General features: G+C 73.0%; 57 protein-coding genes (1 of these 57 cut by a window edge). 35 read left to right on the forward strand and 22 right to left on the reverse strand.

The window, feature by feature from the left end:
* Positions 1–178: 178 nt before the first annotated feature.
* Positions 179–1,387: a serine hydrolase domain-containing protein gene (locus Sru01_RS15865; protein ID WP_203985354.1), complete on the reverse strand. Its 1,209-nt coding sequence runs from the start codon at positions 1,385–1,387 to the stop codon at positions 179–181.
* Between the two features lie 27 nt (positions 1,388–1,414).
* Positions 1,415–1,933 (reverse strand): MarR family winged helix-turn-helix transcriptional regulator, encoded by a 519-nt coding sequence (locus tag Sru01_RS15870; RefSeq protein ID WP_203985355.1) that lies wholly within the window; start codon positions 1,931–1,933, stop codon positions 1,415–1,417.
* 61 nt (positions 1,934–1,994) lie between these two features.
* Between Sru01_RS15870 and Sru01_RS15875 the strand changes: the two genes are divergently transcribed.
* The gene (locus Sru01_RS15875) at positions 1,995–3,302 is read left to right on the forward strand and encodes an amidohydrolase family protein (RefSeq protein ID WP_203985356.1); all 1,308 of its coding nucleotides are present in this window, start codon (positions 1,995–1,997) and stop codon (positions 3,300–3,302) included.
* Positions 3,303–3,454: 152 nt separating this feature from the next.
* On the opposite strand, the gene Sru01_RS15880 is transcribed toward Sru01_RS15875, so the two are convergent.
* The 5 genes from Sru01_RS15880 to Sru01_RS15900 form a co-directional block, all read right to left on the reverse strand.
* Positions 3,455–4,105: a MerR family transcriptional regulator gene (locus tag Sru01_RS15880; RefSeq protein WP_203985358.1), complete on the reverse strand. Its 651-nt coding sequence runs from the start codon at positions 4,103–4,105 to the stop codon at positions 3,455–3,457.
* A gap of 41 nt (positions 4,106–4,146) precedes the next feature.
* Positions 4,147–4,962: an SAM-dependent methyltransferase gene (locus Sru01_RS15885; RefSeq protein WP_203985359.1), complete on the reverse strand. Its 816-nt coding sequence runs from the start codon at positions 4,960–4,962 to the stop codon at positions 4,147–4,149.
* Positions 4,963–5,099: 137 nt separating this feature from the next.
* On the reverse strand, positions 5,100–6,095 hold the full coding sequence (locus Sru01_RS15890; RefSeq protein WP_203985360.1) for a phosphotransferase: 996 nt from the start codon (positions 6,093–6,095) through the stop codon (positions 5,100–5,102).
* Between the two features lie 87 nt (positions 6,096–6,182).
* Positions 6,183–6,866: a DNA alkylation repair protein gene (locus tag Sru01_RS15895; RefSeq protein ID WP_203985361.1), complete on the reverse strand. Its 684-nt coding sequence runs from the start codon at positions 6,864–6,866 to the stop codon at positions 6,183–6,185.
* On the reverse strand, positions 6,863–7,573 hold the full coding sequence (locus tag Sru01_RS15900) for a TetR/AcrR family transcriptional regulator (RefSeq protein ID WP_373869520.1): 711 nt from the start codon (positions 7,571–7,573) through the stop codon (positions 6,863–6,865). Before Sru01_RS15900 ends, Sru01_RS15895 begins: the two co-directional genes overlap by 4 nt.
* 554 nt (positions 7,574–8,127) lie before the next feature.
* Here Sru01_RS15900 and Sru01_RS15905 point away from each other — a divergent pair.
* Entirely contained in the window at positions 8,128–9,408 is a 1,281-nt protein-coding gene (locus tag Sru01_RS15905; protein WP_203985363.1) for a hypothetical protein, read from the forward strand.
* Positions 9,409–9,505: 97 nt separating this feature from the next.
* On the opposite strand, the gene Sru01_RS15910 is transcribed toward Sru01_RS15905, so the two are convergent.
* A complete protein-coding gene (locus Sru01_RS15910) occupies positions 9,506–9,868 on the reverse strand; it encodes a YciI family protein (protein ID WP_203985365.1) in 363 nt (120 codons plus the stop codon).
* A 168-nt stretch (positions 9,869–10,036) separates the two neighbouring features.
* On the opposite strand from Sru01_RS15910, the gene Sru01_RS15915 reads away from it, so the two are divergent.
* The 3 genes from Sru01_RS15915 to Sru01_RS15925 all read left to right on the forward strand — a co-directional run bounded on the left by Sru01_RS15915 (position 10,037) and on the right by Sru01_RS15925 (position 12,485).
* Entirely contained in the window at positions 10,037–10,426 is a 390-nt protein-coding gene (locus Sru01_RS15915; protein WP_203985367.1) for a GntR family transcriptional regulator, read from the forward strand.
* Positions 10,423–11,346 (forward strand): ABC transporter ATP-binding protein, encoded by a 924-nt coding sequence (locus tag Sru01_RS15920; protein WP_239137469.1) that lies wholly within the window; start codon positions 10,423–10,425, stop codon positions 11,344–11,346. The genes Sru01_RS15915 and Sru01_RS15920 overlap by 4 nt, the downstream gene beginning before the upstream one ends.
* A 176-nt stretch (positions 11,347–11,522) precedes the next feature.
* Positions 11,523–12,485 carry an ABC-2 membrane transporter-related protein gene (locus tag Sru01_RS15925; protein WP_203985369.1) on the forward strand — a complete coding sequence of 321 codons (963 nt, stop codon included), beginning with the start codon at positions 11,523–11,525 and terminating at the stop codon, positions 12,483–12,485.
* A 24-nt stretch (positions 12,486–12,509) separates the two neighbouring features.
* Here the strand turns inward: Sru01_RS15925 and Sru01_RS15930 are convergent, their stop codons facing one another.
* Together Sru01_RS15930 and Sru01_RS15935 are read right to left on the reverse strand one after the other, a co-directional pair.
* A complete protein-coding gene (locus tag Sru01_RS15930) occupies positions 12,510–12,725 on the reverse strand; it encodes a DUF397 domain-containing protein (protein ID WP_203985370.1) in 216 nt (71 codons plus the stop codon).
* Entirely contained in the window at positions 12,716–13,537 is an 822-nt protein-coding gene (locus tag Sru01_RS15935; protein WP_203985372.1) for a helix-turn-helix domain-containing protein, read from the reverse strand. The genes Sru01_RS15930 and Sru01_RS15935 overlap by 10 nt, the downstream gene beginning before the upstream one ends.
* 226 nt (positions 13,538–13,763) lie before the next feature.
* Between Sru01_RS15935 and Sru01_RS15940 the strand changes: the two genes are divergently transcribed.
* Entirely contained in the window at positions 13,764–14,210 is a 447-nt protein-coding gene (locus tag Sru01_RS15940; RefSeq protein ID WP_203985374.1) for an ATP-binding protein, read from the forward strand.
* A gap of 8 nt (positions 14,211–14,218) precedes the next feature.
* Positions 14,219–14,920, forward strand: coding sequence for a pentapeptide repeat-containing protein (locus Sru01_RS15945; protein ID WP_203985375.1), 702 nt, complete (start codon positions 14,219–14,221; stop codon positions 14,918–14,920).
* A 59-nt stretch (positions 14,921–14,979) separates the two neighbouring features.
* Here Sru01_RS15945 and Sru01_RS15950 read toward each other — a convergent pair whose 3' ends face one another.
* On the reverse strand, positions 14,980–15,336 hold the full coding sequence (locus Sru01_RS15950) for a hypothetical protein (RefSeq protein WP_203985377.1): 357 nt from the start codon (positions 15,334–15,336) through the stop codon (positions 14,980–14,982).
* Between the two features lie 140 nt (positions 15,337–15,476).
* On the opposite strand from Sru01_RS15950, the gene Sru01_RS15955 reads away from it, so the two are divergent.
* The gene (locus tag Sru01_RS15955; protein ID WP_239137470.1) at positions 15,477–16,304 is read left to right on the forward strand and encodes an ATP-grasp domain-containing protein; all 828 of its coding nucleotides are present in this window, start codon (positions 15,477–15,479) and stop codon (positions 16,302–16,304) included.
* 1 nt (position 16,305) lies between these two features.
* Here the strand turns inward: Sru01_RS15955 and Sru01_RS15960 are convergent, their stop codons facing one another.
* Together Sru01_RS15960 and Sru01_RS15965 are read right to left on the reverse strand one after the other, a co-directional pair.
* The gene (locus tag Sru01_RS15960) at positions 16,306–16,962 is read right to left on the reverse strand and encodes a flavin reductase family protein (RefSeq protein WP_203985381.1); all 657 of its coding nucleotides are present in this window, start codon (positions 16,960–16,962) and stop codon (positions 16,306–16,308) included.
* Positions 16,963–17,391: 429 nt separating this feature from the next.
* The gene (locus Sru01_RS15965) at positions 17,392–17,736 is read right to left on the reverse strand and encodes a hypothetical protein (protein ID WP_203985382.1); all 345 of its coding nucleotides are present in this window, start codon (positions 17,734–17,736) and stop codon (positions 17,392–17,394) included.
* 148 nt (positions 17,737–17,884) lie between these two features.
* On the opposite strand from Sru01_RS15965, the gene Sru01_RS15970 reads away from it, so the two are divergent.
* The 4 genes from Sru01_RS15970 (at position 17,885) to Sru01_RS15985 (ending at position 21,496) form a co-directional block, all read left to right on the forward strand.
* Positions 17,885–18,634: a GntR family transcriptional regulator gene (locus Sru01_RS15970; RefSeq protein ID WP_203985384.1), complete on the forward strand. Its 750-nt coding sequence runs from the start codon at positions 17,885–17,887 to the stop codon at positions 18,632–18,634.
* A gap of 262 nt (positions 18,635–18,896) precedes the next feature.
* Positions 18,897–19,517, forward strand: a complete 621-nt coding sequence (locus tag Sru01_RS15975; protein WP_203985386.1) for a GNAT family N-acetyltransferase — start codon at positions 18,897–18,899, stop codon at positions 19,515–19,517.
* A gap of 130 nt (positions 19,518–19,647) precedes the next feature.
* A complete protein-coding gene (locus Sru01_RS15980; protein WP_203985388.1) occupies positions 19,648–20,328 on the forward strand; it encodes a copper homeostasis protein CutC in 681 nt (226 codons plus the stop codon).
* A gap of 1 nt (position 20,329) precedes the next feature.
* Entirely contained in the window at positions 20,330–21,496 is a 1,167-nt protein-coding gene (locus Sru01_RS15985; protein ID WP_203985390.1) for a DUF6986 family protein, read from the forward strand.
* A 130-nt stretch (positions 21,497–21,626) separates the two neighbouring features.
* Here the strand turns inward: Sru01_RS15985 and Sru01_RS15990 are convergent, their stop codons facing one another.
* A complete protein-coding gene (locus tag Sru01_RS15990; protein WP_203985392.1) occupies positions 21,627–22,931 on the reverse strand; it encodes an FAD-dependent oxidoreductase in 1,305 nt (434 codons plus the stop codon).
* A gap of 215 nt (positions 22,932–23,146) precedes the next feature.
* Here Sru01_RS15990 and Sru01_RS15995 point away from each other — a divergent pair, with 215 nt between their 5' ends.
* Entirely contained in the window at positions 23,147–24,895 is a 1,749-nt protein-coding gene (locus Sru01_RS15995) for a proline--tRNA ligase (RefSeq protein ID WP_203985394.1), read from the forward strand.
* 120 nt (positions 24,896–25,015) lie between these two features.
* Here the strand turns inward: Sru01_RS15995 and Sru01_RS16000 are convergent, their stop codons facing one another.
* From Sru01_RS16000 to Sru01_RS16010, 3 genes are all read right to left on the reverse strand, one after another.
* Entirely contained in the window at positions 25,016–25,207 is a 192-nt protein-coding gene (locus Sru01_RS16000; RefSeq protein WP_203985395.1) for a DUF4236 domain-containing protein, read from the reverse strand.
* Between the two features lie 122 nt (positions 25,208–25,329).
* Positions 25,330–25,737 carry a ferritin-like domain-containing protein gene (locus Sru01_RS16005; RefSeq protein ID WP_239137472.1) on the reverse strand — a complete coding sequence of 136 codons (408 nt, stop codon included), beginning with the start codon at positions 25,735–25,737 and terminating at the stop codon, positions 25,330–25,332.
* Complete coding sequence (locus Sru01_RS16010) at positions 25,734–26,285, reverse strand: hypothetical protein (protein ID WP_239137473.1); 552 nt, start codon at positions 26,283–26,285, stop codon at positions 25,734–25,736. The genes Sru01_RS16005 and Sru01_RS16010 overlap by 4 nt, the downstream gene beginning before the upstream one ends.
* A gap of 182 nt (positions 26,286–26,467) precedes the next feature.
* Between Sru01_RS16010 and rimP the strand changes: the two genes are divergently transcribed.
* The 15 genes from rimP (at position 26,468) to Sru01_RS16085 (ending at position 43,178) form a co-directional block, all read left to right on the forward strand.
* A complete protein-coding gene (rimP, locus tag Sru01_RS16015) occupies positions 26,468–26,980 on the forward strand; it encodes a ribosome maturation factor RimP (protein WP_203985399.1) in 513 nt (170 codons plus the stop codon).
* Positions 26,981–26,990: 10 nt separating this feature from the next.
* Entirely contained in the window at positions 26,991–28,001 is a 1,011-nt protein-coding gene (gene nusA, locus Sru01_RS16020) for a transcription termination factor NusA (protein ID WP_239137474.1), read from the forward strand.
* Entirely contained in the window at positions 27,985–28,278 is a 294-nt protein-coding gene (locus tag Sru01_RS16025; RefSeq protein ID WP_203985675.1) for a YlxR family protein, read from the forward strand. Before nusA ends, Sru01_RS16025 begins: the two co-directional genes overlap by 17 nt.
* 151 nt (positions 28,279–28,429) lie before the next feature.
* Positions 28,430–31,648: a translation initiation factor IF-2 gene (infB, locus tag Sru01_RS16030; protein WP_203985401.1), complete on the forward strand. Its 3,219-nt coding sequence runs from the start codon at positions 28,430–28,432 to the stop codon at positions 31,646–31,648.
* A gap of 76 nt (positions 31,649–31,724) precedes the next feature.
* A complete protein-coding gene (locus Sru01_RS16035) occupies positions 31,725–32,024 on the forward strand; it encodes a DUF503 domain-containing protein (protein WP_203985403.1) in 300 nt (99 codons plus the stop codon).
* A gap of 76 nt (positions 32,025–32,100) precedes the next feature.
* Positions 32,101–32,583: a 30S ribosome-binding factor RbfA gene (rbfA, locus tag Sru01_RS16040; protein ID WP_203985677.1), complete on the forward strand. Its 483-nt coding sequence runs from the start codon at positions 32,101–32,103 to the stop codon at positions 32,581–32,583.
* Positions 32,583–33,605 (forward strand): DHH family phosphoesterase, encoded by a 1,023-nt coding sequence (locus Sru01_RS16045; protein ID WP_203985405.1) that lies wholly within the window; start codon positions 32,583–32,585, stop codon positions 33,603–33,605. The genes rbfA and Sru01_RS16045 overlap by 1 nt, the downstream gene beginning before the upstream one ends.
* Positions 33,602–34,600 carry a tRNA pseudouridine(55) synthase TruB gene (truB, locus tag Sru01_RS16050; protein ID WP_239137475.1) on the forward strand — a complete coding sequence of 333 codons (999 nt, stop codon included), beginning with the start codon at positions 33,602–33,604 and terminating at the stop codon, positions 34,598–34,600. The genes Sru01_RS16045 and truB overlap by 4 nt, the downstream gene beginning before the upstream one ends.
* A gap of 71 nt (positions 34,601–34,671) precedes the next feature.
* Complete coding sequence (locus tag Sru01_RS16055) at positions 34,672–35,784, forward strand: pyridoxal-phosphate dependent enzyme (RefSeq protein ID WP_203985407.1); 1,113 nt, start codon at positions 34,672–34,674, stop codon at positions 35,782–35,784.
* A gap of 172 nt (positions 35,785–35,956) precedes the next feature.
* Positions 35,957–36,904 (forward strand): bifunctional riboflavin kinase/FAD synthetase, encoded by a 948-nt coding sequence (locus Sru01_RS16060; protein WP_203985409.1) that lies wholly within the window; start codon positions 35,957–35,959, stop codon positions 36,902–36,904.
* A gap of 165 nt (positions 36,905–37,069) precedes the next feature.
* Positions 37,070–37,339 (forward strand): 30S ribosomal protein S15, encoded by a 270-nt coding sequence (rpsO, locus tag Sru01_RS16065; protein ID WP_203985415.1) that lies wholly within the window; start codon positions 37,070–37,072, stop codon positions 37,337–37,339.
* Positions 37,340–37,743: 404 nt separating this feature from the next.
* Positions 37,744–40,089: a polyribonucleotide nucleotidyltransferase gene (locus tag Sru01_RS16070; RefSeq protein ID WP_203985417.1), complete on the forward strand. Its 2,346-nt coding sequence runs from the start codon at positions 37,744–37,746 to the stop codon at positions 40,087–40,089.
* Positions 40,086–41,387, forward strand: a complete 1,302-nt coding sequence (locus tag Sru01_RS16075) for a M16 family metallopeptidase (RefSeq protein WP_203985419.1) — start codon at positions 40,086–40,088, stop codon at positions 41,385–41,387. The genes Sru01_RS16070 and Sru01_RS16075 overlap by 4 nt, the downstream gene beginning before the upstream one ends.
* 153 nt (positions 41,388–41,540) lie before the next feature.
* Entirely contained in the window at positions 41,541–42,278 is a 738-nt protein-coding gene (gene dapB, locus Sru01_RS16080) for a 4-hydroxy-tetrahydrodipicolinate reductase (protein ID WP_203985420.1), read from the forward strand.
* Between the two features lie 30 nt (positions 42,279–42,308).
* The gene (locus Sru01_RS16085) at positions 42,309–43,178 is read left to right on the forward strand and encodes a 1,4-dihydroxy-2-naphthoate polyprenyltransferase (RefSeq protein ID WP_203985421.1); all 870 of its coding nucleotides are present in this window, start codon (positions 42,309–42,311) and stop codon (positions 43,176–43,178) included.
* 76 nt (positions 43,179–43,254) lie between these two features.
* On the opposite strand, the gene Sru01_RS16090 is transcribed toward Sru01_RS16085, so the two are convergent.
* The 3 genes from Sru01_RS16090 to Sru01_RS16100 all read right to left on the reverse strand — a co-directional run bounded on the left by Sru01_RS16090 (position 43,255) and on the right by Sru01_RS16100 (position 45,248).
* A complete protein-coding gene (locus Sru01_RS16090; protein ID WP_203985422.1) occupies positions 43,255–43,830 on the reverse strand; it encodes a GNAT family N-acetyltransferase in 576 nt (191 codons plus the stop codon).
* Between the two features lie 73 nt (positions 43,831–43,903).
* Positions 43,904–44,449, reverse strand: a complete 546-nt coding sequence (locus Sru01_RS16095; protein ID WP_203985423.1) for a CGNR zinc finger domain-containing protein — start codon at positions 44,447–44,449, stop codon at positions 43,904–43,906.
* A 58-nt stretch (positions 44,450–44,507) separates the two neighbouring features.
* Positions 44,508–45,248 carry a GntR family transcriptional regulator gene (locus Sru01_RS16100; protein WP_203985424.1) on the reverse strand — a complete coding sequence of 247 codons (741 nt, stop codon included), beginning with the start codon at positions 45,246–45,248 and terminating at the stop codon, positions 44,508–44,510.
* Between the two features lie 468 nt (positions 45,249–45,716).
* On the opposite strand from Sru01_RS16100, the gene dapA reads away from it, so the two are divergent.
* Both dapA and Sru01_RS16110 read left to right on the forward strand, forming a co-directional pair.
* Positions 45,717–46,631 carry a 4-hydroxy-tetrahydrodipicolinate synthase gene (gene dapA / locus Sru01_RS16105; RefSeq protein WP_203985425.1) on the forward strand — a complete coding sequence of 305 codons (915 nt, stop codon included), beginning with the start codon at positions 45,717–45,719 and terminating at the stop codon, positions 46,629–46,631.
* A gap of 233 nt (positions 46,632–46,864) precedes the next feature.
* Positions 46,865–48,550 (forward strand): ribonuclease J, encoded by a 1,686-nt coding sequence (locus Sru01_RS16110; protein WP_203985426.1) that lies wholly within the window; start codon positions 46,865–46,867, stop codon positions 48,548–48,550.
* 90 nt (positions 48,551–48,640) lie between these two features.
* On the opposite strand, the gene Sru01_RS16115 is transcribed toward Sru01_RS16110, so the two are convergent.
* Both Sru01_RS16115 and Sru01_RS16120 read right to left on the reverse strand, forming a co-directional pair.
* On the reverse strand, positions 48,641–49,951 hold the full coding sequence (locus Sru01_RS16115; RefSeq protein ID WP_203985427.1) for a pectate lyase family protein: 1,311 nt from the start codon (positions 49,949–49,951) through the stop codon (positions 48,641–48,643).
* Between the two features lie 140 nt (positions 49,952–50,091).
* Positions 50,092–51,012 (reverse strand): 5-dehydro-4-deoxyglucarate dehydratase, encoded by a 921-nt coding sequence (locus Sru01_RS16120; protein WP_203985429.1) that lies wholly within the window; start codon positions 51,010–51,012, stop codon positions 50,092–50,094.
* A 241-nt stretch (positions 51,013–51,253) separates the two neighbouring features.
* Here Sru01_RS16120 and Sru01_RS16125 point away from each other — a divergent pair, with 241 nt between their 5' ends.
* The 5 genes from Sru01_RS16125 to Sru01_RS16145 form a co-directional block, all read left to right on the forward strand.
* Positions 51,254–52,156, forward strand: a complete 903-nt coding sequence (locus Sru01_RS16125; protein WP_239137476.1) for a carbohydrate ABC transporter permease — start codon at positions 51,254–51,256, stop codon at positions 52,154–52,156.
* Between the two features lie 11 nt (positions 52,157–52,167).
* Positions 52,168–53,049: a carbohydrate ABC transporter permease gene (locus tag Sru01_RS16130; protein ID WP_239137477.1), complete on the forward strand. Its 882-nt coding sequence runs from the start codon at positions 52,168–52,170 to the stop codon at positions 53,047–53,049.
* 25 nt (positions 53,050–53,074) lie between these two features.
* Complete coding sequence (locus tag Sru01_RS16135; protein ID WP_203985433.1) at positions 53,075–54,394, forward strand: ABC transporter substrate-binding protein; 1,320 nt, start codon at positions 53,075–53,077, stop codon at positions 54,392–54,394.
* A gap of 97 nt (positions 54,395–54,491) precedes the next feature.
* Positions 54,492–55,643, forward strand: a complete 1,152-nt coding sequence (locus Sru01_RS16140) for an enolase C-terminal domain-like protein (RefSeq protein ID WP_203985434.1) — start codon at positions 54,492–54,494, stop codon at positions 55,641–55,643.
* Positions 55,637–55,738 carry the 5' portion of an NAD-dependent epimerase/dehydratase family protein gene (locus tag Sru01_RS16145; protein WP_203985436.1) on the forward strand. 666 nt of this gene lie beyond the right edge of the window, so the window shows 102 of its 768 coding nt (coding positions 1–102); it begins with the start codon at positions 55,637–55,639; the stop codon falls past the right edge of the window. The genes Sru01_RS16140 and Sru01_RS16145 overlap by 7 nt, the downstream gene beginning before the upstream one ends.

Below are 55,738 nucleotides of genomic sequence, written 5' to 3' on the forward strand. Positions count from 1 at the left end.
CCGAACGCAGCGCGCGCGGAGCGCGCGCCAAAAAACACTGCGCGCATGAGCCGACTCCCCACCGCTCACCCACCCCGGGGGTCTGTAGCTTGACCGGCCGCTCACCCGCCCCGGGGGTCGGTCGCTTGATCGGCCGTCCATCCGTCCTGCCGAGCCGCACGCCCCGGCCGCTTCCCCGTCATTGAACACAGCCGTAAACGGCGTCGGCCAGTTCGTAGGCGCGCAGGTCGCCGGCGGCGCCGCGGGCCATCCGGTTCATGACGTGGGCCATCGCCAGGCCGTGCCGCGGGTCGCCGAGGCCGAGCGAGCCGCCGAGCCCGGTGTGGCCGAAGGCGGTCGCGGCGCCCGCGGGCGGGGCCGGGAACATCGCGGACGGGCGCAGGTAGCCGAGGGCGAAGGAACTGTCGATGAGCAGCACCCGGTCGGGGCCGGCGACGCGGGGGCGCAGGGCCTCCGCCAGCGTCTTCTCCGGCACCAGGACGCCCCCGATCAGGTCGCGGTAGAAGCCGGCGAGGCCGCGGGCGGTGGTGACGAGGCCCATGGCGGGCCAGCCGGCCCGCAGCGCCAGGGGGTGGTTGCCGCCGCCCTTCAGCCGGGCCAGGCTCGGGTTGCCGGTGGCCCGGTTCATCAGGCTGCCCGGGTCGGTCATGGCGGCGAACAGCGCCCGCGCCAGGTCCGCGGGCGGGGTGCCGCCTCCCGGCCCGTCCTTGCGTGGCGCGGGCTCGGCGGGCGGGGTGCGGCCGCCGGAGCGGTCGCCGGCCGACAGTAGGGCGGCGCGCGCGGCGACGTCGTCCGGGGCGCCGACCCACAGTTCCAGGTCGCGTGGTCCGGCGATCCGGCCGGCGACGAACTCGCCGACGCCGCCGCCGGTCAGCCGGCGCACGATCTCGCCGGCCAGGAAGCCGAAGCTGAGCGCGTGGTAGCCGTGCGCGGTGCCCGGCTCCCACAGTGGCGCCTGGGCGGCCAGCCGGGCTGCGATGGCCGGCTGGTCCTCGTACTCCTCGACCGGCACGGGATCCTCGATGGCCGGCAGGCCGGCCTGGTGGCTGAGCACCTGTTCCAGGGTGACGCGGTCCTTGCCGCGCGCCGCGAACTCCGGCCATATCCCGGCGACCGGGGCGTGCGGGTCGGCGAGCCCGTCCTCGATGAGCATGAGCAGCACGGTCGCGGTGACCGCCTTGGTGCAGGAGTACGCGAGCGCGGGGGTGCCGCGCTCCCAGGGCCGGCCGGTGTGCCGGTCGGCGACGCCGCCCCACAGGTCGACCACCGGTTCGCCATGCAGGTGGACGGCGAAGGAGGCGCCCAGCTGGCGGCCGTCGGCGAACTGGCGCTCGAAGACCTCGCGCACGCGGGCGAACCGGGGGTCGCAGTGGCCCTGGGTGATCATCTACCGGCCCTTCGGGGGTGGGATGGGTCAGCGCGGGCGGGGCCGGCCGGCGGCGAGCAGCACCTCGCGCAGCGCGTCGGCGGCCCGCCGGACGACGTCGTCGGGGACGCCGGCCATCGCGGCGGCGTGCGCGCGGCCGGAGGCGGCCAGCGCCGTCTCGGTGACGCGCAGCCCGTCTTCGGTCAGCCGCACCCAGCGGCTGCGGCCGTCGGCGGTGTTGGCCGCCCGCTCCACATAACCGGCCTTGGCCAGCCGGTGCAGGACGTTGCTGGTGCCTCCCGAGGTGAGGAACAGCGACCGGGTCAGCTCGCTGGGCCGCAGCCGGTACGGCGCTCCTGCCCGGCGTAGCGCGGCGAGCACGTCGAATTCGGCGTAGGTGAGCCCGAGGTCGGCCAGTTCGGCGCGGGTCTCCCGTTCGAACAGGCCGCCGATCCGGGAGACGCGCTTGCTCAGTTCCAGGCCGGCGACCAGCCCGGCGGGTAGGCCGGCCCACCCGGGCACCAGCGCGTCGACCTCGTCGCGGCCCGCCTGTCCGTCCTGCTGCACGCCCTCAGGTTACCGGTGCGCATTTGTCTTTTCGTAAAGCTTTCTAGTAAGTTATCGGCTCATGGCAACCGCATCCCCTCTCCTGCTGCGCGGCGGGCTCCTCATCGACACCGATCCGTACCCGGCCGTTCTCGGCCCGGGTGACCTGCTGGTGGAGAACGGCGCCATCGCCGCCGTGATCCCCGCCGGCGACGACCGGCCGGCGGCGCCACCGGGCACCGAGGTCATCGACGTGACCGGCCGGCTGGTGCTCCCCGGCTTCGTCGACACCCACCGGCACACCTGGCAGGCGGGGATCCGGGCGATCGCCCCGGACATCGACTTCCCGGGATACCTGCGGCGCGTGCTCGGCGAGCTCGCCCCCCGCCACCGGCCGCAGGACGCCTACGCGGGCACGCTGGCCGGCGCGCTGGAGTGCCTGGACGCCGGGATCACCACGCTGGTCGACTGGTCGCACATCCACCGCACCCCCGAGCACACCGCCGCCGTGGTGGGCGCGCTGCGCGAGGCCGGGATCCGGACGGTCTTCGGTTACTGCTACGGCGCGGACGGCGACCTGGCGGCCCTGGCGGCGGAGGGGCGCCGGGTCCGCCGGGAGCACTTCGGCGCGCCGGACCCGCTGATGTCGATGGCCATGGCGGCGCTCGGCCCGGAGATCGCCGGCGAGGAGCGGGCCGTGGCCGAGTGGCGGCTCGCCCGCGACCTCGACCTGCCGATCACCGTGCACATGGGCGGGCACGGGGCCGAGAGCGCCGAACGGGGACTCGGCCTGCTCGCCCGGCACGGCCTGCTCGGCCCGCGCACGACCTACGTGCACCCCAACTTCTACACCGGCGACGCGCTCGGCCGGATCGCCGGCAGCGGCGGATCGGCGTCGGTGTCCCCGCTGATCGAGGCGGAACTCGGCATCGGTCACCCGGCCACCGGGCGGGCGCGGGCGCGCGGCGTGCCCACCGGCCTCGGCGCGGACACCGTCACCGCGGGGCCCGGGGACATGTTCAGCCTGATGCGGGCCGCGTACACGCTGGAACGGGCCCGCCCGGAGCGGGCCGGGGCCGGCTTCACGACCCGTGACGCGCTGCGGATGGCCACGATCGAGGGCGCCGAGGCGGCCGGCCTGGCGGATGTCACCGGCTCGCTGCGCCCAGGCCGGCAGGCCGACCTGGTGGTGCTGCGGATGGACGGCCTCGGCCAGACGCCGGCGCACGACCCGATCGGCGCCGTCGTGCTCTCCGCCGACACCCGCGCGGTCGACACGGTGATCGTCGCCGGCCGGGTCGTCAAGCGGGACGGACGGCTGTGCCACCCGGGGCTGCCGGCCGCCCTCGCCGCGCTCGCCGGCTCGGCCGCCCACCTGGCGGCCGCCTGATAGGGCCCGGCGTTTGACAGGGTCCGGCGCTGACAGGGCCCCGCCTGACAGGGCCGCGCGCCGGTCAGCGGCGCGGGCGCGGCGGCCGGCGGTCCGCGGCGCTTCGCGGCCCGGCGGCGGCCGGCGCGGTCGGCGGCCGGCGGTGGGGCCGGTCAGCCGGCCGGCGCGGCGGGGTGACCGGAGGTGTGCCTGCGGGCGGATTCGCTCTCATGGGCGATCCGGCGCAGCACGTCCAGCACCTTGCCGTACAGCACCGTGCCCACCACCAGCGACTCCACCGCCGCCTCCCGGGGCCCGGACACCGAGTCCATCTCGCGCTCGCGCGCGAACCGGGCGACGTGCTCGGCGTAGGGGCGCAGCTTCTCGACCGACGCCGGCCGGCCGAGCCGGTCCAGCCGTACCAGCACCTGGGCCAGCTCGGCCCGGGTGGGCGCCTCCGGGGTCACCTGCCAGCCCAGCTCGCCGATGAGCGCGTCGACCAGGGCCAGCGCCTCCCGGTGCCGGTCGTCGTCCGCGGCCGCCTCGACCGGCGTGGCCAGCGCGTAGTGGGCCGTGCCGAGCATCTCGTGCACCGGCATGGTCTCGTCCTCCACCGCGGCGATGATCTGCCTGATCGCGGTGACCGGCACGCGGCCGACCTCCAGCAGCGCGCGGATGAGCCGCAGCCGGCGAAGGTGGGCCTCGCCGTACTCGGCCCGGGTGGCGGCGGTCTGCTCGCCGGGCTGCAGCAGCCCTTCCCGCAGGTAGTACTTGATCGTGGGGATCGGCACGCCCGAGGCCGCGCTGAGCTGGGATATCCGCATGGCGCGATCCTACTGGATAACGTCACTATCCAATAATTCGATCAGGCAGGGCCGGCCGGAACCAGGCCCACGCCGCCGAGCAGGCCGCCGGTCGACGGGTCGCCGGCCGGCGCGACCTCCGGACGCCAGGCGCCGACGTGCACCACCCCCGGCTCCACCAGCTCCAGCCCGGAGAAGAACCCCTCGATCGCCCGCCGGTCGCGCAGCGCGAGCGAGTCCCTGGTGCGCCGGTACACGTCGCTCAGCTCGCCCACCCCTTCCTCGGGGACGTCACCGGGGAAGGCGTGCGAGAGCACCAGGGCGCCGCCGGTGGGCAGCCCGTCGCGCAGCTGCGCGACGATGCCGGCCGCCTCCTGGTCGTCGGCGATGAAGTGCACGATGGCGCAAAGGATCACGGCGTACGGCCGGGTGGTGTCGAGGTGGCCGCGCACCGTCGGATGCTCCATGATCGCCTTGGGGTCGCGCAGGTCGCCTTCGATGACGACCGTCCGCGGGTTGTCGGCCAGCAGGGCGCGGGCGTGCGCCAGCACGATGGGGTCGTTGTCGACGTACACCACCCGGGCGTCCGGATGGGCGGCCAGTGCCACCTGGTGGACGTTCTCCCGGGTCGGCAGCCCGGTGCCGATGTCGAGGAACTGGTCCATCCCGGCCTCGGCGAGCATCCGGACCGCCCGGCCGAGGAAGGCGCGGTTCTCCTGGGCGACCTGCCGGACCTCGGGGAAGAGCCGCAGCACCTTGTCGGCGGACTCGCGGTCGACCGCGAAGTTGTCCTTCCCGCCGAGGTAGTAGTCGTACATCCGGGCCACGCTGGGCGTCCGAGTGTCCACCCCGGGGGGAACGTTCTCGGGCTCGCTCATCCATGCCCCTCTCACACCGGAGACGTCACCTGCCGCGATCACCACACTCTCTCCATGAATATAACTGAAAGCAATGAAATATTTGATCATGTCCGCCATAGGACACCGGAGCGGCATGCGGCGCTCCGAAACCGCTCTTACCGGATGGCGATCCCGGTAAGCGAGGCCAGCGTGCCCGTCAGGCACGTCCAGGCGAACTCGGTGTCCCTCGTCCGAGCGTGCGGCGCGCGGAAGTCGGCGAGAAACGCGGCCACATCGTCCAGCGTCCAGCGCAGCCGGTAGAACTCCAGGGCGCCGGCGTCCGGGACCCGGCCGGCCGCGTCGGCGTACCGCGCCAGGTCCTCGGCGGTCTCGGCCACCAGCCACAGATCGCGCTCGGGCACCGCCAGCCCGACGGTGTCCCAGTCGATGAGCAGCGGCCGCCCGCCGGTGCGCAGCACGTTGCCCGGATGAGGCTCGCCGTGCGTGACCACCGGGCCGGGGCCCGCTCCGGCGAGCTCCCCGGCCCGGCGGTCGAACTCGGCGAGCCGCCCGCGCAGCGCGGGCCACTGCTCGGCGAGGAGGGCACGGGCCGGCTCGGCGAACGGGCCGCCCTGCCACGGGCGGCCCGTCGCGCGCACCGCCTCGGCCAGTGCGGCGCGGGACGCCGGAACCGTCGCGGCGACCGGTACGCCCTCCGGGGGCGCCGCCCGGTGCAGCGCGGCGAGCAGGTCCAGGACGGCGCCTCGATCGGCCGGGGAGAGCGTCTCGCCGAAGTCGCCGGCCGGGGCGTCCACGAACGGGAACACGCTGAGCGCGTAGCGGTCGCCGAGCCGATGCACCGTGCGGCCGTGGCCGGTGCGCAGCGGGGCCACCGCGAAGTCCAGCCCGGCCTCGTTCGCCAGCGACCAGGCGGTGTCCATGGCCCGGGTCAGCCCCCGGTACGCGGCGTCCGCGCCGGAGCCCAGGTAGCCCTTGCGCGGCAGGTCGGCGACCGTGAGGAACCATCGGCGGCCGCCTTCGTCGGCCGCGGTCCAGTGGTGGTCGCCGAAGCCGGCCGGGGTGTGCGCCACCGAGACGGCGGCGACCCCCCACTCGGCGGCCAGCACGCGCGGCAGCGCCGCCTCGTCGAAATCCTCCGGACGCTCTCGCATGCCGGGACGGTACCGAGGGGTGACCTGCTCCGGCAGCCGGTTTTCCATGCCCGCGATCATGCGGTCAGGGCGGACCGGCGGTCCCGGTCAGGAGACCGGAAGGTTCTTCAGCGCCTCCCGGCGGCTGAGGCCGGTGATGCCCTTGTGGTCCACATACCGGACGACCTCCTGCGGCGCGGTCCTGGCGTACTCGCGCAGCGCCCAGCCGATCGCCTTGCGGGCGAAGAAGTCGGTGTCCGACAGGCTCGGCTCGATGCACGCGTACAGCAGCCCGGCGTCGGTGCGGCCCATGAAGGAGTTCTGGCAGAGGATCGCGGCGCGCCGCCGCCACAGGTCGGCGTCGCCGGCCCACTCAAGCATCAGCGGGCGCATCGTGTCGGGGAAGGCCCGCAGCAGCGCGCCGACCCGGTTGACCGCCAGATCGTCGACGTAGTCCCACCAGGCGCCGGTGACGATCATCTCCTCGTACATCGGCACGGTGTAGAGGGTCTGGAAGTCCCGGTAGTAGCGGAACGCCGACAGCTCCATCGCGGCGTACCGCTCCTCGCGGTACTCGGCGTCCCGCCACAGCGCGAGCACCGCGCGGCGCCACGCCGGCGCCGTGCCGATGCGGTGCTCGGCGAGCACCCTGCGCAGCGCGGCCCGCCGGGGCATCGCCCGCACGCCGAGGAACGGCATCGACGACTTCATGTACGCCTGCATGGCGGGGGCCTTGGCCGGGTCGGCCACCTCGGCCAGTGCCGCCCGCACGGCCTGGTGCAGCGGGGTCATGGCTGCCGGCTGGCCCGATCTCCGGTCGCCAGGCCGTCGAAGAGCACCGTGATGTAGTGCTCGGCGAGCCCGGCGGTGTCCAGCCGCCCGTCGGGCCGGAACCACCGGACGCTCACCCAGATGGTGTCGCGGATCATGCGGTAGGTGAGCTTGGGGTCGACGTCCGGGCGGACCTGGCCCTCGGCCTGCCCTCGCCTGATCTGCTCCACCCAGATGCGCTCGACCTCGTCCTCGGCCTGGACCAGGTAGGCGAAGCGGTCGCCGGGCAGCGAGCACAGGTAGTTCCAGTCGTTCTGCATCACGGTGATGGCCGCGCGGTGCGGTTCCAGGACGCCGAACCCGATGCGGACCATGGCGGCCAGCGTGGTGCGCGCGTCGTCCTGCCGGTCCAGCGCCGCGCGGTAGCGCCCGATGAGGTCGTCGAGGAAGGTCGAGAGCACCTCGTCGACGATCGACTCCTTGGAGTCGAAGTGGTGGTAGAGGCTGCCGGACAGGATGCCCGCCTCGTCGGCGATCTGCCGCACCGTGGTGGCCTGGAAACCTTTGCGCGCGAAGAGGTCGGCGGCCAGCCGGACCAGGTGGTCGCGCCGCTCGGACGCCGGCCCCGGCACGGCGGCCCGCCGCCCGCCGCCCGGCCGCCGGGGTGCCCCGGGGTCACGCGGACCGGCTCCCGTCTCCGCGACGCCGCCGCTCTTCCGCGTCTTCACGCCCCCCATTATGGCCTCCGTGCCATCGCCTGCCCGCCCCCGGCGCCGGGCGGGTCGCCGGCCACGGCCGGCGCCGTTCAGCCCGCCGAACGCCCGGCCGGGACCCGCCGGATCCGCTGCCGGCCGTCCGCCCGCCGCCGCGCGCCGACGATGGTACTCCTGGCGCCCGTCCGCCGCAGCCCGGTGCCGCCGGGTGCGGCGGCGGGCCGGGCCGTGACTTCCAGACCGCTTCTTTCTTTCGCCGCGCGTGGAGTGCATGGAGTGTTCGGAGCGCGGGTGAACGACCGGATCACCGGTCCGTCGACGTTCGACGTGGCGGTCGCCGGATTACTACCGGCGTGAATTCATCAGATAGCACGACCGATAGCGCCAAAGAGGGTGGAACAGATCATGGCGCCGAGGGCCTGCTGCTACCGTCACCGGCGGCAGCCGTTCGAGAACCGGGCCGGGACCGGGGTTTCGGGCCTCGTGCGGCGCCTGTCGGGCAGGTGTGCTCGGCCGGATTTCGCCTGCCGCCGAGCCTCCTGATATTCAGCGTTGAACGGAGGAATCGGGTGAAGCGTCCCAAACGCGTGCTCGTAACCGTGGTGGCCGCCGGTCTGCTCGCTTCATGCGGGGAAGGCCCAGGAAACGAACCGGCGGCGTCACCACCCGAGGTCCGTACCGGTGCCGCGGCACCGGCGCCGTCCCCCTCTCCAAGTCCCACCGGGCCGAGAACGCGGCTGTCGGTACCGAGCCTCTATGACACCTCCCGCGGCTGGGAGTCCGATCTGCCGGGAACTCAGATCCCGCTGCCGCACTCCGGGGCGGTCGCCGTCTTCCGGGAAGGCGGCCGCAACGACGGCACCTTCACCGTCCTCGACGTGACCAGCGGCAAGGTCTCATGGAAGGCCGATCTGAAAGGCCCGGGCATCGTGTCGGCGTTCGCGATCTCCGTCCAGGGAGTGGACTACCTGGTCGCCACCGCCTCCGGCGCCGAAGGCGCCGACGTGGTCAGCAAGGGCCGGGAGATCACCACGATCGACATCTACGCCGGCCGGGCCACCGGCGACGACGTGGCCCCGCTCCGCCATCTCGAACTGGACGGCGACGGCTCGGTCGGCAACGGCGGCGGCGGCCTGCTGGCGACGTTCGACGACGACGTGGTGATGACGGTGGATCCGGCCACCGGCGCGACCGAGAAGTACGACCTGAGGAAGATGAAGCCGCCGGCCGGTGAGTGCAAGCTGTGCTTCGGCTCGACCAAGGCCGTTGCGGTCACTTCGCGCGGGCCGCTGCTGTCGGTCAAGTCAGGCTTCCGCCACCACTACTGGGTGCCGGGAGCCTGGCGGAGCGGAACTCTCACCACCGGCCGCCCTGAGCAGACCTTCATCACCCCGGTCGGGGACCTGCTCGTCGCGACGTGGCGCGACAAGGGCGCGCGCGATGACACCTGGGCCGTCCTGGACCCCGCCACCGCGAAGGTGCGCGCCAAGGTCGAGTGCGCGGCGGATCAGGAGGCGGGCGAGATCAAGGGGTTCTTCCGCTCCGCCGGCGGACGTTACCTGGTCCGGGGCTACACCGCCTTCGACCTGGAGAAGGGCACCGGCCACTGCTTCGAGGAGACCGACCGGGACAAGCCGGTCCTGCTCACCGGGGTGACCGATGACGGAGTCGCCTTCGGTACCGGCGCCTCGACCGCCGAGCAGGCCGATCCGCGGGTGACCGTCGACCTCGCCACCGGGCAGGTCGAGCTCGCCGACTACATCGTGGCCCCCTTCGGGGACTACTCGGGATACGGCCTGTTCTGGGAGGACTCCACCGACACCATGGTCGCCTACCCGCGCGTCGGCTGACCGGTGACCGCCGAGCCGGCCGTCCCGGTGCCGGCTCGGCGGTCGCCGTCTCCGGCGGGGCCGGCCCGCCCGCGAGCGGGTCGCCCTCCGGACTCGTCTAGGGAAGATGATCGCCGGGAACGCCCTGGAACGGGCGCACCTCGACCGGCAGGGTGGTGGCCCGGGCGAGCCTGTCCGCCCACTCCAGCGCGGCGTCCAGGTCGGGTGCCTCGATGATGGTCAGCCCGCCGACGTGCTCCTTGCCCTCGGTGTAGGGGCCGTCGGTGATCAGCGGCTCGCCGTCCCGGACCCGGACCACGGTCGCGGTGTCCGCCTCGTGCAGGCCGCCGCCGAACACCCAGACGCCCGCGGCCCGGGCGTCGGCGTTGAACGCCGTCACCTCACGCATGATCGGCTCCAGCACCTCCGGCGCGGGCGGGCCGCCGTCCGGCTGCTGGATGGCGAGCAGGTAGTGCTTCATCGCGCGATCTCCTCTCCGGGTGACGGGGCCCGGCCGGCGCCGGGCCCTCCACCCTCTACACGAACGCCGGCCCGCCGGATCGACACCTCGCCGCCGCCCGGCTTGACGGCGCACGCTATCGACCATAATTATTTCACTACTCGATTAGTGAAAGGGTGATGGAGGACGATGGACTTCCATCTGGACCGCGGCTCCGGCGTGGCGACGTACCTGCAGCTCGTCCAGCAGGTGAAGCACGCCCTCCGCCTCGGCCTGCTGCGGCCGGGCGACCAGCTGCCCACCGCCCGCGAGGTGGTGGCGAAGCTCGCCATCAACCCCAACACCGTGCTCAAGGCCTACCGGGAGCTGGAGCGCGAGGGGCTGGTCACCGCGAGCCCGGGCATGGGGACGTTCGTCCGCCGCGGCCTCGGCGGCGCCTCCCCGGCGGTGCAGGCCCGGCTGCGGGAGCGGCTCGCCGGCTGGGTGTCCGACTGCCGGGCGGCCGGCCTGGACCACGAGGACATGGCGGCGCTGGTCGCCTCGGTGCTGCCCGGCCCGGCCCGCGAGGAGACCGCGTGACCGCCGGGCGCGTCGTGCGCCTGCCCGGCACGCCGGACACCCCGGCGGGTGGCGAGCCGGTCGCGCTGCAGACCTCCGGCCTCGGCCGGCGGTACGGGAGCACCTGGGCGCTGCGCGACTGCACGCTGGCGGTCCCGGCCGGCCGGGTGACCGGCCTCGTCGGGCCGAACGGCGCGGGCAAGACGACGCTCATGCATCTGGTCGCCGGCCTGATCGCTCCCACCGAGGGCGCGGTGCGGACCGAGGGCGGGGCCGCCGGGCGCAACGAGACCTCCTTCCTGGCCCAGGACAAGCCCCTCTACGAGGGGTTCACCGTGGCCGAGACCCTGCGGCTCGGCCGCGTGCTCAACCGGGTCTGGGACGAGGGTCCGGCCCGGCACCGGCTGGCGGAACTCGGCATCCCGCTCGACCGGCGGGTGGGCCGGCTGTCCGGCGGCCAGCGCACCCAGGTCGCGCTCACCCTGGCCCTGGCCCGGCGCCCGCGGCTGCTCGTGCTGGACGAGCCGCTGGCCGACCTCGACCCGCTGGCCCGGCACGACGTCATGCGGACCCTGATGGCGGCGGTCGCCGAGGCCGGTCTCACCGTCCTGCTCTCCTCGCACGTGGTCGCCGACCTGGAGGGCACCTGCGACCGGCTGATCGTGGTCAATCGCGGGCGGCTCCAGCTCAGCGGCGACATCGACGACCTGCTGGCCGGCCACCGCCTCCTCACCGGCCCCGCCGAGGAGGCCGGCGCGCTCGCCGCCCGGGTGCCGGTGATCGCCCGGGAGACCGCCGGCCGGCAGGCGAGCCTGCTGGTCCGCGGCGGCCCGCCGCTCGCCGGCCCGCGCTGGACCACCCGGCCGGTGTCGCTGCCCGACCTGGTCCTCGCCTACCTCCGCGCCCCCGACACCACGACCGGTCCGGCCGGACCCCGGTGACCCGGGCCGCCCCCGATCGCGGTGCCGCCTGACGGTTCGACCTCTCCGTACCGGCGCGTACCCGCCTGCCGGACCGGTCCTGCGTCCGCTGCCGGGCCCGCCTTCGCCACGCCGTCGCGCCGCGGCCGGCCGGAAGCGCCCGGCCACCGCACCCCACCGAAAGGAAGCCCGCCACCATGATCTGGCTGACCTGGCGGCAGCACCGCGCCCAACTGCTCGTCACCGCCGGCCTGCTGCTCGTCCTGGGCGGCGTGCTGCTGGTCTCCGGCCTGCAGGCCGTCCGGTACCTCTCCGAGCACGCGCCGCCCGGTTGCCCGGGGCCCGCCGCCTCCTGCGGCGAGGTGAACTCCGCGCTCGCCGAGCGGTACCACGCGGTGTACCAGCTGTTCGGCTGGCTGCCGCTGGTCGCGCCCGGGCTGGTCGGCGCGTTCTGGGGGGCGCCGCTGCTCGGCCGCGAGCACGAGCGTGGCACCACCCGGCTGGCCTGGACCCAGGACGTGCCGCCCCGCCGCTGGCTGCTGGCCAAGCTCGGCCTGCTGGCCGCGGTGCTGGCCGGGGCCGGGCTCGCCCTGTCCGCGGTGATCACCTGGTGGCGCCGGGTGATGTACGCCGACGCGGGCGCCTCCGGGTTCGGCAACCTGGGCACCTTCAATCTGGTCGGTGTCGCCCCCGCCGCCTGGTGGGTGTTCGCCTTCGCACTCGGCGTGGCCGCCGGCGCGGTGCTGCGCCGCACCCTGCCCGCGATGGCCGTGGTCGTGGCCGGTGTCACCTTGGTCATGCCCGTGCTGCTGAACGCCAGCGACCATTACGCCGAGCCGGTGCGCGCGGTCACCACCGACTACGACGCGCTGGCCGGCCAGGACATCCGCCTGGTCCGCCAGACCTGGGTCACCCCGGCGGGCGCCGAGGCGGCCGCCCCGCCGGCCGGCGCCTGCCCGCGCGGCACCGACACCGGCCGCTCCGACCAGGCGCGGCGGGCGTACGAGCGGTGCCTGTTCGGCAAGGGCTACCGGCTGGCGGTCTACCACCACCCGCCGTCCCGCTTCTGGCGCTTCCAGCTCACCGAGGCCGCCATCCTCCTGCTGGCCGCCACCGCCCTGGCCTCCCTCGCCCTTACCACGACCCGCCGCCGCCACTGAATCGCGAGGGCCGGCGGGACGGCTCTACCGACCGGCGGACGCGGTGAACGAGTGTGCGCCTTGGGCGGCGCTGAGGAAGGGGAGCCAGTTCGCTCGCGGGCAGGAGATCGGGGGGCGGGTGCGGTCCTTGGAGTCACGTAGGAGCACCGTGCCGGGCAGGTTGGTCGCCACCTCCACGCAGTGGCCGCCGTCGGAACCGGAATGCCGTGATTTGCGCCAATGTGCGCAGTTCAGGTCCATTTCCTCGCCGCTTCCTCGATGGCCTTCAACGACATGTGACGTGGATAGGCTTCGGTCCGAATGGCGTCATAGCGCTTGACGAGCTGCGCCACGGTCTCTGGATCTTCTATGGTGCGGCCGCGGGGTGAGCAGTCCACATAGGCGGCACAGGGAGAATCATGTAGTTCCGCCAGGACGAACGCGCTGAGCAGTCCGCAGGTCGACTCGGCGCAGTACGGGACGACCTGGACGGTCACCAGCGGGTGACGTGCCCAGCCCAGAAGGTGATCGAGTTGCTCGCGCATTCCGGCCGGCCCACCTACCGGCCGATGGAGTACCCCCTCATCGATCAATGTGAAGATCGTGGCGGGTTGGGGGCGGGCGAGGACTGACAGACGTCGTACCCGCCCGTCGACCAGTTGCTCCGCCGACTCTTCGTCGACGCCGGGCTCGCCCGCCATGACGCGACGAGCGTAATCCTTCGTCTGGAACAGGCCAGGGATCAACAGGGGATCCCAGGTGTGGAGCGTGATCGCCTCCTGCTCGATGTCCAGCCAGGAACGGAAGTGCTCGGCGTCCGTCTCTCGCCGGGCGACGGCGCTCAGCCGGGTCAGCACGCCGTCCAGTTGCAGGGCCGCGTCGCATCTCTGGGCGAAAGCCTTCTCGGGGCGCCGAAGCCCGCGCTCCACCATGCCGACCATGCTGGTAGAGAAGACGATCTTGGCGGCCAGTTGCCGCTGGGTCAGCCGGGCGGCCTGGCGGTGGCGTCTCAGCTCGTAGCCGAAGAGCGCGAGGGGTGATGCCTCTGGATGCAACTCGATCGGTCGGGGCACCTCGTCCTCCTGGGCGGGAGCGGATGGGGCCGTGAACTCGGTGCTTCGAGACACAACTTCTGTGGTCGCGCTGTGTCATCGAATGACTCCGTATCGTATCGACATCCCGTCAGGATCGTAGGGCGATCTCACATTCCCGTACCCGGTGGTTCCGGCGACCCGAGCATCGCACTGAGATCGCTCGTGTCAGGTGCCACCCGGTCGTCGGCTGGAGAAGAGGGGTCAGATGCTGCCAACGCTGCTCGGGACGATCGACCTCATCGGAGTCCCGGAGTCCGTCGCGACGGCGCGGGCGTTCGTCCGGGAACGGCTCGGTCCGGCGGATCCCGTCCTGGACGAAGTGGTCCTGCTGGTGTCGGAGGTGGTCACCAACAGCGTGATCCACTCCGGTTCGCGGGACGGCGGCCCGGTCACGCTGGCACTGAGCAGAGTCGATGGCGCCGTGCACGTCGAAGTGCTCGATTGCGGGTCCGAGGACGGACCGCGCATCCGTGACGATCCACACGGGGAAGGTGGCAGAGGAATGATCCTGCTGGACGCGATCGCCGAGACATGGGGAGTCCATCGGGATCGCGGCGGTTCGCTCCTCTGGTTCGTCGTTGGTGTGCGTGAAGAGGGAAGTACGCCCGACAAGCTGGGCGGTGGGGCGGGGTTGTCGGGGGTGGGTGGTTGAATCGCGGGATGGATGTGGCGGAGGTTTTCGCGGGCGGGCGGGAGGTCGCCGGGGCCGACCTGGCGGGCATGGCGCTGACCGACGTGCTGCCCGAGGGTCCGCTGGTGTTCCGGGGGTGCGATCTCACCGGGGCGGACCTGACCGAGGCGAGCCTGGCGGAGACGCTGTTCGAGGGGTGCGTGCTCGATCGGGCCGACTTCCGGCGGGCGGACCTGGACGGGGCGCGGTTCGCCGGGGGTGGCGGCACCGGGATGCGGTTCGGCGACGCCGAGTTGATCGACGCGGTGTTCACCGACGTCGACCTGTCGGGGGCCGACTTCGCGAACACCCTGCTGACCGACGTCGCGTTCACCGGTTGCCGGCTGGTCGGGGCCAAGCTGTCCGGCTGCCGGGGCACCGGCTACACGATCTCCGGCAGCAACCTGATGCTGGCCGACCTGTTGGGATGCGGTTTCCGGGGCCAGGAGATCGACGGGGTGCGGTTCGACGAGGCGAACCTGGCCGGCTGTGACTTCACCAAGGCGGTGCTGACCGGCTGCCGGCTGATCCGGGCCCGGCTGGTGGACGCCCGGTTCGCCGGTGCCGACCTGCGCGGCGCCGACCTGGGCGAGCTCGACGACGGCGACCTGCGCCGGCTGCGGGGCGCGGTGATCAGCCGGGCCCAGGCGGCCGCGCTGGTCGCGGACCGGGGGCTGACGGTGCTGGACTGACCCTTGCGGTCAGGGGAAGAGCCGAACCCACCAGGAGGGGCTCATCCGCATCCGCACGGTCAGGCCAGGGCGTAGCACTCGACTTCGGCGCGGCGGTAGGTGATGCCGCTCGCCATGGAGGTGCGCAGGCACTTCTTCTCGGCCTCGCCGAGCTTGATCACGCCGCAGACGGTGATGCCGGCGTAGGTGCGGCAGTCCAGGGTGTCGCTGCGCGCGCCGACCACGTACCTGCGGCCGACCTCCGCCCGGCAGTCCCGGCGGGCCTGCGCGGTGTCGGCGTACCCGCACTGGCGGGTGAGGATGCGGTATTGGTCCGTGCTGACCGGCTGACGGTCGCCCGCCACCGGCGGGCCGCCGGTGAGGAGCGTCGCGAGTGTGGTCGTCGTGAACACGACGACCGTCGTGATCCATTTCATGACTACCCCCCGTCGCTGGGTTCTTACCCATGCCGGAGGTAAGCGAAGAATCCCGGTCGGGTGGCGCCGGGAAGATCGGCGAGCCGGCGGCCGCCCGTACGATGCTCTCTGGTGTTTCGCCGGATATGGGAGGAGAAGCGGTGAAGGTCGCTTATGTGTCGTACGACGGGCCGGACGACGACCGGGAGGTCCTGCTCGCCGCCTGGCGGGCGGCCGGGCTGTCGGCGACGGCGGAGTATTGGGCCGACCCGGCGGTCGATTGGGCGGGCTTCGACGCGGTGGTGCTCCGCTCGCCGTGGGACTACATCTTGCGCCGTGCGGATTTCGTGGCCTGGGCGCACCGGACGGCGGCGGTGACCCGCCTGCTCAACCCGGCCACGGTGGTGGAGCGGAACACCGACAAGATCTACCTGCGTGATCTGGCCGATCGGGGTTTCCCGATCGTTCCGACGCACTGGTGCCACCCTGGAGAGCCGGCGTCGGAACTTCCCGACCACTCCGAGTACGTCGTGAAGCCCACGATCTCGGCGGGAGCACGCGACACCGTGCGCACCGCCGACCGGGCCGCCGCCGAGGCGCACGCGGCCGCGCTGACCGCGGCCGGCCGGGTGGCGATGGTGCAGCCCTATCTCGACATGGTGGAGACCGAGGGCGAGCTCTCGCTGATCTACCTGGGCGGCCGGTTCAGCCACGCCCGCCGGCGCAACGCGATGCTCGCCCGCGGGGAGCGCCCGGCCAACCACGCCGGCACCGTGGAACGGCGGCCGGACCAGGGACAGCTGGAGCTGGCCGGCCGGCTGCTCGCCACGGTGCCCGAGCCGCTGCTGTACGCGCGGGTGGACCTGGTGCGGCTGCCGGACGGCCGGCCGGCGCTGATCGAGTTGGAGCTGACCGAGCCGTACCTCTACCTGAGCACCACGCCGGGCGCCGCCGAACGGCTGACCGAGGCCCTGCTCGGCCTGCTGTGAATCACGGCCGGTCGCCGAGCCGGCCGTACGACCCGCGGAAGTAGACCAGCGGCCCGTGGTCGGCGTGCGCCTCCAGGGCGAGCACCCGGGCGACCACGATGACATGGTCGCCGGCCGGGTGCTCGTCCCGCACGGCGCAGTCGATCCAGGCGATGGCGTCCTCGATGAGCGGGTGCCCGCCCGGGGAGGGCCGCCAGCGGATGCCGGCGAACCGGTCCTCGGCGCGCGAGGCCAGCGCCCGGCTGACGTGCTCCTGGTGCTCGGCCAGCACGTTCACGCACAGCCGCCCGGCCGCGCGCAGCCGGGGCCAGGTCCGGCTGGTGCGCGAGACGCAGAACGACACCAGCGGCGGGTCGAGCGACACCGAGGTGAAGGAGTTCGCCACCAGGGCGCGCGGCGCGCCGTCCGCCGGGTCGATCGCGGTGATCGCGACGATGCCGGTGGCGTAGCGGCCGAGCACGTTCTTGAAGTGCCGCGGCTCGATCTCCACCGGCGGGCGCGCGGCGGGCAGCGGCGGCAGCGGCGGGGGCGGCACCGGCGGGAAGGCCGGGGCGCCGAGCGCCGGCCCGGGGACGGCCGGCCGGAGGGTGCGCGGAGGACGGCCCTGGGCGGCCGCGGCTCCGGGTGACACGATCGGCCGCGCCGCGTGGGAGCTCATCGACGTCCTCGCCTCCTCGGTGGGCACCTGCCGGCCCGGGGCCCGCGTGGCGAGAGCCGCCCCGCGGAAAGCCGGTCAGCGTTCGGTCCGGCTTCACCAGCATGCGACTTCAACGGCGGTTGAGGTCAAGACCTTCCCGGCCGCCTCGAGAAGTGATCCTGGCCACGTTCCGCCCACGGGGCGAGTACGCGCAGGTGAGGGGGCGAAGGGCCGGAGACCGGCGGGCGCGCGGGTGGGGAGGCTGCGGAGGCCCGCCGGCCGGACCGGGAGGCGCGGCCCGGGCTCGCCGGGGCGCCTTGACGGTCGTCATGATCTGGATGGAACGTGATAACGGAGGTGTCCTGGCGGGCGTGGGGGACCCGCCAGGACATCCTCCGCCCCGGCGCGACGTGTCAGGACCCCGGCGAGGGTTGGGGTCCTGGACGTCGTTTACCGCACGGAGTCTGTGGGGTGCCGGTCGGCGGAGCCGGGTGCTCCTGGGCGGGAGTCCTCCGATCCGACCGGCCCGCGGAGCCGGCGCTTGAGCAGCCGGGCGGCACCGGCGGGATCCGCCGCCGGGTGGGTGACGGTCAGGCCGTCCTCATCCCAGACGAACGTCCCTTTCCTGCACCAGACGGTCAGCTCGGTGGTGACCGACAGCACGGACATGCCGTTTCCGCTGCTCTGGTAGGTGTGAGTGAACCCCTCCCGATGCAGCGCGTAGCGCAGTAGACGCGTTGCCTCGCGAGGGTCGTGCCAGGGCAGATACGGCGTGCCCGCTCGAACCGCCAGCACAGGCCCTCACCTCTCACCGGCTCTTTGATGGATTTGTACCAACGTTTGGATAATGCGGGGTGGAGACGCTTGGGTCAAGGGGTTGTTTGCTGTCAGATCGAGATCGTCTAGATTCGTAGGTACAAAAGGACGGAACCGTAGGTGAGATTTGGCTCGGTCGACGCTGTACCAGCAGGTGGCCGGCGAACTGCGCAGAGCGATCTACTCGGGTGAGCTCGCGCCGGGCGCCCAGCTGCCCACGGAGATGGACCTCATGGACAGCCATGAGGTCAGCCGGAACACGGTGCGGCTCGCGCTGGCCGAGCTGGAGAACGAGGGCCTGATCACCCGGATGCGCCGCCGCGGCAGTTTCGTCCGCGACCGGCGGGCCCTGCTCATGCGCCCGCAGGACGAGCTGAGCGCCGCGCCGGGGGTGCCGCGGCGGGAGGCGTTCGCCGAGGCCGTCACCAAGGAGGGGCGCAAACCCGGCCAGGAGATCGAGGTGTCGATCGTCTCGCCGCCGGAGGAGATCGCGGCCCGGCTGGAGCTGGAGGAGCACGCGGTCGCGGTGGTACGCCGCCGGCTCCGGTACGTCGACGACCAGCCGTACAACACCAACGACTCCTATTTCCCGCACACCCTGGTCCGCGACTCGGAGATCGCGCGCCCAGGGGACATCATCCGGGGGGCCAACCGCGTGCTGGAGGAGCTCGGCCACCGGCAGATCCGCGTGGTGGACGACATCGCCGCGCGCATGCCGACCCCCGAGGAGTCCTCACGCCTGCAACTGGAGCCGGGTACGCCCGTCCTGGTCTACGTGCGGGTCGGCTACGACCGCGAGGACACCCCGGTCCGGGTCGCGGTGTCGGTGCTGCCGTCCGACAAGCACCTCATCAGGTACGAGCTCGAACTGAGCTGACCTCGCGCGCCGGCGCGCGCTCGGGCTGAGCCGCGCGCCGGTGTCCGTCCCGCCCGCCCGCCCGTCCGCCGCAGGGGCACCCCGCCCCGGCCGGCCGGACGCCGCCGGGCCGGCGGCCGCCCGAGCCCCTCCTTTCACCCCGCCGCCGGCCCCGCCTCGGCGGCGGGCGCCGCTCGCGTCGGCCTTCACTGATAAGGCCGCGCGCCTCTCCTGGACACTCTCCGTGTCCGTTCCCCTACCTGCGGCGACGAAAGGATCCTCCATGCACTCCATCGCGATCCACCAGGCCCGTTCCCTCACGCTCCGTAACGCCACCCCCGACGACCTTCCCGGGGTGCTGGCCCTGCTGGCCGAGACGGCGGGCTGGCTGAACGAGCGCGGCATCCGCCAGTGGCCGGCCGGCGGGTTCCCGGCCGCCCGGATCGAGCCGCTGATCGCGGCCGGCGACCTGTACGTCCTGGACGACGCGGCGGGCGCGCCGGACCTGGCCGATGCGGCGGGCGGCGTCCGGGTCCCGGCCGCCACGGTGACCGTGGACGAGCACGCCGACCCCGAGTTCTGGCGGCGTGGCGATCACCCGGAGCTGGGCCTGTACGTGCACAAGCTGGCGGTCAAGCGCTCGCTGGCCGGCCAGGGCATCGGCGAGACCTTGCTGGACTGGGCGGCGCTGCGGGTGGCGGCGAGCGGCCGGCGCTGGCTGCGGCTGGACTGTTCCAAGGACAATCCGGGCCTGCAGCACTACTACCGCCGGCTGGGATTCCGGCACCTGCGCACGGTCGACCTGCCGCACCGGGCCTCGGGCGCGCTGTTCCAGCGGCCCGCCGACCTGGGCTCCCAGCCGGTCGTGCGGCACCGGCGGCGGTCCCGGCTGCTCGCTCGGTGATCTCTACAAATGTCCACTTACCTACCTGTCCGGGAGATTTCCCGCTTAGCCCACCAACCCCGGACAGGTAGGGGCCATTACCTGGTAGCGGTCCAACTCCGGACACTCCCGTCCGATACCCTCTGGAGCCATGACGGGATCGCTGCTCGAAGTGATCGCTCTCGACGTGCGCGACGCCGTGGCCGCGGAAAAGGGCGGCGCCGACCGGCTGGAGATCGTGTCCGAACCCGCGGCCGGTGGGCTCACCCCGGCGCCGGAGACGGTGGCGGCGATCGCCAAGGAGTCCGCGCTGCCGCAACTGGTCATGCTGCGCCCCAATTCGGGTTACACGGCCACCCCCGAGGAGCTCGCGGCTCTGGAACGTGACGCCCGCGCCCTGGCCGACGCCGGGGCCGCGGGATTCGTCTTCGGCTTCCTGGACGAGGCGGGCGCGGTCGACCTCGCGGCGACCGAGACGCTCATCCACGCGGTGTCCCCGCTGCCGTGGACCTTCCACCGCGCCGTCGACCAGGCCGCCGACGTCCAGGCGGCCTGGCGGGCGGTGCGCCTGCTGCCCAACCTCGCCACCGTGCTGACCTCCGGCCACCCATCGGGGATCGCGGCCGGCCTGCCGGTGCTCCGGTCCCGTGCCGAGGCCGGGGACGCGCCGCTCATCCTGGCCGGCGGCGGCCTGGCCCCGCACCTGGTGCCGCCGCTGATCGACTACGGCGTGCGCGCCTTCCACGTCGGCAGCCCGGTGCGCGAGTCGTGGTCGCAGCCGGTCGAGGTGGACCGGGTGCGCCGGTGGCGCGAGATCGTGGACGCGGCCTGACGTGCGGCTCACCTTCGGCGATCACCCGGTCCCCGGCTTCGCCGCCGCGTACGCCGAGCAGCTCCGGCGCTTCCCCGGCGGCCCGGCGGCCTGGCAGCCGGTGCACACCGTCTACGTCCCGGCCGACCGCTTCGACCGCGGCACCGTGCGGTCCTACGGGGACGCGGCGCTGGAGCTGCTGGACACCCATCTGCCCGCCGGGGCCGACCCGGCGCCGGTGTTCGGCCCGCTGCCCGCCGGGGTGCGGGAGCGGGTGGCGCGCAAGCTGGCCGCCGAGCCGGTCGAGGACCTGCGGATCGACTTCGAGGACGGGTACGGCGCCCGGCCGGCCGCCGAGGAGGACCGGCACGCCGTGGCGGCGGCCCGCGAGGTCGCCGCGATGCACGCCGCCGGCGGCCTGCCCCGGCGCTGGGGGCTGCGGGTCAGGTCGTTCGCCGACGGGGATCCCGAGCGGAGCCTGCGCACCCTGGACGGCTTCCTGACCGAGGTGACCGGTCGGGCGGGGACGCTGCCCGCCGGCCTGCGGATCACCTTCCCCAAGGTGCTCATGGAGGACTACCTGCGGCAGTTCGCCGGCTGGCTCGCCCGGCTGGAGGAGGGGCTGCGGCTGCCGGCCGGCACGCTGCGCTTCGAGATGCAGGTCGAGGCGCCGCAGACCGTCATGATGCTGCTGCGCTCGCCGGACCTGGCCGCCGGGCTGGACGGCCGGCTGGCCGCCGCGCACTTCGGCGTCTTCGACCACACCGCCGCCTGCGGCCTGCCGCCGGCCGAGCAGCGCCTGGACCACCCGGCCTGCGACCACGCCCGCGAGGTCACCCGGCTGGCGCTGGCCGGTACCGCGGTGGAGCTGTCGGACGGGTCGCTGGCCGCCGCGCCGGCCTCGACGTCGACCGCCGACGTGCACGCCCTGTGGCGGGCGCACGCCGCGCTGGTGCGGCACTCGCTGGCCAACGGCTTCTACCAGGGATGGGACATGCACCCCGCCCACCTGGTCAGCAGGTACGCCACCGTCTACGCCTTCCACCTGTCGGCCCGCGACGCCTACGCCGAGCGGGTGCGCGCCTTCCGGGAGCGGCGCGAGGTGGACGGGGTGCTGGACGAGCCGGCCACCGTGGCGGCGCTGGCCGCCGCGCTGCGCCGGGCCGGGCACGCCCTCGGCGAGCCCTGACCCGCCCCGCCGGGCCGCCGCCGCGGGAAACGGCGCCGCGGGAAACGGCGCGGGGACACGGTGCGGCGGGCGGCTCAGCCGGCGGCCCGGACGGACATCCCGCCGCCGGACGGGCCCAGGGGTACGCGGCTCAGCGGGGACGGCAGGCGGCGAACATGGCCGGACGGCCGACCAGCTTGACGTGCTCCCCGCGGCCGAGCGTGGCGGCCAGCGCCGCCTCGGCCGCCTCGATGGCCAGCCACTCGTCGTAGGTCACCGGGACCACGCCGCGCGCGGCCAGCAGGTCGTCCAGCCGGTCCAGCGGCCGCTCCGGGCGGGCGGCCAGGTCGGCGAGCAGCGTGCGGACCGTCTCGGCGGCGTCGGACTTGTTGGTGCCGATCACCCCGGTCGGGCCGCGCTTGAGCCACCCCGCCACGTACTGCCCCTCGGCGACCCGGCCGGCGACGTTCGGCACCGTCGAGGTCACCGGGTCGAACGGCACGTCCGGCAGCGGCACGCTCTGGTAGCCGACCGACCGCAGCACCATCCCGGCCGGGATCGTCTCGTACTCGCCGGTGCCGGTCACCCGGCCGTCGGCGAGCCGGGTGCGCTCCAGGCGGACCCCGGTCACCCGGCCGGTGCCGAGGATCTCCACCGGGCGCAGCCAGAACCGCACGTCCAGCCGCCGCGGCCGGCCGGCCGGCGGCCGCACCGCCCAGTCGCGCAGCACCTCGACGTTGCCGCGGGCCTGCCGGGACAGGCCGGCGGTGTCGCCGTCGCCGGCCTCCTCCGGGCGCACGGTGACGTCGCAGTTCGCCAGGTCGCCCAGCTCGCGCAGCTCCTTGAGGGTGAACTTGGCGTGCTCGGGGCCGCGGCGGCCGATCATGTGGATCCGTCGCACCTGGCTCTTGGCGAGCCGGTCCAGCACCTCCTGCGGGACGTCGGTGGCGCGCAGCTCCTCGGCGGTGCGGGCGAGCACGCGCACCACGTCCACCGCGACGTTGCCCACCCCGATCACCACGACGTCCGGGCTGTCCAGCGTGAACGTCTCCGGCGGCACGTCGGGGTGCCCGCAGTACCAGTTGACGAAGTCGGTCGCCGCGACGCTGCCGGGCAGGTCCTCGCCCGGCACGCCGAGCCGGCGGTCCACCATGGCGCCGGTGCAGTAGACCACCGCGTCATAGCAGCGGGCCAGCTCGCCGGCCGAGACGTCGGTGCCGAGCTCGACGCCGCCGAGGAAGCGCACCGCGGGCAGTTCCAGCACCCGGCGCAGGTATCCGGCGATGGACTTGATCGAGGTGTGGTCCGGCGCCACTCCGTACCGCACCAGCCCGTAGGGCGTGGGCAGCCGGTCCAGCACGTCGATCTCGACTGGCCCGCCGGCCTGTTTGGTCAGCGCCTCGGCGGTGTAGATGCCGGCCGGGCCCGATCCGACGATCGCCACGCGGAGCGACATGCGGCCTCCTTAGCGGGACCTCCGCCGGTCCCGCGGTGTCGTCCCCAGATTGTCGCGGATCGCGGGGCTCCCCGGCCAGCGGGACAGGCCGCCGCGTATCGGGAGATCCACCCGCGCCGGCCGCAGGCACCCCTTAATCCGGGGCGCCGTCCCCGCCGGAGTCGATAGCCTGTATACCTGTCCACCCCGCTCAACCCCGCGACCGAGGAGTAGCCGTGCTGCTGCGTATGTCCACCCTGTTCCTGCGCACCCTGCGTGAGGATCCGGCGGACGCGGAGGTCCCGAGCCACAAGCTGCTCGTCCGCGCCGGCTACGTGCGGCGCGTCGCCCCCGGCATCTACTCGTGGCTGCCGCTCGGCAAGATCGTCCTGGAGAACGTCGCCCGGGTGGTGCGCGAGGAGATGAACGCGATGGGCGGCCAGGAGGTGCTGTTCCCCGCGCTGCTGCCCCGCGAGTACTACGAGGCCACCGGCCGGTGGACCGAGTACGGCGACACGCTGTTCCGGCTCAAGGACCGCAAGGGCGCCGACTACCTGCTCGGCCCCACCCACGAGGAGCTGTTCACCGACCTGGTGAAGGGGGAGTACTCCTCTTATAAGGACTACCCGGTCGTCCTTTACCAGATCCAGACGAAGTACCGGGACGAGGCGCGTCCGCGCGCCGGCATCCTGCGCGGGCGCGAGTTCGTGATGAAGGACTCCTACTCCTTCGACCTGGACGACGACGGCCTCAAGCGCTCCTACGAGCTGCACCGCGAGGCCTACATCAAGATGTTCGACCGGCTCGGCCTGGACTACCGCATCTGCTTCGCGATGTCCGGTGCGATGGGCGGCTCGGCCTCGGAGGAGTTCCTCGCCCCCTGCCCCACCGGCGAGGACACTTTCGTCGCCTGCCACAACTGCGGGTACGCCGCCAACGCCGAGGCCGTGGTCACCCCCGCGCCGCCCGCGGTCACCGGCGAGCCGCCCGCCCTCACCCTGCTCGACACCCCCGACACCCCGACCATCGAGTCGCTGGTCGAGCTGGTCAACGACCGCTACGGCCTCGGCGTCACCGCGGCCGGCACGCTGAAGAACGTCGTCGTCAAGGTGCGCACCCCGGGGTCCGCCGAGACCGAGACCGTGGTGATCGGCGTGCCCGGCGACCGGGAGGTCGACCTCAAGCGCCTGGAGGCCGCGCTGTCCCCCGGCGTGCCGGAGATCTTCGAGGCCGCCGACTTCGCCCGCAACCCGGGCCTGGTGCGCGGGTACATCGGCCCGCAGGTGCTCAAGAAGCTCGGCATCCGCTACCTGGTCGACCCGCGCGTGACCCCCGGCTCCGCCTGGGTGACCGGCGGCAACGAGCAGGGCGTGCACGCGGCCGGCGTGGTGGCCGGGCGCGACTTCGAGCCGGACGGCACGGTGGAGGCGGCCGAGGTCCGCGCCGGCGACTCCTGCCCCCGGTGCGCCCATCCGCTGTCCATCGACCGCGGCATCGAGATCGGCCACATCTTCCAGCTCGGCCGCAAGTACGCCGACGCCGCCGGGCTGGACGCGCTCGGGCCGGACGGCAAGCCGATCCGGGTGACCATGGGGTCCTACGGCGTCGGGGTCTCCCGGCTGGTCGCGGTGCTGGCCGAGCAGCTGCACGACGGGCTCGGCCTGGTCTGGCCGCGCGAGGTGGCGCCCGCCGACGTGCACATCGTCGGCACCGGCAAGGAGAACCAGATCGAGGTGGCGCTGCGGCTGGCCGAGGAGCTGGCGGCCGGCGGGCTGCGCGTGCTGGTCGACGACCGGGCCGGCGTCTCACCGGGAGTGAAGTTCAAGGACGCCGAACTGCTCGGCGTGCCGACCATCCTCATCGTCGGTCGCGGGCTCGGCCAGGGCGTGGTGGAGGTGCGCGACCGCGTCACCGGCGCCAAGGAGGAGGTCCCGCTGGACGCCGCCGCCGAGCGGGTGCGCGCGGCGGCCGGCCGGGCCGGCTGAGGCATGGGAAAGGGGGGCTCGCCGCGGCGCTGCCCGGGAGCGGCGGGCCCCCCCTTGTTCCACGTACCGCGCCGGTCCAATCCGTGCGGCACGCGCATATGGTGTGCCGGGGTCACCGGCTCAGCCGCGACTGCTACCGAGGGTCTTCTTCCAGTGGAAGCCACCGGGCAGGTTCACGGTCAGGGTGCGCCGGCCGTCGGCGGTCTTGGTGACCCGGAAGCCACGCCCGCCGTAGCTGTGTCCCACACCGCTCCTGGAGAGGTTGAGACGGAACGGCCCCATCTTTACTGACTTTCGGTAACTCCAGCCCATCTGTTCCTCCGTGCTCTGCGGATGGAGCTCCAGCTACCCGCCAGCAGGCCGGCAAACGCGAAATCGGCCTCGAATCCCTTACCCCACCGCGCTTTTCGCGTTCCGCCCCGATCTCGCGTTTCTCAGAAACCGGGCAGCGCGTTGATCGGGGCCTGCCAGGTCAGCGAGCGGACGGTGGACTCCTGCATGGCGAGCGCGGCCAGCCGGCGCAGGGCGGCGTCGGGCACGGCGGCCAGCTCCAGGTAGGCGGCGGTGACCCGCTGCTCCACCAGGGCGGCCAGCCGGACCGCGTCGGTCTCGCCGGCGACCGGGAAGGGCGGCTCGTAGGCGGCGGCCGCCTCGGGCGGGGTGCCGCCGCGGGCGATGATCAGGCCGCGGAGCCGGTCGCGGCGGGCCCGGTGGGCGTCGAACGCCTCGCGCGCCGCGTCGCGCTCGCGGCCGCGGGTGCGCCCGCCGACGACGCCGTAGGCGTACACGGCGGTGTGCTCGGCGGCCAGCGCCGTGGCGAGGCCCCGCAGTGCGTCGATCATTGCACCTTCTTCAGGGCGACGGCGTGCGCGGCCTCGCAGGCGCCGACCGAGGCGAGCAGCTGGGCGAGCGAGGGGGACAGCCCGCCGATCTGACGGGGCCGGGCGGCGGCGGCCCGCCGCTCCAGGTCGCGCAGCATGCCGATGGTGATCTTCTCCGGCGCCGGCGACGCGGTGCCACCGGCCGGGCCGGGGGAGCCGGTGGCGGCCGGCGGAGTGGGCGGCGGGGTGGGCGGCGGGGTGGGCGGCGGGGTGGCGGCGCCCGGCGGCAGCCGCCGGCGCAGCTCCGCGATCTGCGCCTCGGTGCGCTGCAGGAAGGGCGCCAGCGCCGCCGCCGGCGCGGTGCCGGCCGCCGCGGCGGCCTGCCGGTACAGGGCCGCCAGGTGCTCCTTCTCGGCGATCACACCGGTCAGCAGCACCGTCTGCGGGTCCGGCGCCGGCGGCGCGGCGGGTGGCGCGGGCTCGCGCGTGGCACAGCCGGCCGCGGCCGCGACGGCACCGGCGGCGGTGCCGCGCAGCACCGCGCGCCGGGAAACGGCACGCTGGCGCACGGTTCCTCCGGTGAATGACGGCTTTTCGTCGCTGGGCACATAGCATCGTACGGCGCGTCACCCGGTGGGTAACCGAGTGGCGCTCTTTCCGTGCCCCGGTGTCGATAGGCTGGTGAACCGTTGGGGCGAGGTACGCGTTCGGCCGTCGTGAGCGACGGCCGATATTCAACTGGGAGGTCAGCATGGGCGCAGACGCTCGACGTGACCGCCTGATGAAGCTTCTGGAACCCGTCGTGGCGACCGAGGGACTGGACCTGGAGGACGTCACGATCACTCCTGCCGGCAAGCGGCGGGTGCTTCGCGTCGTGGTGGACGGCGACGGCGGCGTGAGCCTGGACAAGGTCGCCGAGGTGAGCCGAGGGGTGTCGGAGGCGCTCGACGGCGACGGTGTGATGGGCGACAACCCCTATGTCCTGGAGGTCTCCTCGCCCGGAGTCGACCGTCCGCTGACCGAGCGGCGGCACTGGCGCCGTGCCCGGACCCGGCTGGTGAAGGCCGCCCTGCGCGACGGCACCTCGGTGGAGGGCCGGATCACCCGCGTCGGCGACGACGGGGTCGAGCTCTCCGTCGACGGCACGCGCCGGCTGCTGGCGTGGGACGCGTTGGCCAAGGGCCGCGTCCAGGTGGAGCTCCGTCGGCATGACGAGGTGTTCGACGACGATATGGCCGCCGGCGACGACGGCGACGAGGGCTAGGGGGAGCCTTGTGGACATCGACATGAGCGTCCTGCGCAGCCTCGAACGGGAGAAGGACATCTCGTTCGACCTGGTCGTCAAGGCCATCGAGGACGCGCTGCTGATCGCCTACTTCCGTTCCGAGGGCGCGGCCGCCAAGGCGCGCGCCGAGCTGGACCGCCAGTCCGGGCACGTCACCATCTGGGCGGCGGAGCTGGACGAGGAGGGGCAGGTCGTGCGCGAGTACGACGACACCCCGAGCAACTTCAGCCGGATCGCCGCGACCACCGCCAAGCAGGTCATCCTGCAGCAACTGCGCAACGCAGAGGACGAGATCAACTTCGGTGAGTTCGCCAGCCGCGAGGGTGAGCTGGTGGCCGGGGTGATCCAGCAGGGCAAGGATCCGCGGGTGGTGCTGGTCGACCTCGGCAAGATCGAGGCGATCCTGCCGCACAACGAGCAGGTGCCCGGCGAGGAGTACACCCACGGCGAGCGGCTGCGCTGCTACGTCGTCCAGGTGAAGAAGGGGCACAAGGGACCGTCGGTCACCCTGTCGCGCACCCATCCCAACCTGGTGAAGAAGCTCTTCGCGCTGGAGGTGCCGGAGATCGCGGACGGCACGGTGGAGATCGCCGCGATCGCCCGCGAGGCCGGCCACCGCACCAAGATCGCAGTGCGGTCCCGCCGGGGCGGGGTCAACGCCAAGGGCGCCTGCATCGGCCCGATGGGCTCGCGGGTGCGCAACGTGATGACCGAGCTGCACGGCGAGAAGATCGACATCATCGACTGGTCGGAGGACCCGGCGGAGTTCGTCGGCAACGCGCTGTCGCCCGCGCGGGTCTCGCTGGTGGAGGTCGTCGACCCCGACGCCCGGGTCGCCCGGGTCACCGTGCCGGACTACCAGCTGTCGTTGGCGATCGGCAAGGAGGGGCAGAACGCCCGGCTGGCCGCGCGCCTCACCGGCTGGCGGATCGACATCCATCCCGATACCCAAGCCGCTACGGGGGATGCGGTCGGTCCTGCCGATGCGTCCACGAGGTAAGCTTGAAGACGGTGGCCGGGCCGCCCCGCTGAGAACATGCGTGGGTTGCCGGGTTCGCACGGTAAAGTCCGAGCTGCTCCGCCTGGTGGTGGTCGAGGGCGTGATCGTCCCAGATCGCCGTGGCCGGTCGCAGGGCCGGGGTGCGTATGTGCATCCGGTACTGCACTGTCTGGAGCTCGCCGAACGCCGCCGGGCGTTTCCGCGATCATTTCGCGTCGCGGGGGCGCTCGACGTGTCGCGTCTGCGGGCTTCGCTGGCGGGGCTTGACGCCGAGTAGGACCGGGTGAATGGTTACCAACTGTCATGTAGGACGCCGAGTCGATGGGCGGGTCAGATAGCGATGAGCGCCTGATGAGCATGCGGCGATGAGTACGTCTAGGTAGCGACGGTCCGGCGGCACAGCCTCCCGGGCCGAGTTAGGGAGTGCAGTGGCGAAGGTCCGAGTCTACGAGCTCGCCAAGGAGTTCGGAGTAGAGAGCAAGGTCGTGATGGCCAAGCTCCAGGAAATGGGCGAGTTCGTGCGATCGGCGTCTTCGACTATCGAAGCGCCGGTGGTCCGCAAGCTTACGGAGGCGTTCTCCAGAGGATCCTCCGATTCCCGGGGCGGCGGACGGGGTGGCCCGAAGCCGGCCCCGCGTCCGGTCCCGCAGCCCGGAAACGGCGCGGCCGCGCCTGGTCAGGCGGCGCCGCGTCCCGGTCCCGCACCGCGTCCCGGCCCGCGGCCGGGTCCCGCGGCCGGGACGCCCCGCCCGCCGGTGCCGATGCCGCACCCGGGCCAGTCCCAGCAGCAGGAGGCGCCCCGGCCGGCGCCGCGGCCGGAGTCGCCGCGCCCGCCGGCGCCGTCGCGTCCCGAGCCGCCGCGCACCGAGGCGCCCCGGTTCGAGGCGCCGCGCGCCGAGGCACCCCGTGCCGAGGCTCCGCGCGCCGAGGCACCCCGCGGCGACGCTCCGCGCGCCGAGGCTCCGCGCGGCGACGCCGCGCGCCCCGCGGCGCCGGGCGCCCGTCCCGGTCAGGGGCCGAGGCCGGGCCCGCGTCCCGGTCCGGCGCAGCGCCCCGGCGCGCCGTCCGGCCCGGGCGGTCAGCGTTCCGGTGCCCCGTCGTCCGGCGCGCCGCGTCCGGGCGGCCCGAAGCCGGGCCCGCGCGGCCCGCGCCCGGGTAACAACCCGTTCTCCTCGACCGCGAGCGGCATGGGCCAGCGCCCGCCGCGTCCCGGCCGCGAGGGCGGCCCGCCCGGCCGCGACGGTGGCCCGCGGGACGCCGGTCCTCGCGAGCCGCGCCGCGACGGCGCCCGCGACGGCGGGATGCCGCGGCCGCCCGGCGCGCGTTCCGGCCCGCCCGGCGCCGGTGGTCCGCGCCCGGGTCCCGGCGCGGGTGGCCCGCGTCCCGGCCCTGGTGCCGGTGGTCCGCGTCCCGGTGGCCCGGGTGCCGGCGGTCCGCGCCCCGGCGGTCCGCGGCCGAACCCGATGATGATGCCCTCGCGTCCGGCCGGTCCCGGCCAGGGCGGCCCCGGTGGTGGCGGCGGTCGCGCCGGCGGCGGCGGTGGCCGTCCCGGTGGCGGCGGTGGCCGTCCGGGTGGCGGCGGCGGGCGTCCCGGTGGTGGCGGCGGCTTCGGCGGCCCGCGCACCGGTGCGGGCGGCCGTCCCGGTGGCGGTGTCGGCACGGGCGGTGGCGGCGGCTTCGCCGGCCGTCCCGGCGGTGGCGGTGGCCGCGGTCGCGGTGGTACGGCCGGCGCCTTCGGGCGGCCCGGCGGGCGCCCGACGCGCGGTCGCAAGTCCAAGCGCCAGCGCCGTCAAGAGTTCGACAACATGCAGGCGCCGTCGATCGGCGGCGTGCAGGTTCCGCGTGGTACCGGGCAGACCCTGCGCCTGCCGCGCGGTGCCTCGCTGGCCGACTTCGCCGACAAGATCGGTGCGAACCCCGCGTCGCTGGTGCAGATCATGCTGCACCTCGGCGAGATGGTGACCGCCACCCAGTCGGTGAACGAGGAGACCCTGCAGCTGCTGGGTGCCGAGCTCAACTACGCCATCCAGGTCGTCAGCCCGGAGGAGGAGGACCGCGAGCTGCTCGAGTCCTTCGACATCGAGTTCGGCGAGGACGAGGGCGACGAGGCCGACCTGGCGGCGCGCCCGCCGGTGGTGACCGTCATGGGTCACGTCGACCACGGTAAGACCAGGCTGCTGGACGCGATCCGCAACACCAACGTGGTGGCCCGCGAGGCGGGCGGCATCACCCAGCACATCGGCGCCTACCAGGTGTCGGCGGAGCACGAGGGCATCGACCGGAAGATCACCTTCATCGACACCCCGGGTCACGAGGCGTTCACCGCCATGCGGGCCCGCGGCGCGCAGTCGACGGACATCGCCGTCCTGGTGGTGGCCGCCGACGACGGTGTGAAGCCGCAGACGATCGAGGCGCTCAACCACGCCCAGGCGGCGAACGTCCCGGTCGTGGTGGCGGTCAACAAGATCGACAAGGAGGGCGCGGACCCGAGCAAGGTGCGGGCCCAGCTCACCGAGTACGGCCTGGTGGCCGAGGAGTACGGCGGCTCGACGCTGTTCGTCGACATCTCCGCCAAGCAGGGCCTCGGCATCGACGACCTGCTCGAGGCGATCCTGCTGACCGCGGACGCCGAGCTGGACCTGCGGGCCAACCCCACCATGGACGCCCAGGGCATCGCCATCGAGGCGCACCTGGACCGCGGCCGTGGCCCGGTGGCGACCGTGCTGGTGCAGCGCGGCACGCTGCGGGTCGGCGACTCCATCGTCTGTGGCGAGGCGTTCGGCCGCGTCCGGGCGATGCTCGACGACAGCGGCGCGCAGGTCACCGAGGCGGATCCGTCCCGTCCGGTCCTGGTGCTGGGCCTGACCGCGGTGCCGAGCGCCGGTGACAACTTCATCGTGGTCACCGACGACCGGATGGCGCGGCAGATCGCCCAGCAGCGGGCGGCCCGGCAGCGCATCGCCGACATGGCCCGCTCCAGCCGGCGGCGCACCCTCGAAGAGCTCTTCAGCGACATGGAGAAGGGCAAGGTCGACGAGCTCAAGCTCATCATCAAGGGTGACGTGTCCGGCTCGGTGGAGGCCCTGGAGGACGCACTGCTCAAGATCGATGTCGGCGAGGAGGTGCGCCTGCGGGTGCTCCACCGCGCGGTCGGCGCGATCACCGAGTACGACGTCAACCTGGCCATCGCCGACGACAACGCCGTCATCATCGGCTTCAACGTGCGTCCCGAGGTGCGGGCGCGTGATCTGGCCGAGCGCGAGGGCGTCGACATCCGGTACTACTCGGTCATCTACCAGGCGATCGAGGAGATCGAGGCGGCCCTGAAGGGCATGCTGAAGCCGGAGTTCGAGGAGGCCCAGACCGGCACCGCCGAGGTCCGCGAGGTCTTCAAGGTGCCGCGGATCGGCAACGTCGCGGGCTGCATCGTCCGCAGTGGCACGATCACGCGCAACAGCAAGGCCCGGATCATCCGCGACGGTGTCGTGGTGGCCGACAACCTGACCGTCTCGTCGCTGCGCCGCTTCAAGGACGACGCGACCGAGGTCCGCGAGGGCTTCGAGTGCGGTATCGGTGTCGGGTACAACGACATCAAGCTCGACGACGTCATCGAGACGTTCGAGATGCGGGAGAAGCCGCGCGCCTGATCGGTGAGCGGTGCGCCGGTGCCCGCGGGGTCGCCCCGCGGGCACCGGCCTGCTCCCCGGCGCCGCGGTGACGGCCATGTACATAGGTGCTCTGACGCTGGACATCCTGCTCGGCGACGTGCGCTCGCTGAAGCAGAAGCGCTCGGTGGTGCGTCCCCTGGTCGCCGAGATCCGCCGCCGCTTTCCGTCGGTGGCGGTCGCCGAGACCGGCCATCTGGACCTGCACCGCCGAGCCCAGATCGCGGTGGCGGTCGTCTCGGCGACCGCGGGCAACTGCGGCGAGGTGCTCGACGCGTGCGAGCGGGTGGTCGCCTTCCACCCGGAGATCGAGGTGCTGTCCGCCCGGCAGCGGCTGATCGGCGACGACGAGGACTGACGATGACCAAGGCCCGCGGGAAGTTCCGGCCCGCCGCGGGTCGTTAACGAGTAAAGCGAACTAGAGGGGGAGCGCGATCGTGGACGCAGCACGCGCCCGTAAACTCGCCGACCGCATCCAGCAGGTCGTCGCCGAGATGCTGGAGCGGCGCATCAAGGACCCGCGGCTGGGCTTCGTGACGGTGACCGACACCCGCATCACCTCCGATCTCCGCGACGCGACGGTGTTCTACACCGTCTTCGGCTCCGAGGCCGAGCGGGCCGACACCGCCGCCGCCCTGGAGAGCGCCAAGGGCGTCATCCGCTCGGAGGTGGGCCGGCAGACCGGCGTGCGCCACACCCCGACCATCACCTTCAGCCACGACCCGCTGCCCGACAGCGCGCGGCACCTGGACGAGCTGCTCGCCGAGGCCAAGGCCCGGGACGAGGAGATCGCCCGGCGGGCCGAAGGCGCGGTGCACGCCGGGGACGCCGACCCCTACCGGCTGCCGGAGGACGGCGAGGAGGACGAGGAGGCCGGCGCCGGGCCGTCCGGCCGGGCCGGGACCCCGGCCCAGTGATGGCCGGCGTGCCGGTGGCGGGCGGGCGGCCCGCCGGGCCGGTGCGGGAGGCCGACTGGCGGCGCGCCGCCGAGCTGGTCCGCGGCGCGGGCGACGTCGCCCTGGTCTGCCACGTGGCGCCGGACGGCGACGCCCTCGGGTCGATGCTCGGCCTCGGCATCGCGCTGCGCCGGGCCGGCAAGGACGTCGTGGCGTCCTTCGGCGACCGGCGCTTCGCGGTGCCCCGGCTGCTGCGGTTCCTGCCCGGCCAGGACCTGCTGGTCCCGCCGGCGGACTACCCGGCCGAGCCGGAGCTGATGATCAGCTTCGACGTGCCGACGGTGGACCGCCTCGGGCTGCTCGCGCCGAACGCCGGCAAGGCCGCCGAGCTGATCGTGGTGGACCACCACCCGTCCAACACCGGGTTCGGCACCGTGTCGCTGGTCGATCCGGGGGCCGCGGCCACCGCCGTGCTGGTGGAGGATCTGCTGGGCCGGCTGGAGCTGCCGATCGACCGCGAGGTCGCCACCTGCCTGTACACCGGGCTGGTCACCGACACCGGCTCGTTCCGGCACTCCAGCACCACGCCGGAGGCGCACCGGATGGCCGCCCGCCTGGTCGGCGCCGGGCTGCGCACCGACGAGATCGCCCGCGAGCTGTGGGACCGTTCCCCCTTCGCCTATCTGAAGGTGCTCGGTGCCGCGCTGTCGCGGGTGGTGCTGGACCAGGGCGCGGCCGGCGGGGCGGGCATGGTGTGGACGTACGTGACGCGCGGCGACCGCGCCGCGCACTTCCTGCCCTACGACGAGTGCGAGGGCATCATCGACGTGGTCCGCCGGGCCGACGAGCCGGATGTCGCGGTCGTGCTCAAGGAGGACGACGACGGCGCCTGGCAGGTCTCCACCCGGTCCAAGGGCGGGGTGGACGTGGGCCGCGCCTGTACGCTGCTGGGCGGCGGCGGTCACGTGCGGGCCGCCGGCTTCACCTCCCACGAGACCCCCGAGCGGACCGTGGCCCGGCTGCGCGCCACGCTCGACGGGTGAGCGAGCCCCCGCCCGACCGCCCCGCCCGGGGCGGGCCGACCGACGAGGAGATCACCATGGACGACCGGGCCGCCCCGCGGCCGGCCGGCACCGCCGGCCGGGCCCGCCGCCCGGCGCCGCCGAGCGGGCTGGTCGTGGTGGACAAGCCCGCCGGCTGGACCTCCCACGACGTGGTGGGCCGGCTGCGCCGGCTGGCCGGCACCCGCCGCGTCGGGCACGCCGGCACGCTGGACCCGATGGCCACCGGCGTGCTGGTCGTCGGGGTGGAGAAGGCCACCCGGCTGCTCGGGCACCTGGCGCTGACCGAGAAGGTCTACGACGCGACGTTCCGGCTCGGCGCGACCACCGACACCGACGACGCCGAGGGCCGGACGCTGGCCGAGGTACCGGCCGGCCACGTCACCGACGAGGCGATCCGGGCCGGGGTGGCCGCGCTCACCGGCCCGATCAGCCAGGTGCCCCCCCAGGTCAGCGCGATCAAGGTGGCCGGCGAGCGTGCCTACCGGCGCGCCCGGGCCGGTCAGGAGGTGGAGCTGGCGGCCCGCCCGGTGACGGTGCACGCCTTCGAGGTCACCGGGATCCGCCGGGCCGCCGCCGCCGGTGAGGTGATCCAGGTGGACGCCACGGTGCGCTGCTCCAGCGGCACCTACATCCGGTCGCTGGCCCGCGACCTCGGTGCCGCGCTCGGCGTCGGCGGGCACCTGACGTTCCTGCGGCGCACCCGGGTCGGCCCGTACGACCTGGCGGCGGCCCGCACGATCGAGCAGCTGGAGCAGGACTGCGCCATCCTGCCGATCGAGGACGCGGTCGCGGCGGCCTTCCCCCGGATGGACGTCCCCGAGGATCAGGCGCGGCTGGTGGCGCACGGCGGCCGGCTGCGGCCGGCCGGGCTCGGCCCGGGCCCGATCGGCGTGTTCGGGCCGGACGGCACCCTGCTCGCGCTGGCCGAGGAGCGCGGCGGCGCGGTCCGGCCGCTGGCGGTCTTCGTCCCCTGATCCCCACGGCACCGACCCCCACCGCACCGACCCCCACGGCACGCCGGCCCCACCGCCGGGAAGGGCTCCCCATGTCCGCTGATCTTCCTGCCTACCAGTGCGCGTCCTGCGGGCGCTCGCACGTCCCGGCCGCCGGCCGGTGGCGGTGCGACTGCGGCGGCCTGCTGGACCTGCCGCCGCGGCCGATCAGCTGGAACCCCCGGCCCGCCGACCACACCCTGTGGCGCTACCAGGACGCCATCGCGGTCCCCGGCCGGGCGTTCAGCCTGGGCGAGGGCATGACGCCGCTGGTCCGGGCCGCCGCGGACGGCACCGACCGGACGCTGCTCAAGGTCGAGTACGCCTCGCCCACCGGCTCGTTCAAGGACCGCGGCGCCGTCATGCTCGTCGCGCTGGCCCGGCTGCTCGGCGCCCGGCGGCTGGTCGCCGACAGCAGCGGCAACGCCGGCACCGCCGTCGCCGCCTACGCGGCCCGGGCCGGCCTGGCGGCCGAGATCTTCGTGCCGGCCGGCACCAGCGAGAAGAAGGTCCAGCAGATCCGCGGGCACGGCGCCGAGGTGACGGCCGTGCCGGGCAGCCGCGAGGACACCGCGCGGGCCGCCGCCGCCCGGGTGGCCGAGACCGCGGCCTTCTACGCCAGCCACGTGTACAACCCGTACTTCTACGAAGGCACCAAGACCTACGCGCTGGAGATCTTCGAGCAGCTCGGCCAGGCCGCGCCCGCCACCCTGGTGCTGCCGGCCGGCAACGGCACGCTGGTGATCGGCGCCTACCTGGGCTTCGCCGGGCTGCGCTCGGCGGGTCTCATCGACCGGCTGCCGCGCATCGTGGCCGTGCAGGCCGAGCGGTGCGCCCCGGTGGCCCGCGCGTTCGCGGCCGGCCGGGCGGAGACCGTACCGGTCGAGCCGGCGCCGACGGTCGCCGAGGGCATCGCGATCGGCGCGCCCGCGCGCGGCGCCCGGATGCTGGAGATCGTCCGGGCGACCGGCGGCACGGTGGTCACCGTCGCCGAGGCGGAGGTGACGGCGGCCCGGGCCGCGCTGGCCCGGCGCGGGTTCTGGGTGGAGCCGACCGGCGCGGTGGCCTACGCCGCGGCGCGGCGGCTGCGCGTCCCGGGGTCGCCGTACGCCGAGGGGGAACTGGTGGTCCCGCTGTGCGGCTCCGGGTTGAAGGCACCGGGGTGACCGCCGCCGGGCAGGGTCGTTCGTCCGCCGCCGCCGCGGCTGGGCTACCCTCGTGCCCGTGCGTGGAACCGGCGCGCGTGGCAGGCTCGTGGTAGTGGGACGCCGGCACTCGAGGCGGCACTAGAACGGCACAGGAACGGCACAGGAACGCTGAGTCAGGATCGAGGTCGAGGTGCAGGGCTGGCACGGACTCGACGACGTGCCCGGAGACTGGGGCAGGTCCGTCGTCACGATAGGCGTGTTCGATGGGGTGCACCGGGGGCATCAGCGCATGGTCGGCCGCGCCGTCGCGCTGGCGGCGGAGCTCGGCCTGCCCGCCGTGGTGATCACCTTCGATCCGCATCCGGAGGAGGTGGTGCGCCCGGGTGCCCATCCGCCCCGGCTGACCACCGCCGGGCACCGGGCCGAGTTGCTCGGCGCGCTCGGGGTGGACGCGGTGTGCGTCCTGCCGTTCACGCTGGAGTTCTCCCGGATGACGCCGGACGAGTTCGTCCAGGCGGTGCTGGTCGACCGGTTGCACGCCGCGGGCGTGGTGGTGGGGGAGAACTTCCGGTTCGGTCACAAGGCGGCCGGCAGCCTCGACACGCTGCGCGAGCTGGGCGAGAAGTACGACTTCGTCGCCGAGGGCGTCCCGCTGGTCAGCGACGGCGAGGCGATCTCCTCCAGCCTGGTCCGGGAGAGCCTGGCCGCGGGGGACGTCGAGGCGGCGGCCCGGGCGCTCGGCCGGCCGCACCGGGTCGAGGGGGTGGTCGTCCGCGGTCACCAGCGTGGCCGGGCGCTCGGCTACCCGACCGCCAACGTCGAGCACCCGCCGTCCTCGGCCATCCCGGCGGACGGGGTGTACGCGGGTTGGCTGGAGTGCGTGCAGTCGCCCTCGCCGGACCAGGGACGGCGGTGGCCCGCGGCGATCTCGATCGGCACCAACCCCACCTTCGACGGGGTGGCGCGCACCGTGGAGGCGTACGCGCTGGACCGGGACGATCTCGACCTCTACGGGGCGCACGTGGTCGTCGACTTCGGCCGGCGGCTGCGCGCCACCTTGAAGTTCGGCTCGGTGGACGAGCTGGTGGAGCAGATGCGCCGGGACGTCGACGAGGCCCGCCGGTTCACCGCCGGGTGATCGAAACACGCTTTGCCGCGCGGCGGTGGTAGCCTGACGTGTCGGCGTGGTTCCGGCGCGCTGCGCGCTGCCCGCGCTCCTACGACGGCGACTGTCGGCACACACGGTCGTTCGTCGCAATGAACGCATCTGTCACGTGTGCCCATAGTGAAACGAAGGAGAGCCGTGTCGCTCGACACCGCCGCCAAGAAGCAGATCATCGAGGAGTACGGCACCGGAGACGGTGACACCGGCTCCCCGGAGGTGCAGATCGCTCTGCTGAGCAAGCGCATCAGCGAGCTCACCGAGCACCTCAAGACGCACAAGCACGACCACCACAGCCGCCGCGGGCTGCTGCTCCTGGTCGGCCGCCGTCGCCGGCTCCTGAAGTACCTCATGAGCAAGGACATCACGCGCTACCGGTCGCTCATCGAGCGGCTCGGCCTGCGCCGCTAATGTGGAAGGGAGCGGCTCCGCGCCGCTCCTTCCCTCATATCAGGGCAAAGGCCTCCTGATATGGAGAATCTGGTCGGCGCGTCACCGGTGACGCCGGTGCCCGCGCCGAGCAGACTGGCCTTCAGCACGACAATTGAACAGCCGAGAAAGTGCCCCGCGTCCCGCACATGATGCGCGTTCCCGTGACGCCTGCGGGCCGGTCCTCGGTAGTGGCTTCCGGATGTCGACGGCGCGCACGCCGTGAACCCGGGCGCTTCGATCGAAGACCGGCGCTGCACACGACGGGAAGCCGGCTCGACGGAGTCAGGCACCAGCGGTCCGGCCGCGGGCGAAGCGCCCGGCCGGGTCGCCGAGCGAAGCGCGACCAGCCGGGCGCGGGCGACCTACCTGTAAGGAGGTACCCCGTGGAGGGTGTCCACAGCACGGAAGCCGTGATCGACAACGGTTCGTTCGGTACGCGTACCATCCGGTTCGAGACCGGGCGGCTCGCGCGCCAGGCGGCGGGCAGCGCCGTCGTCCACCTGGACGACGAGACGATGATCCTGTCCGCCACCACCGCGTCCAAGCATCCCAAGGAGAGCCTGGACTTCTTCCCGCTCACCGTCGACGTCGAGGAGCGGATGTACGCCGCGGGCCGCATCCCCGGCTCGTTCTTCCGGCGGGAGGGCCGTCCGTCCGAGGACGCCATCCTGACCTGCCGCCTCATCGACCGGCCGCTGCGCCCGTCCTTCGTCAAGGGACTGCGCAACGAGGTCCAGGTGGTCGCCACGATCATGGCACTGAACCCGGACCACCTGTACGACGTGGTGGCGATCAACGCGGCCAGCCTGTCCACCCAGCTGGCCGGGCTGCCGTTCTCCGGCCCCATCGGCGGCGTCCGGGTGGCGCTGATCAGCGGCCAGTGGGTGGCGTTCCCGACCCACACCGAGCTGGAGGGCGCGACCTTCGACATGGTCGTGGCCGGCCGGGTGCTGGAGGACGGCGACGTCGCGATCATGATGGTCGAGGCCGAGTCCACCCGCGACACCCTGAAGCTGGTGCGTGAGGGCGCGGTCGCCCCGACCGAGGAGACCGTGGCCGAGGGCCTGGAGGCCGCCAAGCCGTTCATCAAGGTGCTGGTCGAGGCGCAGAACAAGATCGCCCAGGTCGCCGCCAAGGAGACCGCCCAGTACCCGATCTTCCTGGACTACCAGGAGGACGTGCACGAGGCCGTCGCCGGGGCCGTCAAGAGCGAGCTCGCCTCCGCGCTGACCATCGCCGGCAAGAAGGAGCGCGAGACCGAGCTGGAGCGGGTCAAGGCGCTGGCGCTGGAGAAGCTCGGCGCCGACCTGGAGGGCCGGGAGAAGGAGATCTCCGCGGCGTTCCGCAGCCTCACCAAGAAGCTCATGCGCGAGCGCGTGATCAAGGAGGGCGTGCGCATCGACGGGCGGGGTCCCAAGGACATCCGCCAGCTCAGCGCCGAGGTCCACGTGGTCCCGCGGGTGCACGGCTCGGCGCTGTTCGAGCGCGGTGAGACCCAGATCCTGGGCATCACCACGCTGAACATGCTGCGCATGGAGCAGATGATCGACACGCTCAACCCCGAGCGCACCAAGCGCTACATGCACAACTACAACTTCCCGCCGTACTCCACCGGTGAGACCGGCCGGGTCGGTTCCCCCAAGCGCCGCGAGATCGGCCACGGCGCGCTGGCCGAGCGGGCGCTGATCCCCGTGCTGCCCAGCCGCGAGGAGTTCCCGTACGCCATCCGCCAGGTGTCGGAGGCGCTGGGGTCCAACGGCTCCACCAGCATGGGCTCGGTGTGCGCCTCGACGATGGCGCTGCTGGACGCGGGCGTCCCGCTCAAGGAGATGGTCGCCGGCATCGCGATGGGCCTGATCGGCGAGGGCGACCAGTTCGTCACGCTGACCGACATCCTCGGTGCCGAGGACGCCATGGGCGACATGGACTTCAAGGTCGCCGGCACCCGTGACGTGATCACCGCCCTGCAGCTCGACACCAAGCTGGACGGCATTCCGGCCACCGTGCTCGCCGCGGCGCTGAAGCAGGCCCGTGGCGCCCGGCTGGCGATCCTCGACGTGATGCAGGAGGCGATCGACTCCCCGGCGGAGATGAACCCGACCGCGCCGCGCATCATCACGATCAAGGTCCCGGTCGACAAGATCGGCGAGGTCATCGGCCCCAAGGGCAAGATGATCAACCAGATCCAGGACGACACCGGCGCCGAGATCACCATCGAGGACGACGGCACGATCTACATCGGCGCCACCGACGGCCCGTCGGCCGAGGCGGCCCGCACCACGATCAACTCGATCGCCAACCCGCACATGCCCGAGATCGGGGAGCGCTACCTGGGCACGGTCGTCAAGATCGCCGCCTTCGGTGCGTTCGTCAGCCTGCTGCCCGGCAAGGACGGCCTGCTGCACGTGTCGCAGATCCGCAAGCTGCACGGCGGCAAGCGCATCGAGAACGTCGAGGACGTGATGAACGTCGGCGACAAGATCCAGGTCGAGATCGCCGAGATCGACGCCCGCGGCAAGCTCTCGCTGGTGCCGGTCGAGGTCATCGACAAGGAGGCCGAGAAGGCTCCGGGCGGTGGCGACGGCGAGGGCGTGGACCAGGCCGAGGCCGAGCCGCGCGAGGAGCGTGCCGAGCGCGCCGACCGTGGTGACCGGGGCGACCGCGGGGACCGGGGCGACCGGCCGCGCCGCGCCCGCACCCGGGGCGGACGGGACGACCGCAACTCGTGACGACCACCACTCTGCACCCCGGCCGGGAGGGCGCCGGGGTGGTGCGGCGTACCGTCCTGCCCGGCGGGCTTCGCGTGGTGACCGAGACCATGCCGACCGTGCGCTCCGTCGCGGTCGGCATGTGGGTCGGCATCGGGTCGCGGGACGAGGCCCCCGAGCACACGGGGGCCACCCACTTCCTGGAACACCTGCTCTTCAAGGGCACGCCGAACCGCGACGCCCTGGAGATCTCCGCGGCGATCGAGGGCATCGGCGGCGAGATCAACGCGTTCACCGCCAAGGAGTACACCTGCTACTACGCGCGGGTGCTCGACGAGGATCTCCCGCTGGCCATCGACGTGCTCGCCGACGTGGTCACCTCCTCTCTGATCACCGCCGAGGACGTCGAGTCCGAGCGCGGCGTGATCCTTGAGGAGATCGCCATGCACGACGACGACCCCTCCGACGCCGTGCACGAGCACTTCTCCGCAGAGATCTACGGGGACACCCCGCTCGGCCGGCCCATCCTGGGGTCGGTCGAGTCGATCAACGCGCTCTCGCGCGAGCGGATCGCCGAGTACTACCAGCGTTACTACCGGCCGCCGCACACGGTGGTGTCGGTCTGCGGGAACGTCGCCCACGAGCGGGTCGTCGAGCTGGTGGCCGCGGCCTACCAGCGCGCCGGCGCGCTCGGCGGCACGCTCGACCCGCATCCGCCCCGCCTGTCGGGGCCCGGCGCCGCCCCCCGGGCCGGGGTCCGGGTCGTCGACCGGCCCACCGAGCAGGCCAACCTGGTGCTCGGCACCACCGCGATGTCGCGCACCGACGACCGCAGGTTCGCGCTCGGCGTGCTGAACGCCGCGCTCGGCGGCGGCATGTCCTCCCGCCTGTTCCAGGAGATCCGCGAGAAGCGCGGGCTGGCCTACTCGGCGTACAGCTTCACCGCCCAGTACGCCGACACCGGCCAGTTCGGCATCTACGTCGGCTGCCTGCCCGGGAAGATCGATGACGTGCTGAAGATCTGCCGGGAGGAGATCGCCCGGGTCATCGCCGACGGCATCACCGAAGAGGAGATCACCCGGGGCAAGGGACAGATGCGGGGCGGCCTGGTGCTCGGCCTGGAGGACACCGGCTCGCGCATGTCGCGGATCGGCAAGAGCGAGCTGGTCTACGACACCCTGCTGTCGGTGGACGACCTGCTGGCCCGGATCGACGCCGTCACCCCCGACGAGGTGGCGGCGGTGGCGACCCAGATCCTCTCCCAGCCGATGACCCTCGCCGTCATCGGCCCCTACGCCGACAAGCAGTTCAGTGTTTAATTGCTCGCTGCCGCTTGCGGGTTCGGGCGCCTTCTAGCCCGAACCGGCCCGGGAGGGGCCGGCTGTGGGTGGACGGCTTGCTGGGCCGGGGGGTGCTCCTGGGCCGGTGGGGGGCGGGGGGTGGTCTCGGGGGACCCGGTACGCTTGGCGGCTGTGATCAGAGTCGGAGTTCTGGGCGCGCGCGGGCGGGTCGGGGTAGAGGTCTGCAAGGCCGTGGACGCGGCCGATGACATGGAGCTGGTGGCGGCGGTCGACGTCGGCGACTCGATCGAGGCGCTGTCCGCCGCCGAGGTGGTCGTCGACTTCACCCACCCTGATGTCGTCATGGACAACCTGAAATGGTGCGTTGAGCACGGCGTCCACCCGGTGGTGGGCACCACCGGGTTCGACGCCGGCCGGCTGGCCGCCGTGCGTGACCTGCTGGCCGCCCACCCCGGGGTCAACGCGGTGATCGCCCCCAACTTCGGCATCGCCGCCGTGCTGATGATGCACTTCGCCCAGCAGGCCGCCCGCTACTTCGACTCGGTGGAGATCGTCGAGCTGCACCACCCGAACAAGGCCGACGCGCCCTCGGGCACCGCCCGGCGGACCGCCGAGCTGGTGGCCGAGGCGCGGCGCGCGGCGGGTCTCGGGGCCATGCCGGACGCGACCACCAGCGAGCTGCCCGGCGCCCGCGGCGCCGACGTGGACGGCGTGCGGGTGCACGGTGTCCGGCTGGCCGGTCTCATCGCCCACCAGGAGGTCCTGCTCGGCGGCGACGGAGAGACGCTGACCATCCGGCACGACACGATGAGCCGTTCCTCCTTCACCCCCGGAGTGCTCCTCGCGGTGCGCCGCGTCCGGGACCGGCCCGGCCTCACCCTGGGCCTGGAGCACCTCCTGGACCTCTGACACTCCCCACGCCCACCCCAGGAGATGATGTTGGCGACAGCTGCTCAGTGGCTGGCCGGTGCCCGGCCGCGTACGCTCCCTGCGGCCGTGGTGCCGGTGGCGGTCGGCACCGGGGTGGCGGCGGGCGACGGTGACGCGGTGTGGTGGCGGGCGCTGATCGCGCTGTTCGTCGCGCTGGCGCTGCAGGTCGGGGTGAACTACGCCAACGACTACAGCGACGGCGTGCGCGGCACCGACCAGGGCAGGGTGGGCCCGTTGCGGCTCGTCGGCTCGGGGGTGGCCGCGCCGCGCGCGGTGCTGCTCGCCGCGCTGGGGTGCTTCCTGGCCGCCGCGGGGGCCGGGCTGGCGCTGGTGGTGGTCACCAGGGCGTGGTGGCTGCTGGTCGTCGGCGCGGTGGCGATCGCCGCGGCGTGGTTCTACACCGGCGGCAGCCGCCCGTACGGCTACCGGGCGTTCGGCGAGATCTCGGTCTTCGTGTTCTTCGGCCTGGTCGCGGTGGCCGGCACGGCCTACGTGCAGTCGGAGCGGCTGACCTGGCCGGCGGTGGCCGCCGCCGTCCCGGTGGGGTTGCTGGCCTGCGCGCTGCTGGTGGTGAACAACCTGCGGGACATCGCCACCGACGGACCGGCGGGCAAGCGCACGCTGGCCGTGGTGCTGGGCGACGCCCGCACCCGGGTGCTGTACGTCGCATGCCTGCTGTTGCCGTTCTGTATCGCGTTGCCGCTGGCGGTCTGGCGGCCGTTCGCGGTGCTGACCGTGCTGGCGCTGCCGCTGGCGGTCCCGCCGGTGCGGGCGGTGCGCGGCGGCGCCACCGGGCCCGCGCTCATCGCCACGCTCCAGCAGACCGGCCGGCTCCAGCTGGTCTTCGGCCTGCTGTTCGCGGTGGGTCTGGCGATCTGAGGGCGGAGACCTCGGCAGGTCGGACGCCGCGGCCCCTGAGGCCACCGGCCGGACGATGTGAACGGTGCCGGGCGGGTCAGGCGATGTCGGTGGCCAGGCGGATCATGCGGATCGGCCGCTCCATGTCGAGGACCCGCTCGACCTCGTCGGGGCCCCAGCCGGCCGACTCCAGGAAGCCGAGCGTCGCGGAGTCCTCGGCGAAGGCCCAGGTGACCACGGTGGTGAAGCCGTCCTCGCGCAGGTGGTCGACGGTGGCGTTGAGCAGCCGGCTGCCGTGCCCGCGGCGGATGTGATCGGGGTCCACCAGCAGGGTCAGCAGCTCGGCTGTGGTGCCGGGCTCCACGTCCGGGTCCTCGGCGGGCCCGTGCGAGGCGAGCCCGACGACGCGCCCGCCGCCCGGGCCGCCGGCCACCTGGTCGAGGACGTCCTCCGCCTCCACCGCCACCAGCAGCCGGTGGCGGGGTGTCGGCGGGGTCACGACCGCCTCCTCCCACTGCCGGCGCCACAGCTCCTCGGCGGCGGGCCCGGTCATCTGGGCGAGCGCGGCCTCGGGCAGCAGGTCGCGGTAACCGGCCTTCCATGCCCGGATCTGGGTGGCCGCCACCGCCGGAGCGTCCTCGCGCCGGGCGGGCCGCACCCCCACATCTGCCATTCCGCCGTCCCCTTTCGTCTGCCCACACCGTATCGGGCGGGCGACCGGCGGGCGCACCGTGGCCCGGCGACGTTCAGGAAGCGGCGATCTGCCGGCGGGCGCGGTAGGCGCGGGTCTTGGTGCGGTTGCCGCACACCCGCATCGAGCACCAGGCGCGCGAGCGGTTCTTGGAGGCGTCGATGAACGCCCACCGGCAGGTGTGCTCGGCGCAGACCTTCAGCCGCGGCCAGTCGCCGTCGGCGTGCGCGCCGAGGACGGCGGCGGCGATCAGCCCGACGCCGCGGGCCGCTCCGGTGGCGATCGGCTCGCAGCCGGGCACGCCGCCGGCCAGGGTGACCCGCAGCGGCACGGCGGCCAGGGCGGCCGCCAGCCGCGCGGCGGGGCCCGCCGTATCCGGGAGGCCGGACGGCACGGGAGCGGGGCACAGCGCGGCACGCAGGCCTTCCCGCAGGTCGACGGCGAGCATCAGGTCGTCGTCGGTGGCGCGCTCGCCGGGGGCGGCCAGGCCGCGGTCGCGGAGCCAGCCGGTGAGATCGGCCGGCGCGGCCAGCCCGTCGGTGCCGCTCGCGACGTCGTGGGTGTTGACGAGGTCGCGGAGCAGCTCGGCCGGCCGGTACATGCGGCCACTGTAGGGCAGCACGGCGTGACATCCGGCGCCATCGCCGGTTCCCGGCGGATCAGGAACCCGGCGGAAGTGAGTAGACCAGGCGGAAGCGGTCACCAGGCACGATGATGTCACTGATCTCCAGCGGACGGTCCCCGGACCAGTGGGTGCGCTCGATGTGCAGCACGTGCACCCCGGTGGGCAGGTCGAGCAGGTCGCTCTCGGCGGGCTGCGGCACCCGGGTGTGGACGCTCTCCCGGACATCGGTCACCTTGATGCCCGCGGCGGACATCCGGGCCGGCAGGCTCTTGCGGGCGCCGGTGCCCTCATCGGGCAGCGGGCCGGTCCGGCCGAGCTCGGCGGGCTCGTAGGAGGTGGCCAGCTGCATCGGGCGGCCCTCGGCGCGGAAGACGTAGCGGGTGCGGACCACCGGGGTGCCGTCGGCGACCCGCAGCCGCCGCGCGACCTCGCGGCCGGCCCGGACCTGCTCGCTGCGCCAGTCCCAGGTGGCCCGGTGGCCACCGGCCTGCAGATCGGCCGCGAACGGCGCGTCGTGGTCGAGGTGCCGGCCCCGCTGCAGCGGGTAGAGGACGGACTTCTCGCGGACGTAGTGGCCCGAGCCCACCCGGCCGATGATGAGGCCTTCGGCGGCGAGCACGCGCAGTGCGTGCCGGGCGGCGGTCTCGCCGACCCGGAAGCGCTGGGTGAGCTGGGCCCGGGACGGGATGGGCGCGCCTGGCGGCAGCGTGCCGTCCGCGATCTGTGCCCGCAGCTCCTCTACCACGCGGAGGTACACCGGGTCGTTTCCAGTCATCCGTCCATCCCTAACGGCGTTCGAGATCGTTTCATTATCCTGCCGTAACCGGACGACGACCGTGCGTAGCCGTACCGCCTTGGAGTCCCAACTTTACCGACGCGTGCTTTGCCGAATCGTGACGTGAAGATGGCGCGGCGGCCCCGGCCGCAAGGACGTCCTGACCAGGCTCGTCCTGCCGGCGGTCCGGCGGCCGGCGCCGGGCGTGCCGGTCCGGCCGGCCGGGCGGAAAATTGTTGGCAGAAGCGTGTAACACGCCCGTAAGGCGGTCCGATCTCAGGGATAGAGGTCGTCGATGTGTGTACCCCCGAGCACATATCGGCGGCCTCTACCCTTGTGGCCCGGCCTGTCCGCGGCGGCCGCCCGATATCCTTCGCTTACCATTTCATAAGCGGATGACGCGGACGAGTGCCGCGAACCGGGGTGGCGGGGTCCACCGGCCGGCCGGATCCGGGTACCGTTCGGTCTATGGCATCGCCCACCGGAACCTCCGACGCGCCTTTCGGCCGCATGCTGACCGCGATGGTCACGCCCTTCACCGCCGACGGGGCCCTCGACGTCGACGGCGCCCAGCGCCTCGCCGCCCATCTCGTCGACGAGCAGCGCAATGACGGCCTGGTCGTCAGCGGCACCACCGGAGAGTCCCCGACCACCAGCGACGCCGAGAAGGCCATGCTGCTGCGCGCGGTCGTGGAGGCCGTGGGGGACCGGGCGACCGTGATCGCCGGAGCCGGCACCTACGACACCGAGCACTCGGTGGCGCTCGCCCGGTCGGCCGAGCGCGCCGGTGCGCACGGCCTGCTGCTGGTGACGCCGTACTACAGCAAGCCGCCGCAGGAGGGCGTCCACCGGCACTTCACCACGGTGGCCGACGCGACCGGCCTGCCGGTCATGCTCTACGACATCCCGGGCCGCACCGGCGTCCCGATCGCCGTCGAGACGCTGATCCGGCTGGCCGCCCACCCGCGCATCGTGGCGGTGAAGGACGCCAAGGGCGACTTTTTCGCCTCCTCCCAGGTGATGGCGGCCACCGACCTCGCCTTCTACTCCGGCGACGACGCGCTGAACCTGCCCTGGCTCTCGGTGGGCGCCTGCGGGTTCGTCAGCGTCGTCGGTCACGTGGTGGGCGGCGAACTGGCCTCGATGATCGACCTCTACCTCACCGGGCGGGTCGAGGGCGCCCGGGAGACGCACCGGCGGCTGCTGCCGGTGATCGCGGGCATCATGACCCGCACCCAGGGCGCGATCATGGCGAAGGCCGCGCTGCGCCTGGTCGGCCGGCCGGTCGGCCCGGTACGGTCACCGCTGGTCGACGCCACCCGCGAGCAGGAGAACCTGCTGCGGGTGGATCTGGTGGCCGGCGGAGTGAAGTTGTCCGACTGAGACGTCCGGCCGCCAGACGGCCGAGGCCGCCAGGCCGCGTCGCCGCCCGCCAGGGCGGGGGAGAGCGGTCCGGTGGCAGACCACCACCGGCACGATCGCCCGCGCGTCCCGCGCGGCGAGGAGGAATCAGAGAGTTTGCCTGCCAGATACGAAGAATGTGAGTCGCGACCCGCCGGACGGCTCGGCGAGGGAGCCGTGCGCAGGGCGCACACCGGTACATACGGGGGGAGAGCATGAGTCATCCGCATCCCGAGCTCGGACCGCCGCCGGCGCTGCCGCACGGCGGGCTGCGCATCGTCGCGCTCGGCGGGCTCGGCGAGATCGGCCGCAACATGGCGGTCTTCGAGTTCGACGGGCGCCTGCTGATCGTGGACTGCGGTGTGCTGTTCCCCGATCCCGAGCAGCCGGGTGTCGACCTGATCCTGCCCGACTTCGACTACATCAGGGACCGGCTCGGCGACATCGAGGCGGTCGTGCTGACCCACGCGCACGAGGATCACATCGGCGCGGTGCCCTACCTGCTGCGCGAGCGCCGCGACATCCCGGTGGTGGGTTCCAGGCTCACCCTCGGACTGATCGAGAGCAAGCTCACCGAGCACCGCATCCAGCCGGTGAAGGTCGAGGTCGAGGAGGGCGGCCGCCGGCGTTTCGGGCCGTTCGAGTGCGAGTTCTTCGCGGTCAACCACTCGATCCCCGACGCCCTGGCGGTGGCGGTCCGCACGCCCGCCGGCATCGTGCTGCACACCGGCGACTTCAAGATGGACCAGCTGCCGCTGGACGGCCGGCTCACCGACCTCGGCGGGTTCGCCCGGCTCGGCGCCGAGGGCGTCGACCTGCTGATGTCGGACTCGACCAACTCCGAGGTGCCCGGCTTCGTACCGAGCGAGCGCACCATCAGCCCGGTCATCGACGAGGTGTTCCGGTCGGCGTCCAAGCGGATCATCGTGGCGTGTTTCGCCTCGCACGTGCACCGGGTCCAGCAGGTGCTCGACTCCGCCGAGGCGGCCGGCCGCAAGGTGGCGCTGATCGGGCGCTCCATGGTCCGCAACATGACGGTGGCGCGCGAGCTCGGGTACCTGAAGGTGCCGCCCGGCCTGCTGGTCGACTCCCGGGAGATCGAGGAGTGGCCGCCGGAGGACGTGGTGCTGATCTGCACCGGGTCGCAGGGTGAGCCGATGGCCGCGCTGTCGCGGATGGCGAACCGTGACCACCCGATCCGGGTGGCCGAGGGCGACACCGTCCTGCTGGCGTCCTCGCTGGTCCCGGGGAACGAGACCGCGGTGAACAAGGTGATCAACGGGCTGACCCGCTGGGGCGCCCGGGTGATCCACAAGGGCAACGCCACCGTGCACGTCTCCGGGCACGCCGCGGCCGGCGAGCTGCTGTACGTGCTCAACCTCACCAAGCCGTCCAACTTCATGCCGGTGCACGGCGAGTGGCGGCACATGAGGGCGCACGCCAAGCTGGCGGCGCTGACCGGAGTGCCGGAGGATCACATCGTCATCGCCGAGGACGGCGTGGTGGTCGACCTGGTCGACGGCCGGGCCCGGATCACCGGCGCGGTCCCGTGCGGCTACGTCTACGTCGACGGCTCCTCGGTGGGCGCGGTCACCGACGTCGCGTTGAAGGACCGTCGCATTCTCGGCGACGAGGGCTTCGTCTCGGTCGTGGTGGTGGTCGACTCGACGACCGGCAAGGTGACCGGCGGCCCGGAGATCTACGCGCGCGGGTCGGGCATCGAGATCGAGGCGTTCGACGGGGTGATCCCCCAGATCGAGAAGGCCCTGCAGGAGGCCGGTGCGGACGGGGTGGCCGACGTGCAGCAGATGCGCCGGCTGACCAGGCGCATCGTCGGGCGCTGGGTGAACGACACCTACCGCCGCCGTCCCATGATCATCCCGGTGATCGTGGAGGTCTGAGACGGCGGACGCCGCCGCGCCGGAGTCATCCGGCGCGGCGGCGCGATCAGGGCCCGCGACCGTCGGTCGGGGGGTGGCCGGTGGTCGTGGTCAGCGCAGCCGGCCCGCGCCGGCCCACAGCGGCACCGTCACCGGCACCACGACGGCCGGATCGACCCTGCGGACCAGGGTGGGGGTCCAGCCGACGTCGGAGCCGAGGTCGGGGTCGTGGGTGGCGTTGTGCGCGGCGAGGACGTCCACCGGGCGGACGCGGCCGCCGGTGCGCACCAGGGTGCCGGTGACGTGGATCGCGGTGCCGCCCCAGTTATAGATGATCTCGCCGGGGTCGACGCCGGTGCCGAGCCGGAAGAAGTTGTTCTCCGCGTAGATCTTCGACTGGACGCCGGCGCCGAAGCTGTACTCGTAGCCGTCGCCGGCCGGCACGTCGTAGTAGTTGTTGTACACGTGCACCTGGCCGAACCGGACCCGCGGCGCCCGCTGCAGGATGGTGTCGAACACGTTGTGGTGCACGGTCACGTTGAGCTTGCCGGAGTCGGTGGCCGGGTTGTTGGTCGAGCCGATCAGCATCGTCTTGTCGTGGTCGGCGAACCGGTTCCACGACACCGTCGCCAGGTCCGAGCCGCTGGTGATGTCCAGCTCGCCGTCGTGCACCTGGTAGGGCCGGCCGAAGTACAGCGGCTGGGCCGAGTCGGGGTTGTCCCCGTCGTCGAAGGTGTTGTGGTCGGCCCAGAAGTGCGTCGACCCGGTGACCGAGATGTTGTCGTACAGCGAGTTCCAGTTGCCCTCGGCCCCGTCGGTGGGGTCCCACTGCGGGAAGCAGTCGTGGGCGTCCTGGAAGTGGATGTTGCGGATGATGACGTTGTCGACCTTGTCGACGTGCAGGTTCAGGCCTTTGATCACCGCGTGGCCGACACCCGCGATGGTGGTGTTGGCGCCGACCTTGAGCTTGATCTGCGCGGTCTGCCGGGCCGCCGAGGCCGCCCGGGCGTCCTCCAGCGGGCCGGACGGCTCGGTGTCGCGCCCCCAGACCACCGGGTCGTAGGCGGCCAGGTAGCCAGCCAGGGTGTACCCGCCGGTGGCGTAGTCCTCGCAGGCCAGCTCGTCGCCCGCGTCGTCGGTGTTCCCGTCGACGACACCCTTGACGTAGATGATCTTCGGAGTGGCGTCACCCTTGTTCAGGGCGGCGACCAGTTCCTTGCGGTTGCGGACGGTGAAGACGTGGGCGTCGTCGGCCGCGGCGCCGCCGGTGGTGCCGGTGGTCGCGGCCCCCCAGCCGTCGCCGGCCGGCAGGGTCTGCCGGCCGAGCGGCACGCCGTGCGCGGCGGCCGCGGTGCCGGGTGCCGCGGGTATGGTGACGAGCGCCGCCGTACAGGCGGCGGCGAGAATGGCCGTTCTGCGCAAGGCGGGATACCTCCTGGATAGGGGAGGACTCCGCGACCGGAGCCTCCGGGGGGTGCGGGCGCGGGCGGGCCGCGCCGGGCCGGACGGGCGCCGCCGGTGAGTCCGGCGCCCGCGGGGGTGGACGGGGGCGGGCGGGACCGTCAGAAGTCCTCCACCAGGTGCCGGCCGTGTTCGATCAGCTCCGACAGCCGCTTGACGTGCTCGGGCGCGGGTTCGCCCAGCGGGGCGCGCGCCGGGCCGGCGTCCAGCCCGCGCAGCCGCACGCCGGCCTTGACCAGCGAGACGGCGTAACCGGCGCCCTGGCGGCGCAGCTCCACCAGGGGCCGGTAGAACCCGTCGATCAGCCGGTTCACGGTCGCGTCGTCCCCGCCGACGAGCGCGCGGTGGAAGGCCAGCGCCACCGCGGGCAGGAAGCAGAAGACGGCCGAGGAGTAGCGGGTGATGCCGAGGCCGCGGTAGGCGAGCGCGGACATCTCGGCGGTCGGCAGCCCGTTGAAGTAGAGGATCTCCCGGGAGGCGGCGCGCACCGCGCTGATGGTGCGCTGCAGCAGGTCCAGGTCGCCGTACCCGTCCTTGAACCCGACGATCCGCGGGTGGGCGGCCAGCGCGGCCACGGTGTCCGGCTCGAAGATCGCGTTGTCCCGCTGGTAGAGGATGATCGGCAACCGGGAGGCGTCGGCGACCGCCTCGTAGTGCCGGCGCAGGCCGTCCTGGTCAGGCTGGAGGAGGTAGGGCGGCAGCGCGAGCAGGCCGTCGGCGCCGGCCGCCTCGGCGGCGCGCGCGAAGCGGGTGGCCATCGCCAGCCCGTATCCGGTACCGGCCACCACCGGGACCCGGCCGGCGGCCTCCTCCACGGCGACCGCCACGCAGGCGGCGTAGTCGTCGAGATCCAGGGACGGGAACTCGCCGGTCCCGCAGCAGGCGAACACCGCGCCGCATCCCGCGGCCACCCCGGATCGGACGTGCGCGCGGAACGCGTCGAGGTTGAGCCGCTCCCGGTCGTCGCACGGTGTAACGGGGAAGAAGAGCAGCCCGTCGAGCCGATCCACCAGCGCAGTCATGCGGTCCTCTCTCGCGTACACATTCAAGGATTACATTCATGTATATGAACACACCGAACGTATGGCCGGCGGCCCCCGCCAGTCAAGGGACCGGCGCGGACCGGGGGTTCCGGCGGCTCGAAATCCTTGTGTTACATGCCGAAGGGTTGACAGGCCCCGGGCCTGGTTCCTACGTTGACGGCGCGTCCACAATTGTGAACGTGGTTCAGAAATGTGTCACGAGACCGAACGGAGTGACCAGGTGGCCTTGGCCAGGACGACCGGCGCGAGGGGCGGCCCCCGCGCCCTGCGCTGGGCGCCTTATCTACTGATCTCACCGACGGTCCTGCTGATCGCGGTGTTCCTCGTGTACCCGATCGGAAGCGTTCTCTACTACAGCCTCCAGCACTACAACCTGACCAAGCCGTGGGCCAACGGCTTCGCGGGGCTGGAGAACTTCCGGGAGATGCTCTTCGAGGACCCGCTGTTCTGGTCCAGCCTGGCCTTCACCGCCAAATGGGTGGTCGTCGAGATCGGCCTGCAGCTGCTGCTCGGGCTGGCGCTGGCGCTCATCGTCAATGAAAGTTTCATCGGCCGCGGCCTGGCCAGGTCGCTGGTCTTCTCCCCGTGGGCGGTCTCCGGGGTGCTCACCACCGGCATCTGGATCCTGCTCTACAACCCGACGACCGGGATCGTGCGCTATCTCGGCGCGCCGGAGGCGGCCGTGCTCGGCAACCCCGACACCGTCTTCGGCGCGGTCGTCCTCACCGAGCTGTGGCGCGGGGTGCCGTTCTTCGCGATCCTGCTGCTGGCCGGGCTGCAGGGGATTCCCGGGGAGCTGTACGAGGCGGCCGCGGTGGACGGCGCGGGCCGCGTCCGCCGGTTCGCGCACGTCACGTTGCCGCACCTGCGGGACGCGATCGTGCTGGCCACGCTGCTGCGCTCGGTGTGGGAGTTCAACAACGTGGACCTGCTCTACACGCTCACCGGTGGCGGGCCGGCCCAGGTGACGACCACGCTGCCGCTGTACGTCGCGCAGCGCGCGATCGACTCCAAGGACTTCGGGTACGGGTCGGCGCTCACGACGGCGGGATTCCTCATCCTGCTGTTCTGCTCGCTCCTCTACCTCCGGCTGAGCCGGTTCGGCGCGGATCACAAGGGATGAGGAACGCTTCCATGGCAACCGACGTCATCGCCCGCCGCCGGGTGCCCGCGCGGGCCCGCGCCGCCCGGGGCGGCATGCGCGGCGGAGACCGGGGCCGGATCGTCCGGCTCTACCTTCCCCTGGCCCTCTACCTGCTCTTCACGCTCATCCCGTTCTACTGGATGATCGTGTTCGCGCTCCGGCCGGCGGGCTCCACCGCTCCGGTGCCGTGGCCGATCACCTTCGAGCACTTCGAGACGGTGTGGAACGACATCGGATACGCGGTGTTCTTCCGCAACAGCGTGATCATCGGAGTGCTGTCGCTGTTCCTCACCACCGCCATCGCCCTGATGGGCGGGTACGCGCTCGCGCGGTTCCGCTTCCGGGGGCGCACGTTCTTCATGGTCGCCCTGCTGTGCACCCAGTTCATCCCGGGCGCCATGATGCTGATCCCCCTGTTCACCATCTTCCGGGGGCTCGGGCTCATCAACTCCCTGTGGAGCCTGGTCGTCGCGGACACGGTGTTCAACCTGCCGCTGTCGATCATCCTGATGAGCGGATTCGTGGCCGCCGTCCCCTTCCAGGTGGAGGAGGCGGCGATGGTGGACGGCTGCACGCGGCGGCGGGCCTTCTTCGCGGTGGTGCTGCCCCAGCTGCGCCCCGGGCTGATCGCCGTCGGGTCGTTCGCCTTCATTCACACCTGGAACAACTTCCTGTTCGCCCTGATGTTCATCAGCAAGCAGGACAACTTCACCATCCCCGTCGGCCTCAGCTACACCATCGGGGAGTACAGCGCCGACTTCGGGGCCCTGGCGGCGGGCGGCGTGGTAGCGGCCGTGCCCGTCGTATGCGTGTTCGCAGTGATTCAGCGCTATCTCGTGCACGGCATCAGTGCCGGCGCGGTGAAGGGATAGCACCCCCGCCTGGAGGCATACCGACATGAGATCCATCAGCAGGGCCTGTACCGCGGCCGCCGCCGTCCTCGCCATGTCGCTGGCCGCGACCGCCTGCGGCGACGACTCCGGCTCCGGGGAGGGGCAGGCGGCCGGCGGCAAGACGACGATCACGTTCTGGGACAACAACGGCGGCGTGCGCACGCCGATCTACCAGGAGCTGATCAAGCGTTTCGAGCAGGCCAACCCCACCATCCACGTCGAGTACGTCGGCATCCCCATCGCCTCGGTGCAGCAGAAGTACGACACCGCGGTGGCCGGCGGCGAGACGCCCGACGTGGGCGGCGTCACCACCAGCTACCTGGCCAACCTGACCGGGCAGGGCGCACTGGAGCCCGCCGACGACTGGCTGGCCAAGAGCTCCCTCAACGGGAAGCTGGTGGAGAACATGCTCGCCTCGGTGAAGCAGACCACCCCGGACGGCAAGCTCTACCTGGTGCCGGCGACCTCCAACCTCGACGTCGTGTGGTACCAGAAGGACAAGCTGGACGCGGCCAAGGTGACGGCGCCCAAGAGCTGGGACGAGTTCTTCACCGCGGTGGACAAGCTCACCAAGACGCCCGACCAGTACGGCTGGACCATCCGCGGCGGCGCGGGCGCGATCTTCCAGCTGCTGGCCGAGGCCTACGCCTACTCGGGGGTGAACACCTTCTTCGACGCCTCCGGCAAGAGCACGGTGAACGACCCGAAGAACGTCGAGCTGGTCGCCAAGATCGCCGCGCTGTACAAGAAGAACACCCCCGAGGCGGACGTCACCAACGACTTCCCGAAGATGGTGGCCCAGTTCACCAGCGGCAAGGTCGCGATGATGCACCACAACCTCGGGTCCTACAACGACCACGTCAAGGCCTTCGGCGCCGACAAGGTGGACGCCTTCCCGCTGCCGGTGGGCCTGTCGGGCAAGCGCACCGTCGTCGCCAACCCGGTGGACGGCTTCGCGGTGTTCAAGAACAGCAAGAACAAGGACGCCGCCTGGAAGTTCGTGGACTTCCTGCTGTCCAAGGAGAGCAACAGCTACTGGAACCAGCAGACCGGGCAGATCCCCGCGAACACCGACGCCCAGGGTGACTCCTGGCTGGCCGAGCGGCCGTACCTGAAGAGCGCCGTGGAGACGCTCGGTTCCCCCGACACGGTCGTGGTGTCGCCGCCGTACTACCTGCCGCAGTTCTCCTCGATCACCAAGGCCGACACCGAGCCGCTGTTCCAGAAGGTGCTGCTCGGCCAGATGAAGCCGCAGGAGTTCCTGGACACCATGGCCCAGAAGCTCACCGAGGCGCAGGAGGAGTGGAAGAAGGCCCACTCCTAGACCGCCCGCACCAGGCCCCCCGGGGCCGGCGCCCGTCACCTGACGCGGGCGCCGGTCCCGGGCACCAACCCTCTCGCCCAGGCAGGAAAGGAGCGGCATGGCCGTCATCGAGCGCGTCGCCGTCACGGTGTTCACGACCGTCACCCGTTCGGTGGTGGACGGCCACGGGCACCGGCACCCCGGACCGCCCCGCGAGGTACGCGAGGCGCTGCTGGAGATCACCGACAGCGACGGGGTGACCGGCCGCTCCTCCGGCCCGCCGGAGACGCTGCGGGAGAGCATGATCCAGGCGCATGTCCGCCCGGTCCTCGTCGGGCAGGACCCGCTGGAGCGCGAGCGGTTGTGGCACGGCCTGGCCCGGCGGCAGCGTGGCGCGCACGGCCACCTCACCGACCGGCTGCTGAGCTGCGTCGATCAGGCGCTGTGGGACCTGGCCGGCCACCGGCTGGGCCTGCCGGTGTGGAAGCTCCTCGGCGGGGCGCGCTCGAAGATCAAGGCGTACGCCAGCACGATGTGCGGCGACGACATCCCCGGCGGGCTGGCGACCTTCGCCGACTACGCGGACTTCGCCAAGGAGCTGGTCGCCCGCGGCTACCGGGGGATCAAGCTGCACACCTGGATGCCGCCGATGCCGCACGGCGTGGAGCTGGACATCAAGGCCTGCGCCGCGGTGCGCGAGGCGGTCGGGCCGGACGTCGCCCTGATGCTGGACAGCAACCACTGGTACAGCCGGACCGAGGCGCTGCGGCTGGGCCGGGCCCTGGACGAGCTTGGTTTCGCCTGGTACGAGGAACCGATGGAGGAGGCGTCGGTCCAGTCGTACAAGTGGCTGGCCGACCAGCTCGCCACGCCGATCCTCGGCCCGGAGACCTCCTGGGGCAAGCACATGGCGCGGGCGGAGTGGATCGCGGCCGGCGCCTGCGACATCCTGCGGGTGGGCGTGGTCGGTTCCGGTGGCGTCATCCCGGCGCTGAAGGCGGTGCACACCGCCGAGTCGTTCGGCATGGGCTGCGAGATCCACGGCAACGGCTCGGGCGCGCTGGCGGTGATCGGCGCGACGCTGTGCGGGGAGTGGTACGAGCGCGGCCTGCTGCATCCGCACTCCGACTACGACTCGCCGCCGCCGCACCTGCGCTCCATCGTCGACCCCATCGACGAGGAGGGGAACGTCACGCTGCCGGCCGGCCCCGGGCTGGGCGACGACTTTGACGAGGAGTACCTCCGCGCCCGTACGGTGGCCTCATGGTGAACATCGTTCTGGTGACCGGCGCCGCCGGCCGCGTCGGTACCTGCCTCGTCGACGGCCTGCCCGGGCACGGCCACGCGCTGCGGCTGCTGGACGCC

Origin of the sequence: Sphaerisporangium rufum (genome assembly GCF_016863395.1) — a bacterium.
GTDB classification, from domain to species: Bacteria; Actinomycetota; Actinomycetes; order Streptosporangiales; family Streptosporangiaceae; genus Sphaerisporangium; species Sphaerisporangium rufum.

What these genes read in the sequence shown, in the direction of transcription:
- Sru01_RS15915 (WP_203985367.1), top strand. Translation starts at nt 10,037, where the DNA reads ATGGACTTCCATCTGGACCGCGGCTCCGGCGTGGCGACGTACCTGCAG.
- Sru01_RS16035 (WP_203985403.1), top strand. Translation starts at nt 31,725, where the DNA reads ATGTACATAGGTGCTCTGACGCTGGACATCCTGCTCGGCGACGTGCGC.
- Sru01_RS16130 (WP_239137477.1), top strand. Translation starts at nt 52,168, where the DNA reads ATGGCAACCGACGTCATCGCCCGCCGCCGGGTGCCCGCGCGGGCCCGC.
- Sru01_RS15885 (WP_203985359.1), bottom strand. Translation starts at nt 4,962, where the DNA reads ATGAGCGAGCCCGAGAACGTTCCCCCCGGGGTGGACACTCGGACGCCC.
- Sru01_RS15975 (WP_203985386.1), top strand. Translation starts at nt 18,897, where the DNA reads ATGCACTCCATCGCGATCCACCAGGCCCGTTCCCTCACGCTCCGTAAC.
- Sru01_RS15875 (WP_203985356.1), top strand. Translation starts at nt 1,995, where the DNA reads ATGGCAACCGCATCCCCTCTCCTGCTGCGCGGCGGGCTCCTCATCGAC.
- Sru01_RS16120 (WP_203985429.1), bottom strand. Translation starts at nt 51,012, where the DNA reads ATGACTGCGCTGGTGGATCGGCTCGACGGGCTGCTCTTCTTCCCCGTT.
- Sru01_RS15950 (WP_203985377.1), bottom strand. Translation starts at nt 15,336, where the DNA reads ATGAAATGGATCACGACGGTCGTCGTGTTCACGACGACCACACTCGCG.
- Sru01_RS15980 (WP_203985388.1), top strand. Translation starts at nt 19,648, where the DNA reads ATGACGGGATCGCTGCTCGAAGTGATCGCTCTCGACGTGCGCGACGCC.
- Sru01_RS16025 (WP_203985675.1), top strand. Translation starts at nt 27,985, where the DNA reads ATGCGTCCACGAGGTAAGCTTGAAGACGGTGGCCGGGCCGCCCCGCTG.
- Sru01_RS15990 (WP_203985392.1), bottom strand. Translation starts at nt 22,931, where the DNA reads ATGTCGCTCCGCGTGGCGATCGTCGGATCGGGCCCGGCCGGCATCTAC.
- Sru01_RS15895 (WP_203985361.1), bottom strand. Translation starts at nt 6,866, where the DNA reads ATGACCCCGCTGCACCAGGCCGTGCGGGCGGCACTGGCCGAGGTGGCC.
- Sru01_RS16005 (WP_239137472.1), bottom strand. Translation starts at nt 25,737, where the DNA reads ATGATCGACGCACTGCGGGGCCTCGCCACGGCGCTGGCCGCCGAGCAC.
- Sru01_RS16000 (WP_203985395.1), bottom strand. Translation starts at nt 25,207, where the DNA reads ATGGGCTGGAGTTACCGAAAGTCAGTAAAGATGGGGCCGTTCCGTCTC.
- Sru01_RS15865 (WP_203985354.1), bottom strand. Translation starts at nt 1,387, where the DNA reads ATGATCACCCAGGGCCACTGCGACCCCCGGTTCGCCCGCGTGCGCGAG.
- Sru01_RS15945 (WP_203985375.1), top strand. Translation starts at nt 14,219, where the DNA reads ATGGATGTGGCGGAGGTTTTCGCGGGCGGGCGGGAGGTCGCCGGGGCC.
- Sru01_RS15880 (WP_203985358.1), bottom strand. Translation starts at nt 4,105, where the DNA reads ATGCGGATATCCCAGCTCAGCGCGGCCTCGGGCGTGCCGATCCCCACG.
- Sru01_RS16100 (WP_203985424.1), bottom strand. Translation starts at nt 45,248, where the DNA reads ATGACTGGAAACGACCCGGTGTACCTCCGCGTGGTAGAGGAGCTGCGG.
- Sru01_RS15930 (WP_203985370.1), bottom strand. Translation starts at nt 12,725, where the DNA reads ATGGACCTGAACTGCGCACATTGGCGCAAATCACGGCATTCCGGTTCC.
- dapA (WP_203985425.1), top strand. Translation starts at nt 45,717, where the DNA reads ATGGCATCGCCCACCGGAACCTCCGACGCGCCTTTCGGCCGCATGCTG.
- Sru01_RS16045 (WP_203985405.1), top strand. Translation starts at nt 32,583, where the DNA reads ATGGCCGGCGTGCCGGTGGCGGGCGGGCGGCCCGCCGGGCCGGTGCGG.
- Sru01_RS16110 (WP_203985426.1), top strand. Translation starts at nt 46,865, where the DNA reads ATGAGTCATCCGCATCCCGAGCTCGGACCGCCGCCGGCGCTGCCGCAC.
- Sru01_RS16095 (WP_203985423.1), bottom strand. Translation starts at nt 44,449, where the DNA reads ATGTACCGGCCGGCCGAGCTGCTCCGCGACCTCGTCAACACCCACGAC.
- Sru01_RS16055 (WP_203985407.1), top strand. Translation starts at nt 34,672, where the DNA reads ATGTCCGCTGATCTTCCTGCCTACCAGTGCGCGTCCTGCGGGCGCTCG.
- Sru01_RS16140 (WP_203985434.1), top strand. Translation starts at nt 54,492, where the DNA reads ATGGCCGTCATCGAGCGCGTCGCCGTCACGGTGTTCACGACCGTCACC.
- Sru01_RS15940 (WP_203985374.1), top strand. Translation starts at nt 13,764, where the DNA reads ATGCTGCCAACGCTGCTCGGGACGATCGACCTCATCGGAGTCCCGGAG.
- Sru01_RS15890 (WP_203985360.1), bottom strand. Translation starts at nt 6,095, where the DNA reads ATGCGAGAGCGTCCGGAGGATTTCGACGAGGCGGCGCTGCCGCGCGTG.
- Sru01_RS15910 (WP_203985365.1), bottom strand. Translation starts at nt 9,868, where the DNA reads ATGAAGCACTACCTGCTCGCCATCCAGCAGCCGGACGGCGGCCCGCCC.
- Sru01_RS16090 (WP_203985422.1), bottom strand. Translation starts at nt 43,830, where the DNA reads ATGGCAGATGTGGGGGTGCGGCCCGCCCGGCGCGAGGACGCTCCGGCG.
- rimP (WP_203985399.1), top strand. Translation starts at nt 26,468, where the DNA reads ATGGGCGCAGACGCTCGACGTGACCGCCTGATGAAGCTTCTGGAACCC.
- Sru01_RS15925 (WP_203985369.1), top strand. Translation starts at nt 11,523, where the DNA reads ATGATCTGGCTGACCTGGCGGCAGCACCGCGCCCAACTGCTCGTCACC.
- Sru01_RS16135 (WP_203985433.1), top strand. Translation starts at nt 53,075, where the DNA reads ATGAGATCCATCAGCAGGGCCTGTACCGCGGCCGCCGCCGTCCTCGCC.
- Sru01_RS15960 (WP_203985381.1), bottom strand. Translation starts at nt 16,962, where the DNA reads ATGAGCTCCCACGCGGCGCGGCCGATCGTGTCACCCGGAGCCGCGGCC.